At 71.9% G+C, this 57,671-nt stretch carries 46 protein-coding genes and 8 pseudogenes (2 of these 54 cut by a window edge); 35 read left to right on the top strand and 19 right to left on the bottom strand.

Going from position 1 to position 57,671, the window contains the following annotated elements:
- The 5 genes in view from KIF24_RS08530 to tkt are tightly spaced (at most 48 nt apart) and all read right to left on the bottom strand, a layout consistent with a single transcriptional unit that may run on beyond the window.
- On the bottom strand, window positions 1-118 hold the beginning of the coding sequence (locus tag KIF24_RS08530; protein ID WP_221083562.1) for a glucose-6-phosphate dehydrogenase assembly protein OpcA. 899 nt of this gene lie to the left of the window's left edge; 118 of the gene's 1,017 nt are visible here — the first part of the coding sequence; the start codon lies at window positions 116-118; its stop codon lies off the left edge, out of view.
- A 31-nt stretch (window positions 119-149) separates the two neighbouring features.
- Complete coding sequence (zwf, locus tag KIF24_RS08535) at window positions 150-1,664, bottom strand: glucose-6-phosphate dehydrogenase (RefSeq protein ID WP_221083563.1); 1,515 nt, start codon at window positions 1,662-1,664, stop codon at window positions 150-152.
- Window positions 1,665-1,701: 37 nt separating this feature from the next.
- Window positions 1,702-3,354 (bottom strand): glucose-6-phosphate isomerase, encoded by a 1,653-nt coding sequence (locus KIF24_RS08540; protein WP_221083564.1) that lies wholly within the window; start codon window positions 3,352-3,354, stop codon window positions 1,702-1,704.
- Between the two features lie 48 nt (window positions 3,355-3,402).
- Window positions 3,403-4,608, bottom strand: coding sequence for a transaldolase (gene tal / locus KIF24_RS08545; protein ID WP_221083565.1), 1,206 nt, complete (start codon window positions 4,606-4,608; stop codon window positions 3,403-3,405).
- Between the two features lie 18 nt (window positions 4,609-4,626).
- A complete protein-coding gene (gene tkt, locus KIF24_RS08550; protein ID WP_221083566.1) occupies window positions 4,627-6,765 on the bottom strand; it encodes a transketolase in 2,139 nt (712 codons plus the stop codon).
- 302 nt (window positions 6,766-7,067) lie between these two features.
- Between tkt and KIF24_RS08555 the strand changes: the two genes are divergently transcribed.
- From KIF24_RS08555 to KIF24_RS08565, 3 genes are all read left to right on the top strand, one after another.
- Window positions 7,068-8,024, top strand: coding sequence for a heme o synthase (locus KIF24_RS08555; protein ID WP_221083567.1), 957 nt, complete (start codon window positions 7,068-7,070; stop codon window positions 8,022-8,024).
- Window positions 8,025-8,270: 246 nt separating this feature from the next.
- Window positions 8,271-8,606, top strand: a complete 336-nt coding sequence (locus KIF24_RS08560; RefSeq protein ID WP_221083568.1) for a hypothetical protein — start codon at window positions 8,271-8,273, stop codon at window positions 8,604-8,606.
- 6 nt (window positions 8,607-8,612) lie between these two features.
- Window positions 8,613-9,557, top strand: coding sequence for an ATP-grasp domain-containing protein (locus tag KIF24_RS08565; protein WP_221083569.1), 945 nt, complete (start codon window positions 8,613-8,615; stop codon window positions 9,555-9,557).
- On the opposite strand, the gene KIF24_RS08570 is transcribed toward KIF24_RS08565, so the two are convergent.
- The gene (locus tag KIF24_RS08570; RefSeq protein WP_221083570.1) at window positions 9,558-10,529 is read right to left on the bottom strand and encodes a COX15/CtaA family protein; all 972 of its coding nucleotides are present in this window, start codon (window positions 10,527-10,529) and stop codon (window positions 9,558-9,560) included.
- Between the two features lie 98 nt (window positions 10,530-10,627).
- On the opposite strand from KIF24_RS08570, the gene KIF24_RS08575 reads away from it, so the two are divergent.
- From KIF24_RS08575 to KIF24_RS08620, 10 genes and pseudogenes are all read left to right on the top strand, one after another.
- Window positions 10,628-11,431: a helix-turn-helix transcriptional regulator gene (locus KIF24_RS08575; protein WP_221083571.1), complete on the top strand. Its 804-nt coding sequence runs from the start codon at window positions 10,628-10,630 to the stop codon at window positions 11,429-11,431.
- Entirely contained in the window at window positions 11,428-12,858 is a 1,431-nt protein-coding gene (gene sufB, locus KIF24_RS08580; protein ID WP_221083572.1) for a Fe-S cluster assembly protein SufB, read from the top strand. The genes KIF24_RS08575 and sufB overlap by 4 nt, the downstream gene beginning before the upstream one ends.
- A gap of 90 nt (window positions 12,859-12,948) precedes the next feature.
- A complete protein-coding gene (gene sufD, locus KIF24_RS08585; protein ID WP_221083573.1) occupies window positions 12,949-14,091 on the top strand; it encodes a Fe-S cluster assembly protein SufD in 1,143 nt (380 codons plus the stop codon).
- Complete coding sequence (locus tag KIF24_RS08590; RefSeq protein ID WP_221083574.1) at window positions 14,091-14,435, top strand: non-heme iron oxygenase ferredoxin subunit; 345 nt, start codon at window positions 14,091-14,093, stop codon at window positions 14,433-14,435. Before sufD ends, KIF24_RS08590 begins: the two co-directional genes overlap by 1 nt.
- The gene (sufC, locus tag KIF24_RS08595) at window positions 14,435-15,208 is read left to right on the top strand and encodes a Fe-S cluster assembly ATPase SufC (protein WP_221083575.1); all 774 of its coding nucleotides are present in this window, start codon (window positions 14,435-14,437) and stop codon (window positions 15,206-15,208) included. Before KIF24_RS08590 ends, sufC begins: the two co-directional genes overlap by 1 nt.
- Window positions 15,209-15,234: 26 nt before the next feature.
- On the top strand, window positions 15,235-16,539 hold the full coding sequence (locus KIF24_RS08600; RefSeq protein ID WP_221083576.1) for a cysteine desulfurase: 1,305 nt from the start codon (window positions 15,235-15,237) through the stop codon (window positions 16,537-16,539).
- A 45-nt stretch (window positions 16,540-16,584) separates the two neighbouring features.
- Complete coding sequence (gene sufU / locus KIF24_RS08605; RefSeq protein ID WP_221083577.1) at window positions 16,585-17,061, top strand: Fe-S cluster assembly sulfur transfer protein SufU; 477 nt, start codon at window positions 16,585-16,587, stop codon at window positions 17,059-17,061.
- Window positions 17,058-17,476 (top strand): annotated as a pseudogene (locus KIF24_RS08610) (metal-sulfur cluster assembly factor). The gene sufU and the pseudogene KIF24_RS08610 overlap by 4 nt, the downstream one beginning before the upstream one ends.
- Window positions 17,477-17,573: 97 nt before the next feature.
- Window positions 17,574-18,268: pseudogene (locus KIF24_RS08615) on the top strand (LysE family transporter).
- Window positions 18,269-18,299: 31 nt separating this feature from the next.
- Window positions 18,300-18,945: pseudogene (locus tag KIF24_RS08620) on the top strand (acVLRF1 family peptidyl-tRNA hydrolase).
- A 35-nt stretch (window positions 18,946-18,980) separates the two neighbouring features.
- Here KIF24_RS08620 and ypfJ read toward each other — a convergent pair.
- A pseudogene (ypfJ, locus tag KIF24_RS08625) lies at window positions 18,981-19,541 on the bottom strand (KPN_02809 family neutral zinc metallopeptidase); the annotation flags it as partial.
- Between the two features lie 318 nt (window positions 19,542-19,859).
- On the opposite strand from ypfJ, the gene KIF24_RS08630 reads away from it, so the two are divergent.
- From KIF24_RS08630 to KIF24_RS08645, 4 genes are all read left to right on the top strand, one after another.
- Complete coding sequence (locus KIF24_RS08630; protein ID WP_221083578.1) at window positions 19,860-21,464, top strand: ABC-F family ATP-binding cassette domain-containing protein; 1,605 nt, start codon at window positions 19,860-19,862, stop codon at window positions 21,462-21,464.
- A gap of 146 nt (window positions 21,465-21,610) precedes the next feature.
- Window positions 21,611-21,838 carry a helix-turn-helix domain-containing protein gene (locus tag KIF24_RS08635; RefSeq protein ID WP_007072022.1) on the top strand — a complete coding sequence of 76 codons (228 nt, stop codon included), beginning with the start codon at window positions 21,611-21,613 and terminating at the stop codon, window positions 21,836-21,838.
- 61 nt (window positions 21,839-21,899) lie between these two features.
- Window positions 21,900-22,667, top strand: coding sequence for an enoyl-CoA hydratase/isomerase family protein (locus tag KIF24_RS08640; RefSeq protein WP_221083579.1), 768 nt, complete (start codon window positions 21,900-21,902; stop codon window positions 22,665-22,667).
- A gap of 112 nt (window positions 22,668-22,779) precedes the next feature.
- A complete protein-coding gene (locus KIF24_RS08645; protein WP_221087250.1) occupies window positions 22,780-24,756 on the top strand; it encodes an ABC transporter ATP-binding protein in 1,977 nt (658 codons plus the stop codon).
- A 37-nt stretch (window positions 24,757-24,793) separates the two neighbouring features.
- Here KIF24_RS08645 and mug read toward each other — a convergent pair whose 3' ends face one another.
- The 6 genes and pseudogenes from mug to KIF24_RS08675 all read right to left on the bottom strand — a co-directional run bounded on the left by mug (window position 24,794) and on the right by KIF24_RS08675 (window position 29,166).
- Window positions 24,794-25,264 (bottom strand): G/U mismatch-specific DNA glycosylase, encoded by a 471-nt coding sequence (gene mug, locus KIF24_RS08650; protein WP_407939903.1) that lies wholly within the window; start codon window positions 25,262-25,264, stop codon window positions 24,794-24,796.
- A 139-nt stretch (window positions 25,265-25,403) separates the two neighbouring features.
- A pseudogene (locus tag KIF24_RS08655) lies at window positions 25,404-26,164 on the bottom strand (SDR family oxidoreductase).
- A 58-nt stretch (window positions 26,165-26,222) separates the two neighbouring features.
- A pseudogene (locus KIF24_RS32390) lies at window positions 26,223-26,719 on the bottom strand (hypothetical protein).
- The gene (locus KIF24_RS08665; RefSeq protein ID WP_221083580.1) at window positions 26,716-27,534 is read right to left on the bottom strand and encodes a DUF692 domain-containing protein; all 819 of its coding nucleotides are present in this window, start codon (window positions 27,532-27,534) and stop codon (window positions 26,716-26,718) included. The pseudogene KIF24_RS32390 and the gene KIF24_RS08665 overlap by 4 nt, the downstream one beginning before the upstream one ends.
- Window positions 27,531-28,466: a TIGR04222 domain-containing membrane protein gene (locus KIF24_RS08670; RefSeq protein ID WP_221083581.1), complete on the bottom strand. Its 936-nt coding sequence runs from the start codon at window positions 28,464-28,466 to the stop codon at window positions 27,531-27,533. Before KIF24_RS08670 ends, KIF24_RS08665 begins: the two co-directional genes overlap by 4 nt.
- Window positions 28,467-28,593: 127 nt before the next feature.
- Complete coding sequence (locus KIF24_RS08675) at window positions 28,594-29,166, bottom strand: TetR/AcrR family transcriptional regulator (RefSeq protein ID WP_221083582.1); 573 nt, start codon at window positions 29,164-29,166, stop codon at window positions 28,594-28,596.
- Window positions 29,167-29,354: 188 nt separating this feature from the next.
- Here KIF24_RS08675 and KIF24_RS08680 point away from each other — a divergent pair, with 188 nt between their 5' ends.
- Both KIF24_RS08680 and KIF24_RS08685 read left to right on the top strand, forming a co-directional pair.
- A complete protein-coding gene (locus tag KIF24_RS08680; protein WP_221083583.1) occupies window positions 29,355-29,999 on the top strand; it encodes an HAD family hydrolase in 645 nt (214 codons plus the stop codon).
- Between the two features lie 157 nt (window positions 30,000-30,156).
- On the top strand, window positions 30,157-31,092 hold the full coding sequence (locus tag KIF24_RS08685; protein ID WP_221083584.1) for a serine protein kinase RIO: 936 nt from the start codon (window positions 30,157-30,159) through the stop codon (window positions 31,090-31,092).
- A gap of 42 nt (window positions 31,093-31,134) precedes the next feature.
- On the opposite strand, the gene KIF24_RS08690 is transcribed toward KIF24_RS08685, so the two are convergent.
- Window positions 31,135-31,383 carry a DUF2630 family protein gene (locus KIF24_RS08690; protein ID WP_221083585.1) on the bottom strand — a complete coding sequence of 83 codons (249 nt, stop codon included), beginning with the start codon at window positions 31,381-31,383 and terminating at the stop codon, window positions 31,135-31,137.
- A gap of 441 nt (window positions 31,384-31,824) precedes the next feature.
- On the opposite strand from KIF24_RS08690, the gene KIF24_RS08695 reads away from it, so the two are divergent.
- The 9 genes from KIF24_RS08695 to KIF24_RS08725 all read left to right on the top strand — a co-directional run bounded on the left by KIF24_RS08695 (window position 31,825) and on the right by KIF24_RS08725 (window position 39,891).
- Window positions 31,825-33,192 carry a cytochrome P450 gene (locus tag KIF24_RS08695; RefSeq protein ID WP_221083586.1) on the top strand — a complete coding sequence of 456 codons (1,368 nt, stop codon included), beginning with the start codon at window positions 31,825-31,827 and terminating at the stop codon, window positions 33,190-33,192.
- Window positions 33,189-34,091, top strand: coding sequence for a terpene synthase family protein (locus KIF24_RS08700; RefSeq protein WP_331461042.1), 903 nt, complete (start codon window positions 33,189-33,191; stop codon window positions 34,089-34,091). Before KIF24_RS08695 ends, KIF24_RS08700 begins: the two co-directional genes overlap by 4 nt.
- Before the next feature lie 97 nt (window positions 34,092-34,188).
- Window positions 34,189-34,503: a hypothetical protein gene (locus KIF24_RS32395; RefSeq protein ID WP_230415393.1), complete on the top strand. Its 315-nt coding sequence runs from the start codon at window positions 34,189-34,191 to the stop codon at window positions 34,501-34,503.
- Window positions 34,504-34,737: 234 nt separating this feature from the next.
- The gene (locus KIF24_RS34360; RefSeq protein WP_331461043.1) at window positions 34,738-35,136 is read left to right on the top strand and encodes a hypothetical protein; all 399 of its coding nucleotides are present in this window, start codon (window positions 34,738-34,740) and stop codon (window positions 35,134-35,136) included.
- On the top strand, window positions 35,058-35,705 hold the full coding sequence (locus KIF24_RS34365; RefSeq protein ID WP_331461044.1) for a prenyltransferase/squalene oxidase repeat-containing protein: 648 nt from the start codon (window positions 35,058-35,060) through the stop codon (window positions 35,703-35,705). Before KIF24_RS34360 ends, KIF24_RS34365 begins: the two co-directional genes overlap by 79 nt.
- A 110-nt stretch (window positions 35,706-35,815) precedes the next feature.
- On the top strand, window positions 35,816-38,407 hold the full coding sequence (locus tag KIF24_RS08710; RefSeq protein ID WP_221083587.1) for a sensor histidine kinase: 2,592 nt from the start codon (window positions 35,816-35,818) through the stop codon (window positions 38,405-38,407).
- A gap of 86 nt (window positions 38,408-38,493) precedes the next feature.
- Window positions 38,494-38,925, top strand: a complete 432-nt coding sequence (locus KIF24_RS08715) for a roadblock/LC7 domain-containing protein (RefSeq protein WP_221083588.1) — start codon at window positions 38,494-38,496, stop codon at window positions 38,923-38,925.
- Window positions 38,922-39,311 (top strand): DUF742 domain-containing protein, encoded by a 390-nt coding sequence (locus KIF24_RS08720; RefSeq protein WP_221083589.1) that lies wholly within the window; start codon window positions 38,922-38,924, stop codon window positions 39,309-39,311. Before KIF24_RS08715 ends, KIF24_RS08720 begins: the two co-directional genes overlap by 4 nt.
- Complete coding sequence (locus KIF24_RS08725) at window positions 39,292-39,891, top strand: GTP-binding protein (RefSeq protein ID WP_221083590.1); 600 nt, start codon at window positions 39,292-39,294, stop codon at window positions 39,889-39,891. Before KIF24_RS08720 ends, KIF24_RS08725 begins: the two co-directional genes overlap by 20 nt.
- Before the next feature lie 112 nt (window positions 39,892-40,003).
- Here KIF24_RS08725 and KIF24_RS08730 read toward each other — a convergent pair whose 3' ends face one another.
- Window positions 40,004-42,889 carry an aconitate hydratase gene (locus KIF24_RS08730; protein ID WP_221083591.1) on the bottom strand — a complete coding sequence of 962 codons (2,886 nt, stop codon included), beginning with the start codon at window positions 42,887-42,889 and terminating at the stop codon, window positions 40,004-40,006.
- Between the two features lie 210 nt (window positions 42,890-43,099).
- On the opposite strand from KIF24_RS08730, the gene KIF24_RS08735 reads away from it, so the two are divergent.
- Complete coding sequence (locus tag KIF24_RS08735) at window positions 43,100-43,471, top strand: ArsR/SmtB family transcription factor (protein WP_221083592.1); 372 nt, start codon at window positions 43,100-43,102, stop codon at window positions 43,469-43,471.
- A gap of 305 nt (window positions 43,472-43,776) precedes the next feature.
- Here KIF24_RS08735 and KIF24_RS08740 read toward each other — a convergent pair whose 3' ends face one another.
- Window positions 43,777-44,427, bottom strand: a complete 651-nt coding sequence (locus KIF24_RS08740) for a C39 family peptidase (protein ID WP_221083593.1) — start codon at window positions 44,425-44,427, stop codon at window positions 43,777-43,779.
- A 524-nt stretch (window positions 44,428-44,951) separates the two neighbouring features.
- On the opposite strand from KIF24_RS08740, the gene KIF24_RS08745 reads away from it, so the two are divergent.
- A complete protein-coding gene (locus KIF24_RS08745) occupies window positions 44,952-46,625 on the top strand; it encodes a right-handed parallel beta-helix repeat-containing protein (RefSeq protein WP_221083594.1) in 1,674 nt (557 codons plus the stop codon).
- Window positions 46,626-46,640: 15 nt separating this feature from the next.
- Here KIF24_RS08745 and KIF24_RS08750 read toward each other — a convergent pair whose 3' ends face one another.
- On the bottom strand, window positions 46,641-46,829 hold the full coding sequence (locus KIF24_RS08750) for a hypothetical protein (protein WP_221087661.1): 189 nt from the start codon (window positions 46,827-46,829) through the stop codon (window positions 46,641-46,643).
- Between the two features lie 19 nt (window positions 46,830-46,848).
- Between KIF24_RS08750 and KIF24_RS08755 the strand changes: the two genes are divergently transcribed.
- From KIF24_RS08755 to pulA, 5 genes and pseudogenes are all read left to right on the top strand, one after another.
- Window positions 46,849-47,505, top strand: a complete 657-nt coding sequence (locus KIF24_RS08755; RefSeq protein ID WP_221083595.1) for a hypothetical protein — start codon at window positions 46,849-46,851, stop codon at window positions 47,503-47,505.
- A 37-nt stretch (window positions 47,506-47,542) separates the two neighbouring features.
- A complete protein-coding gene (locus KIF24_RS08760; RefSeq protein ID WP_221083596.1) occupies window positions 47,543-47,932 on the top strand; it encodes a hypothetical protein in 390 nt (129 codons plus the stop codon).
- Window positions 47,933-48,224: 292 nt separating this feature from the next.
- Window positions 48,225-48,896: a hypothetical protein gene (locus KIF24_RS08765; RefSeq protein WP_221083597.1), complete on the top strand. Its 672-nt coding sequence runs from the start codon at window positions 48,225-48,227 to the stop codon at window positions 48,894-48,896.
- A gap of 90 nt (window positions 48,897-48,986) precedes the next feature.
- A complete protein-coding gene (locus KIF24_RS08770; RefSeq protein ID WP_230415397.1) occupies window positions 48,987-49,694 on the top strand; it encodes a cellulose binding domain-containing protein in 708 nt (235 codons plus the stop codon).
- A 143-nt stretch (window positions 49,695-49,837) separates the two neighbouring features.
- Window positions 49,838-55,337: pseudogene (gene pulA / locus KIF24_RS08775) on the top strand (pullulanase-type alpha-1,6-glucosidase).
- A gap of 97 nt (window positions 55,338-55,434) precedes the next feature.
- Here the strand turns inward: pulA and KIF24_RS08780 are convergent.
- Both KIF24_RS08780 and KIF24_RS34370 read right to left on the bottom strand, forming a co-directional pair.
- On the bottom strand, window positions 55,435-57,099 hold the full coding sequence (locus KIF24_RS08780) for a hypothetical protein (protein ID WP_221083598.1): 1,665 nt from the start codon (window positions 57,097-57,099) through the stop codon (window positions 55,435-55,437).
- 359 nt (window positions 57,100-57,458) lie between these two features.
- Window positions 57,459-57,671 (bottom strand): annotated as a pseudogene (locus KIF24_RS34370) (right-handed parallel beta-helix repeat-containing protein) (it continues 1,456 nt past the right edge of the window).

A 57,671-nucleotide genomic window follows, 5' to 3' on the forward strand; every position in this document is an offset into this window, starting at 1 on the left:
CGTCGACCACCACGATCAGGGTCAGCGCCATACCGCTGGCCACGCCGCCGGCACTGCGCCGCTCGGCGGCGAGCGCCTTGACCACCTCGTTGCCGGTGGTGTCCCACAGTCCGATCAACGGAGCCTCCTGGTTCGCTCGCCGTGCTCAGTCACGCCCGCCGCCAGGCCCGGCCCTCGCGGGCCAGCATCTCGTCGGCCGCCCGGGGGCCCCACTCGCCGGCCCGGTACCGCTCGGGCTTCGTGCCCTCCCAGGCGTGCTCCAGCGGATCCACCACGGCCCAGCTCTGCTCGACCTCGGCGGCGTCCGGGAACAGCGTCCGGTCGCCGATCAGCACGTCCAGCACCAACCGCTCGTACGCCTCAGGGCTGGACTCGGTGAACGCCTCGCCGTACTGGAAGTCCATCGCGATGTCGCGGACCTCCATCGTGGTCCCCGGCACCTTGGAACCGAACTTGAGCACCACGCCCTCGTCCGGCTGGACCCGGATGACCAGTTGGTTGTTGCCGAGCATCTCCATGTCGGCCGCGGTGAACGGCAGGTGCGGTGCCCTCTTGAACATCACCGCGACCTCGGTCACCCGGCGCGGCAGCCGCTTGCCGGCCCGGATGTAGAACGGCACCTCCGCCCACCGGCGGTTCTGGATGCCGAGCCGCACCGCCACGTACGTCTCGGTGGTCGAGGTCGGCGGGACGCCGTCCTCCTCCAGGTAGCCCTTGGCCCGTTGGCCGCCGACCCAGCCGGGCAGGTACTGCCCGCGCACGGTGCCCTGTTCGACGTCCTTCGGCAGGGTGATGGCCTTGAGCACCTTGAGCTTCTCGGTCCGGATCTCGTCGGCGTCGAAGCTGGTCGGCTCCTCCATCGCCACCAGGGCGAGCAGTTGCAGCAGGTGGTTCTGCAACACGTCCCGGGCGGTGCCGACGGAGTCGTAGAAGCCGGCCCGGCTGCCGATCCCGACGTCCTCGGCCATGGTGATCTGCACCGAGTCGACGTACTGCGAGTTCCACAGCGGCTCGAAGAGGTTGTTGGCGAAGCGCAGGGCGAGGATGTTCTGGACCGTCTCCTTGCCAAGGTAGTGGTCGATGCGGAACACGTCCTGCCGGGTGAAGACGTCGTCGACCAGGTCGTTGAGCGCCTTGGCCGAGGGCAGGTCGTTGCCGAACGGCTTCTCCACCACCACCCGGCGCCAGCCGCCGCACTTGGCGTTGTCGGCCATGTCGGTGCGCGCCAACTGCTTGAGCACCACCGGGAACGCGGCCGGCGGGATGGAGAAGTAGAACGCGGCGTTGCCGTTGATGCCGTGGCTCTCGCGCAGGCTCTCCAGACAGTGCGCGAGGTTGTCGAAGGCGGCGTCGTCGTCGAACGACCCGCCGACGAACTTGATGTTGTGTTCGAGGCGCGACCACACCTCCTCCCGCCAGGGCGTCCGGGCGTGTGCCCTGGCCGCCTCGCGGGCCAGCGCGGCGAAGTCGCCGTCACCCCAGTCCCGCCGGGCGAACCCGGCAACCACGAAGCCGGGTGGCAGCAGTCCCCGGTTGGCCAGGTCGTACACCGCGGGCAACAGCTTCTTCTGGGCCAGGTCACCGGTGACACCGAAGATCACCAGAGCACATGGCTCCGGGATCCGGGGCAGTCGCCGGTCCTGCGGGTCGCGCAGCGGGTTCACGCCGCCTCCTCGCTCCGCTCGTCCACGTCTTCCATCGTCATGCCCGCAGTGACCCGACCGCATCGAGCAGCTGGGCCAGGCCCGCCGACCGGTCGGTCAGGTGCAGCCGCAGCAACGGGCGCCGGCGGCCGGTCAGGGCACGCCGGTCACCGGCGGCCTGCGCCGCCTGAAGCTCCCCGAAGGTGTACGGCCTTCCGGGCACCGGCAGATCAACGTCGACCGTACCGGTCACCTGAAGAAAGCTACCCAACTGCGGCCCGCCCTTGTGGTACTGCCCGGTGGAGTGCAGGTAGCGCGGTCCCCAACCGAAGGTGACCGGCCGGCCGCTGGCCCGGGCCAGCAGCGGACGCAGCCCGGCTGCGGCGACGTCGGCGTGCCGGTCGAGGTAGGCCGTCACGGCCAGGTAGCCACCGTCGTCCATCCCGTCGAGCAGGTGGCGCAGCGCGCCGGCCAGGTCGGCCGCAACGCCCGAGGCCGGGTACACCTCGATCGCGCCCTCGACGGACGACGGCGCCGACGCCGGTGGGCCCTCGGCCAGGATCGCCGTGGTGTGTTCCTTGGCCTCGGCCACGTTCGGCTGGTCGAACGGGTCGACCCCGAGCACCGTGGCGGCGATGGCGGTCGCGTACTCCCAGGCCAGGAACTGGGCGCCGAGCGGGCCGTTGACCGCGACGTCGGGTGTCGCCGTCCCCGGTGTGGGCACGTCACCGGCGGCGAGCGCGCCGCCGTAGCTGACGGTGAGCACCTCCGTGCCGGTCACCCCGGGGCTGTCCGGGGACTCGACCACCACCGGCAGGAGGCCGAGGCCGTCCTTGCCGGTGGACTCGGCGAGCAGCTGCTCCACCCAGTCGCCGAGCCCTTCGACGCCGGTGCCGTCGGCGACCAGCGCGACCTTGTCCCGCCCGGCGGTGGCGGCGGCGGCGAGCGCGGCGCCGAGCGCCAGACCGGGGTTGTCCTCCGTCCGGTCCAGCGACGCCGCGAACTCGTCGGCCTGGTCGAGCAGGTCGGCCACCGCGACACCGGCCAGCGCGCAGGGAACCAGCCCGAACGCGGTCAGCGCCGCGTACCGGCCGCCCACCTCGGGGTCGGCGAGCACGCTGATCGCGCCGAGCTCCGCGGCGACCGCCTCCAGCGGCGAGCCCGGGTCGGTGACCACGACGAAGTGCCGGCCGGCCTCGGCCTCGGTCATCCCGGCGTCCAGGAACGCCTGCCAGTAGGCGCGCCGGTGGCTGTCGGTCTCCACGGTGGAGCCGGACTTGCTGGCCACCACCACCACGGTGCGTTCCAGCCGGTCGGCAAGCGCGGCCCGGACCTGCCCGGGATCGGTGGTGTCGAGCACGGTCAGTGGGCGGCCGGTGGTGCGCGCGATGACCTCCGGCGCGAGCGACGAGCCGCCCATGCCGGCGAGCACCACGTGGTCCAGGTCGGCAAGTTCCGCCGTCAGCTCGGCGAGCTGGGGGAGCAGCTCACGGCCCCGACGGTGGGCGTACACCCAGCCGAGTCCGACCGCCGCGCCGGCCGCCGCCTCCGGACCCCACAACGTGGGATCCTGGGCGGCGAGCCGGCCTGGGACGCCCGCGTCGACCAGGGCCCGCCGGGTGGATGCCGGTGCGCTGGCGTCGACGGCCCGCGCGCCGTACACGGCGAGACCCGCGGCGGCCTCGGCCGGTGCGGCCAGCAGGTCACCCACGCCGCCACCCCGGGCGGGCGGCGGTGTGGGTGATGCCGGGACGCACCGTCACGCATTCCCTCCGGCCCGTGCGGCGGCGTCGGCGTTGCTCCGGGCCGCGTCGCCCGGGTTGCCGCTGCCCTGTCCGGCGGCGGCCAGCGACTTGCGTACGCCGTCGAGCAACTCGTGCCAGCTCGCCTCGAACTTCTGCACGCCCTCACGCTCCAGCGTGTCGATCACGTCGGCCAGGTCCACGCCCACCGAGGCGAGGCCCGCGAAGACCTCCCGGGCGTCGTCGTAGGCGCCGGTGACGGTGTCGGGGCGGGTCTCGCCGTGCTCCGCGTACGCGTGGATGACCGGTTCCGGCATGGTGTTCACCGTGCCGGGGGCGATCAGCTCCTCGACGTAGATCACGTCGCGGTAGTCCGGGTTCTTGGTCGAGGTGGAGGCCCACAGCGGTCGCTGCGGGTGCGCCCCGGCGTCGGCCAGCGACTGCCAGCGGTCGGTGGAGAAGACCTCGCTGTAGCGCTCGTAGGCCAACTGGGCGTTGGCGACGGCGGCGCGTCCCCTGAGTGCCAGCGCACGCTCTTTGCCCGCGCTGTCGGAAGCCTCGCCGGCTATCCGATCCAATCGCTTGTCCACCTCGCTGTCGACCCGGGAGACGAAGAACGAGGCCACCGAGCCGATCGTGCTCAGGTCGTGGCCGTTGGCCTTCGCCTGCTCCAGGCCGGCCAGGAACGCCTCCATCACCTGCGAGTAGCGGTCCAGGCCGAAGATGAGCGTGACGTTGACGCTGATCCCCTCGGCGAGGGTGGCGGTGATCGCCGGCAGGCCGGCCTCGGTCGCCGGGATCTTGATGAACAGGTTCGGCCGGTCGACCAGCCACCACAGCGCCTTGGCCTCGGCCACCGTGCGCTGCGACTCGTGGGCCAGTCGCGGGTCCACCTCGATGGAGACCCGGCCGTCGACGCCCGCGCTGGCGTCGTACGACGGGCGCATCACGTCGCAGGCCCACCGCACGTCGTACGTGGTGAGCATGCGGACGGCCTCTTCGACGTCGACGCCCCGGGCGGCCAGGTCCCGTAGTTGCCAGTCGTACTCGTCGGCGTCGCTCAACGCCTTGGCGAAGATCGTCGGGTTGGTGGTCACCCCGACCACGTGCTTCTCCCGGCGCAGCTGGTCCAGCCCGCCGGAGGACAGTCGTACCCGAGAAAGATCGTCGAGCCAGACCGCCACTCCCGCGGCGGAAAGCTCGCCCAGCCTGTCGGTCGTCATGTGCGCCAAACGCTCCCCTCAGTTGCCGGTCGTGAAACCGGTGATGTCGCCGACCCGGGTCAGCGCCGCGTGCGCGGCGGCGACGATCCGGTCGGGCGTGAAGCCGAACTGCTCGAAGAGCACGGAGTGCGGGGCACTCGCGCCGTAGTGCTCCAGGCTGACGCTCTCGCCGCAGTCGCCGACGATCCCGCGCCAGGACATCGCGATGCCCGCCTCCACGCTCACCCGGGCCTTTACCCCGCGCGGCAGCACCGACTCCCGGTACGCCTCGTCCTGCTCGAAGAACCACTCCTGGCAGGGCATCGAGACGACCCGGGTGGGCGTGCCGTCGGCCTCCAGCCGCTCCCGGGCGGTCAGGCAGAGCTGCACCTCGGAACCGGTGCCGACAATGATCACCTGCGGCTTGCCGTTGGACGCCTCGGCCAGCACGTAGCCGCCCTTGGCGACCCCGCCGGCCCCGGCGAGCTGCGCGCGGTCCAGCGTCGGCAGCGGCTGCCGGCTCAGCGCCAACGCGGTCGGCCGGTCGGTGTGCTCCAGCGCCTGCCGCCACGCCCACACGGTCTCGTTGGCGTCGGCCGGGCGGACCACGTCCAGGCCGGGGATGGCCCGCAGCGCGCTCAGCTGCTCCACCGGCTGGTGGGTCGGGCCGTCCTCGCCGAGGCCGATGGAGTCGTGGGTCCAGACGTAGACCACCGGCAGCTTCATCAGCGCGGCCAGTCGCACCGAGGGGCGCATGTAGTCGCTGAACACCAGGAAGGTGCCGCCGTACGGGCGGGTGCCGCCGTGCAGGGCGATGCCGTTGAGGATCGCGCCCATGGCGTGCTCGCGGATGCCGAAGTGCAGCGTGCGGCCGTACTCGTGGCCGGGGAACTCCTTGGTGGCGTACTGGCTGGGGACGAAGGACGGCTCGCCCTTCATCGTGGTGTTGTTGCTCTCGGCCAGGTCGGCCGAGCCGCCCCACAGCTCCGGCAGCACCGGCGCGAGCGCGGCCAGCACCTTGCCGGAGGCGGCGCGGGTGGCGATGCCCTTGGCGTCGGCGGGGAACTCCGGCAACGCGTCGGTCCAACCCTCGGGCAGGATCCGACCGGCCAGCCGGTCGTAGAACGCCCGGCGTTCCGGGTGGGCCTTGGACCAGGAGTCGAAGGCGGTCGTCCAGGCCCGCTGCGCGGCCTCGCCCCGGCTCAGCGTGGCTCGGGTGTGGGCCAGGACCTCCTCGCTGACCTCGAACGAACCGGCCGGGTCGAAGCCGAGGATCTCCTTGGTGGCGGCCACCTCGTCGGCGCCCAACGCCGAGCCGTGGATCTTGCCGGTGTTCTGCTTGTTCGGTGCCGGCCAGCCGATGATGGTGCGTAGCGCGATGAACGAGGGGCGGCCGGTCTCGGCCCTGGCGGCCAGCAACGCGTGGTACAGCTCGTCGACGTTCTCGTGGTAGTCGCCCCGCTCGGCGTCCCCGCGCCGCCAGTCGACCGTCTGCACGTGCCAGCCGTACGCGGCGTAGCGGGCCGCCACGTCCTCGCTCAACGCGATCCGGGTGTCGTCCTCGATCGAGATCTCGTTGTCGTCGTAGAGCACGCAGAGGTTGCCCAGCTGCTGGTGCGCGGCCAGGGCGCTGGCCTCGTGGCTGATGCCCTCCTCCATGTCACCGTCGGAGGCGATGCACCAGATGTGGTGGTCGAAGGCCGACTCGCCGGCCTCGGCCTCCGGGTCGAACAGGCCGCGTTCGCGTCGCGCCGCCATCGCCATGCCGACGGCGTTGCCCAGACCCTGACCGAGCGGGCCGGTGGTGGTCTCCACGCCGGGGGTGTGCCCGTGCTCGGGGTGACCAGGGGTGAGTGAGCCCCACTGCCGCAGCGCCTTCAGATCTCCCAGGTTGAGCGGGTATCCGGCGAGGAAGAGCTGGATGTAGAGGGTCAGGCTGGTGTGACCGGCGGAGAGCACGAAGCGGTCCCGTCCGGGCCAGTTCGGATCTGCCGGGTTGTGCCGCATGACCCGGTTGAACAGCAGGTACGCCGCGGGGGCGAGGCTCATCGCGGTGCCCGGGTGGCCATTGCCGGATTTCTCCACGGCATCCATGGCCAGCACGCGGACGGTGTCCACGGCACGGCGGTCGAGGTCGGACCAGTCAAGTGCGGGGTGCGCGGGTCGGTTGGCAGCCACGGTGGTTTGTGCTCCTCGGCGAGATGGGCGGAACCCTCACTGGTGACCCTATCGAGCGTTCCTAAACGTGCGCCCGAGGATCTCAGCATGCTGGCCCGTACGTTTCCGGCCGGCGCACCGGTTCAGCCACCGCCGGCCGGACCCGGCTCGGCCGTGGCCGAGCCGCCGGTGTGCCGGCTCGCACCGTTGCCGGGTCGCCCGGGCAGCCAAAACGACAGCGCGTAGTGTGTGGGGCGGTGTGTGGACCCGACTCGGATCCCGCCGACCTGATCTCCCCTGCCGACGCCGGAAGGTGGCAATCCGTGAGCATGATCACCGAGCGCCCCGTCAGTGGTCCTGCCGGGGATCCGCCGGTGCGCACGGCGCAGGGGAGCCCGGTCCGCCGCCGCGATCCGCGGGCGGTGGTGGCGGCGTACGTGGCGTTGACCAAGCCGCGGATCGTCGAGCTGCTGCTGGTGACCACGGTGCCGGCGATGATGCTCGCGCACGGCGGGATGCCCTCGCTGTGGCTGGTCGCGGTGGTGCTGGTCGGCGGCTCGCTCGCGGCGGGTGCGGCCAGCGTGCTCAACTGCTACATCGACCGCGACATCGACCAGTTGATGCGGCGGACGAAGCGGCGCCCGCTGCCGACGCACACCGTGACACCCCGTAACGCGCTGACCTTCGGCCTGGTGCTCGCGGCGATCTCGATCACCCTGATGGCGGCCTTCACCAACCTGCTCGCCACCGGGCTCACGCTGGCCGCGATCGTCTACTACGACGTCGTCTACACGCTGTGGCTCAAGCGCACGACGGCGGCGAACACCTTCTGGGGCGGCGCCTGTGGGGCCGCGCCGGTGCTGATCGGTTGGGCGGCGGTGACCGGCTCGCTGTCGCCGGTGGCGTGGGCGCTGTTCGGAGTGGTCTTCTTCTGGCAGATGCCGCACTTCTATCCGCTGGCGATGAAGTACAAGGACGACTACGCCCGGGCCGGCATCCCGATGCTGCCCGTGGTGGCCTCGATCCGGCGGGTCAACGCCGAGATCGTGCTCTTCGCCTGGCTGACGGTGCTCACCTCGCTGGCCGTCTGGGCGCTCGGGCTGAGCCCGGTCTACGGCGTACCGACGCTGGTGGTGGGTGCGATCTTCCTGGTCGAGGCGCACCGGCTCGCGGCACGGGCCGCTCGGGGCGAGCCGGTCAAGCCGATGCGGCTGTTCCACTGGTCGACGACGTACCTGACCATCGTCTTCGCCGCCGCCGCGCTCGACGCGCTGCTCTGATGGGGTAGACCGGGACCGATACGTTGTTGTCCGGTTTGTCGTCACATCTTCATGCACCGAGGGATGAGTCTCATCCGCTCGACGGTGGTCCGGTTGATGGCGTTCTGCCGTGTCGCTTCGCCAGCTTTCGTCCGGATAAATGCGCGCGAAACGCCTTTGGTCTTCCTTAAACCCGGGGGTAATCGGTATCACAAAAGGTTCACTGTTCTCGCACGTTCGAGTGCATGTCTGCTTAGGCTTCGCGTTATGGAAGATGGTTCCGATACGACGCTGACGGCCGAACAGACCGCCGCCGCGCAGGCCCCCAACGGCCTCGTCGCGGGCATCAAGTCGTTCGCCGCCGGGCACGGTGGGGCGAAGGCGGTCATCGAGTACGTCGGCAAGCGCGGCGCACGCATCGTCCTCGTGGGTTCCGACGGCGTGTGGGGCGACCAGTTCGCCGAGGACACGGTGACGGCCCGGGAGGCCTGCGCGCAGGCCGGAGTGGCCGTGGAGAACGCCTGGGAGCGCGAACTGATGGACCAGATGCGGCCCAGCAACGACCTCTGGCGCTCGATGGCCCGCCGGACGATGGCGCGCTGAGATAAATTGACCGACCACCACCAGCCGACCCGGGGGAAACCCCGGGTCGCTCTCGTCACCTGTGCCCAACTGGCCGATCTCGACCCGGACGACCGTCTCGTCGTCGCCCCGTTGGCCGCGCGCGGGATCGCCGCCGAACCCGTCGTCTGGGACGACCCGGCCGTCGACTGGACCGGATACGACCTGGCCGTGCTCCGTTCGCCCTGGGACTACATGTCCCGCCGCGACGAGTTCGTCGACTGGGCGGGCCGGGTGCCCCGATTGGTCAACCCGGCCGACGTGGTGCGCTGGAACACCGACAAGCGCTACCTCGACGAGCTCTCCGCCGCCGGGGTGCCGACGGTGCCCACCGGCTGGGTGCTGCCCGGCGCGCCGTGGCAGCCGCCCGCCGACCGGGGCGAGTACGTCGTCAAGCCGGCCGTCAGCGCCGGTAGCCAGGACACCGGCCGTTATGACCTGGCCGACCCGCGGCACCGGGAGCTGGCGCTGGCCCACGTACGCCGGCTCGGCGCGGCCGGCCGGGTGGCCATGGTCCAGCCCTACCTGACCGCCGTCGACACCGTCGGTGAGACCGCGCTGCTCTTCGTCGCCGGCCCGGACGGCCTGGCCTTCAGCCACGCCATCCGCAAGGGTCCGATGCTGACCGGGCCGGACGAGGGTGTCGAAGGGCTCTACCGGGCCGAGGAGATCACCGCCCGGACGGCGCAGCCGGCACAGCTGGCAGTCGCGGCGCGGACCCTCGCGGCGGTGCCCGGTGGCCGGGACCGCCTGCTCTACGCCCGGGTGGACCTGATCCCCGGACCCGACGGCGCACCCGTGCTGGTGGAACTGGAGTTGACCGAGCCCTCGCTGTTCCTCGGGCACGCCGACGGCGCACCCGACCGCCTTGCCGACGCCGTCGTCACCCACCTGTCCCGCGGCGGCACATCCTGGTCGGGCAGCGAGTCGTGATCAGGCAACGAGTGACGTGGCACGCTCTCCCGCCACGGCGGTGCCGGCCGGCGCGGCCGGTGCCGGGCGGCGTTCGCGGATCGACCAGAACACGGCCAGGGTGGCGAGCCAGACGAGGCAGGCACCGAGCATGTGCACGCCGACCAGCAGCGCCGGCAGGTTCGTGAAGTACTGCAGGAAGCCGATCACACCCTGGCCCAGTTCCACCAGCAGCAGCGTCAGCGCGGCTCGGACGGCGCGTGCGGGTGCGCCGACCGCGCGCAGGCCCAGCCAGAGGCCGACGGTCAGGCCGACGAGCAGGAAGACGAGGTCGGCGTGGATCTGGGAGATCGCCTGCGGGTCGAGGCCGTTGCGGACCGCGTCGGCGTCACCGGCATGCGGTCCACTGCCCGTCACCGCGACCCCGACGATGATCACCGCTGCGCTGGCCACCACGGTGGTCCAGGTCAGGGCCCGCAGCGCCGGCGGTACCAGGCCGACCTTCGGGCCGTCCGGCTCGCCCGTCCGGCGCCACAGGGCGTACGCGGCGAGCAGCAGCAGCATCGAGACCACGAAGTGGATGCCCACGATCGAGGGGTGTAGTTGGGTGCGGACGGTGATCCCGCCGATCACGGCCTGCGCCACGATGCCGAGGACGACGGCCAGTGCGAGCGGCACCACACCGCGCCGACGCGGGCGGTGGGCCAGCGCGGCCAGCAGCGTGGCGCCCGCGATCAGCACCAGCACGAACGTGAGCAGGCGGTTGCCGAACTCGATCGCCCCGTGCACGCCCATCTCGGCGGTGGCGGTGTACGACCCGTCGGTGCACCGGGGCCAGGTGGGGCAGCCGAGGCCGGAGGCGGTCAGCCGGACCGCCCCGCCGGTGACGACGATCACCGCGTTCGCGACGATGTTGGCGTACGCCAGCCGGCGCAGCAGGGCGGTGGAGACCGGGAACCGGGCGGGTCGCTTCACGAAGCGAATCCTACGCATCGTAGTTGTCACCGTTCGGGTGACTCCGCCGCCCCGGTGGCTCGGATCACCGCACCCCGCGTTTGCAGGCCCTGGTTGAATTACGTAACGTGGGCGTTGTGAAAAAGGCGGCGGGGTTCACCGAGCACCAGCCGGCGGCCGGTACGGCTGCCGGGCGGTCGCTGCCGGCCACCCACGTCGGCCCGGTCCCGCCGGCCCCACCGGCCACCCAGGTCACGCCCGAGCTGTCAACCCGGGACCGGGTCGCCCAGCTGCTGCTGGAGTGCCGCGCCGCCACCGCCGCCCAGTTGGGCGACGCGCTGGGGCTCAGCCCGGCGGCGATCCGCCGGCACCTCGACGCGATGCTCGCCGACGGCGACGTCGTCGCCCGTGAGCAGACCGTACGCGGCCACCGCGGGCGGGGTCGACCGGCCAAGGTGTTCCTGCTGACCGACGCCGCCCGCAGCCGGTGCGGCACCCATCACTACGACAACATGGCCACCGCCGCGCTGCGCTGGATCGCCCGCACCGGCGGCTCCCCGGCGGTGGAGAAGTTCGCCGCCGAGCAGGTGGCCGCCCTGGAGGCCCGCTGCCGGGCCGCGCTGGCCGACGCCGGCGACGATCCGATGGCCCGCGCCGAGGCACTCGCCGCGGCGCTGACCGCCGAGGGATACGCTGCCAGTGCGTCCACGATCGCTTCCGGCGGCCAGCTCTGCCAGCACCACTGCCCGGTGGCGCACGTGGCCGCCGAGTTCCCCCAGCTGTGCGAGGCCGAGACCACGGTGATCTCCCGCCTGGTCGGCACCCACGTGCAGCGCCTGGCCACCATCGCGCACGGCGACGGGGTGTGCACCACGCACATTCCCGGTCCGCCCCGCGCCCAGTCCGGTATGACCGTCACCACTGTGAGGACAGATAGATGACCGAGCAGATCGTCCAGCCCCTGACCCAGGAGGAGCAGCTCGCCGCCCTGGGCAACTACGAGTACGGCTGGGCCGACTCCGACGTCGCCGGGGCGGTCGCCCAGCGCGGCCTCAACGAGGCGGTGGTGCGGGACATCTCGGCCAAGAAGAACGAGCCGGCCTGGATGCTCGACCTGCGCCTGAAGGGCCTGCGGCTGTTCGAGCGCAAGCCGATGCCGGCCTGGGGCGCCGACCTCACCGGGATCGACTTCGACAACATCAAGTACTTCGTCCGCTCCACCGAGAAGCAGGCCGCCAGCTGGGAGGACCTGCCCGAGGACATCAAGAACACCTACGACAAGCTGGGCATCCCGGAGGCGGAGAAGCAGCGTCTCGTCGCCGGTGTCGCCGCCCAGTACGAGTCCGAGGTGGTCTACCACAAGATCCGTGAGGACCTTGAGGAGCAGGGCGTCCTCTTCCTGGACACGGACACCGCGCTCAGGGAGTACGAGGACGTCTTCAAGGAGTACTTCGGCACGGTCATTCCGGTCGGTGACAACAAGTTCGCCGCGCTGAACACGTCCGTCTGGTCCGGCGGCTCGTTCATCTACGTGCCGAAGGGCGTGCAGGTGGAGATCCCGCTGCAGGCGTACTTCCGGATCAACACGGAGAACATGGGCCAGTTCGAGCGGACGCTGATCGTCGTCGACGAGGGCGCGTACGTGCACTACGTCGAGGGCTGCACCGCACCCATCTACTCCTCGGACTCACTGCACAGCGCCGTGGTGGAGATCGTCGTCAAGAAGAACGCCCGGTGCCGCTACACGACCATCCAGAACTGGTCGAACAACGTCTACAACCTGGTCACCAAGCGCGCCGTGTGCCACGAGGGCGCGACCATGGAGTGGATCGACGGCAACATCGGCTCCAAGGTGACCATGAAGTACCCGGCCGTGTACATGACCGGCGAGCACGCCAAGGGCGAGGTGCTCTCGGTGGCCATGGCCGGCGAGGGGCAGCACCAGGACGCCGGCGCCAAGATGGTGCACGCGGCGCCGCACACCAGCAGCACCATCGTGTCGAAGTCGATCGCCCGTGGTGGTGGCCGCACCTCGTACCGCGGTCTGGTGCAGGTGCTGGAGGGCTCCACCAACAGCCGGAGCACGGTCAAGTGCGACGCGCTGCTGGTCGACACCATCTCCCGCTCCGACACCTACCCCTACGTCGACATCCGTGAGGACGACGTGTCGATGGGGCACGAGGCCACCGTCTCCAAGGTCAGCGATGACCAGCTCTTCTACCTGATGAGCCGGGGCCTGAGTGAGGACGAGGCGATGGCGATGATCGTGCGCGGCTTCATCGAGCCGATCGCCAAGGAACTGCCCATGGAGTACGCCCTGGAGCTCAACCGCCTGATCGAGCTGCAGATGGAGGGCGCGGTCGGCTGACGCCGTCCACGTCGCGGCGGGCCGTGCCCGGCCCTCCGGTCCGCCTCTGGTTCAACTGACACCGTCGTCGCAGACACAAGCAAGGAAGAGATGACTACCCAGGCTTCCGCGCCGCCCAGCACCAAGTCGCAGGCGCTGCGCTCGTACGACGTCACCGACTTTCCGGCCCTGACGGGGCTGGAGGAGGAGTGGCGCTTCACCCCGCTCAAGCGGCTGCGCGGGCTGGTCGGCGACGACCCGACCGCCACCGGCACGGTCCGGCACGAGTACGCCGACCTGCCCGAGGGCGTGTCCGTCGAGCGGATCGGCGCCGACGACCCGCGGGTGGGCAGCGTCCTCACCCCGTTCGACCGGGTCAGCGCGCTGGCGTACGGCGGGGCGGGGCAGGCGCTGCTGATCCGGGTGGCGCAGGATGCCGTGGTCAGCGGGCCGGCGCTGGTGCGGGTCGTCGGCGAGGGCGCCGACGGCCTGGCCTTCGGGCACACCCTGGTGCAGGTGGAGCGGTTCGCCGAGGTGATCCTGGTGCTGGAGCACGTCGGCTCGACGACCCTGGCCGACAACATCGAGGTGACGGTGGGTGACGGGGCGAAGCTGACCCTGGTCACGGTCTCCGACTGGGCCGACGACGCGGTGCAGGCGCAGCACCTGAAGGTGCGGCTGGGCCGCGACGCGCGGGTGCGGCACGTCCAGGTCACCCTCGGCGGCGACCTGGTCCGCCAGCACACCACCGTCGAGTACACCGACCGCGGCGGCGAGGCCGAGCTGTACGGCCTCTACTTCGCCGACTCCGGCCAGCACCTGGAGCACCGCCAGCTGGTCGACCACGCCGTGCCGGACTGCCGCAGCTACGTCGGCTACCGGGGCGCGTTGCAGGGGGACAGCGCCCACACCGTCTGGGTCGGCGACGTGCTGATCCGGGCCGAGGCGACCGGCACCGACACGTACGAGATCAACCGGAACCTGCTGCTCACCGATGGCGCGCGGGCCGACTCCGTGCCCAACCTGGAGATCGAGACCGGCGAGATCGCCGGCGCCGGCCACGCGAGCGCCACCGGTCGCTTCGACGACGAGCAGCTGTTCTACCTGATGTCCCGGGGCGTCTCGGAGCCTGAGGCCCGCCGGCTGGTGGTGCGCGGCTTCTTCGCCGAGTTGCTGAACAAGATCCCGGTGGAGCCCCTGCGCGAGCGCCTGGGGGACGCTATCGAGGCTCGGCTGGCGAAGGCGGGCGCCTGATGATCCGCGTCTGCGCCACCGAGGACGTCCCGAAGGGCACCGCGATCAGCGCGGACGTCGACGGCACCCAGATCGCGGTGGTGCACGCCGACGACGGCACGTTCCACGCCGTGTACGACGAGTGCTCGCACGCCGCCGTGGCCCTCTCCGAGGGCGAGGTGGACGGCTGCACGCTGGAGTGCTGGCTGCACGGCTCCCGCTTCGACCTGCGCACCGGCGACCCCACCGGGCTGCCCGCCACCGAACCCGTTCCCGTCTATCCCGTCGAGGTCCGCGACGGCGACATCTACCTTCCCGTGGGCGCCGACGGCCGCCCGATGCCGAGCAATGGAGTGACCCGATAATGAGCACCCTGGAGATCCGTGACCTGCAGGTGTCGGTCAAGCTGCCCGAGGGTGAGCTCAAGCCGATCCTGCACGGTGTCGACCTGACCGTGCGCGCGGGGGAGACCCACGCGATCATGGGCCCGAACGGCTCCGGCAAGTCGACCCTGGCGTACTCGATCGCCGGTCACCCGAAGTACGAGATCACCGGCGGCGAGGTGACCCTGGACGGCGAGGACGTGCTCTCCATGTCCGTCGACGAGCGGGCCCGTGCCGGCCTGTTCCTGGCCATGCAGTACCCGGTCGAGGTGCCCGGCGTCTCGGTGGCGAACTTCCTGCGTACCGCCAAGACCGCCATCGACGGCGAGGCGCCGAAGCTGCGCACCTGGGGCGGCGAGCTGCGCGGTGCCATGGAGCGCCTGCACATGGACCCGGCCTTCGCCCAGCGCAACGTCAACGAGGGCTTCTCCGGCGGTGAGAAGAAGCGGCACGAGATCGTGCAGCTGGAGCTGCTCAAGCCGAAGGTGGCCATCCTCGACGAGACCGACTCGGGTCTCGACGTGGACGCGCTGCGGGTGGTGAGTGAGGGCGTGAACCGGGTGCGCGACACCGGCGAGACGGGTCTGCTGCTGATCACCCACTACACCCGGATCCTGCGTTACATCAAGCCCGACTTCGTGCACGTCTTCGTCGCCGGCCGGATCGTCGAGCAGGGCGGCCCGGAGCTGGCCGACAAGCTCGAGGAATCCGGCTACGAGCGGTACGCGGCCGGGGCCGGTTCGGCGCGGGCCTGATCCCGAAGGAAGGGCCGGTCACCACGATGTCCACAATCGCGATCCCGTCGGGGATGCCGCAGTACGACGACGTGCCCCGCTACGACGTGGCGGCGGTACGCGCCGACTTCCCGATCCTGACTCGGGAGATCAACGGGCATCCGCTGGTCTACCTCGACAGCGCGAACACCTCGCACAAGCCGCGCCAGGTGCTCGACGCGCTGACCGAGCACTACGCCCGGCACAACGCCAACGTGTCCCGCTCGGTGCACACGCTGGGCACCGAGGCCACCGAGGCATACGAGGGGGCCCGCGCGAAGGTCGCCGCGTTCGTCAACGCGCCCGGTGTCGACGAGGTGGTCTTCACCAAGAACTCCACCGAGGCGATCAACATCGTGGCGTACGCGTTCTCCAACGCCTCGCTGCGCGCGGACGCCGACCCTCGGTTCCGGCTGGGGCCGGGTGACGAGATCGTCATCTCCGAGATGGAGCACCACTCGAACATCGTCCCGTGGCAGTTGCTGGCCGAGCGGACCGGCGCGACACTGCGCTGGTTCCCGGTCACCGACAACGGCCGGTTGGACGAGTCCGGGCTGACGGACCTGGTCAACGAGCGGACGAAGATCGTCTCGCTGGTGCACATGTCCAACATCCTCGGCACGGTCAACGCCACCGCGCGGATCACCGCGCGGGTCCGCGAGGTCGGGGCGCTGCTGCTGCTCGACTGCTCGCAGTCGGTGCCGCACATGCCGATCGACGTGGTGGACCTGGACGCCGACTTCATCGTCTTCACCGGGCACAAGATGTGCGGCCCGACCGGCATCGGGGTGCTGTGGGGGCGGGCCGGGTTGCTGGCCGCGATGCCGCCGGTGTTCGGCGGCGGCTCGATGATCGAGACGGTGGCGATGGGCGGCTCGACCTACGCCGCGCCGCCGGCCCGCTTCGAGGCGGGCACCCCGCCGATCGCCGAGGCGGTCGCGCTCGGCGCGGCCGTGGACTACCTCACCGGCATCGGTATGCGAGCGGTCCAGTGGCACGAGAAGCGGCTCACCGCGTACGCGCTGGACGCCCTGGGCAGCGTGCCCGGGCTGCGGATCTTCGGCCCGGAGGTGCCGGTCGGCCGGGGCGGCACGATCTCCTTCGCCCTCGGCGACGTGCACCCGCACGACGTGGGCCAGGTGCTCGACTCCCTCGGCGTGCAGGTGCGGGTGGGTCACCACTGTGCCCGGCCGGTCTGCACCCGCTTCGGGGTGCCGGCGACGACCCGGGCCTCGTTCTACCTCTACACCACCACCGAGGAGATCGACGCCCTGGTGGCGGGCCTGGAGCAGGTGCGAAAGGTGTTCCGATGAGTCGGGCGACGCAGGAGTCCGGCGAATCGACGGGAGTTCAGCCTGATGCAGCTTGAGTCTCTTTACCAGGAGATCATCCTGGACCACTACAAGCACCCGCACGGCCGTGGCCTGCGGGACGCCGCAGACCCCGCCGACCGGGTGGGCGAGGCGCACCACGTCAACCCGACCTGCGGGGACGAGGTGACCGTCCGGGTCGCCACCGACGGCGAGGTGCTGCACGACGTGTCGTACGACGGCATGGGCTGCTCGATCAGCCAGGCATCGGCGAGCGTGCTGCACGAACTGCTGGTCGGCCGGGACGCGGACCAGGCGTACCGGGTGCACGAGGCGTTCGTGACGTTGATGTCCGGCCGTGGTCAGGTCACGCCGGACGAGGAGGTGCTCGGTGACGGGGTGGCGTTCGAGGGCGTGGCCCGCTATCCCGCCCGGGTCAAGTGCGCGCTGTTGCCGTGGATGGCGTTCAAGGACGCCGCGGCACGCGCCGGTGTGGGCGCGAGCCCGACGGAGGTGAAGGCATGAGCGACGAGACCAGCACGCCGGAGACGGGCGCGGTGGCGACCGACGGCACGACCACGCCGGCGGCCGGGGTGCGGCGTCGGCCGGCGGCGGCCGGGCCGCCCTGGCCGACGTCGAGGAGGCGATGAAGGACGTCGTCGACCCGGAACTGGGCATCAACGTGGTCGACCTGGGCCTGGTGTACGGAGTGCACGTCGACGACGAGAACGTGGCCACCCTGGACATGACGCTGACCTCGGCGGCCTGCCCGCTCACCGACGTGATCGAGGACCAGACGCGCCAGGCGCTGACCACCGGTCCGGGTGGCGGCCTGGTCAACGACATCCGGATCAACTGGGTCTGGCTGCCCCCGTGGGGGCCCGACAAGATCACTGACGAGGGTCGCGACCAGCTCCGCTCCCTCGGCTTCAACGTCTGACCGCCCCGCCGGGACCGCGCTCGGTGCGGTGGCGCCCTGATATTCCGTGGCGCAGCCGCACCGGGCCGGGGCCCGCCTCGATCCACCTTCGACCCTCGTGACCGGTGCGTTCCTCGCCGGCCTGGTCGCCGGTTACGGGGTGGCCATCCCGGTCGGCGCGATCGCCGTGCTCATCCTCGGGCTCAGCGCGCGTACGTCGTTCCGGGTCGGCGCCGCCGCTGCGCTCGGCGTTGCCACCGCCGACGGGATCTACGCCGGTGCCGCGGCACTCGGCGGCGCGGTGGTCGCCGGCTGGCTCACCCGCTCGCCGGGCCGCTGCGGCTGGTCGCCGCCGCGGTGCTGCTCGCCCTCGCCGCACACGGGGCGTGGCGGGCGCTGCGCGTGCCCGGCCGGGCACGCCGGCGCACGGCCGGCGCCGGGACGCGACCCGGCAACGGACCCGCGTGGCGCGGCCTGGCGCGATCCGGTACCCGGCCCGCGCGGCGTGGGTTGGACACACCGGGCCGGGCGTTCGCCGGGATCCTCGCGCTGACCCTGCTCAACCCGGCCACCGTCGTCTACTTCACGGCGTTGGTGCTCGGCCGCGGCGACCTGGGCGGCTCGGGGACGGCAGCCGGGGCGATCTTCACGCTCGGCGCGTTCGTCGCCTCGGCCAGCTGGCAGCTGCTGGTCGCCGGAGGCGGCTCGGTGATCGGGCGGGTGCTCACCAGCGACCGCGGCCGGCTGGTCACCGCCCTGCTGTCCAGCGCCATCATCAGCGTGCTCGCCGTCGGGATGCTCCTCGGCGGATGACTGGGACACCGCGTGCCGTACGGTCGGTGGCATGAACAGCCGACCCGCCGCCGGGGGCGGCCGGTGGGTCGAGGTCGATCCGGCCCGGATCAGCCGCTGGGTCGACGGTTTCGCCGACCGGCACGGCCCGCCCACCAGCACCGTCCAGGAGTACGGCCTGCTGCTGGCCGCCCCGACGGCGCCACCGCCGAGCTGCACCTGCCGCCCGGCGCGCCGCCCACCACCGACCTGGCGGCCTTCGTGGCGGCGGCGACCGCCCCCGCCGGATCGGTCTGCTGCTCGCCCGCAAGGGTGCGGTGGCGGTGGGCGTCGCCGAGGGGGAGCGGCTGCCGGTGCACAAGGTGGACACCCGGTACGTGCAGGGCCGTACCGCCGCCGGCGGCTGGTCCCAGCAGCGCTTCGCCCGCCGCCGGGACAACCAGGCGAAGGCGGCGCTGGCCGACGCGGCGGACCTCGCCGTACGCCTGTTGCTGCCGGCCGCCGACCGGCTGGACGCGTTGGTCGCGGGCGGCGACCGGCGGGCCGTGGACACGGTGCTGGCCGACCGCCGGCTCGCGCCCCTGGCCGCGCTGCGCGCCGGGCGGCTGCTGGACGTGCCCGAGCCCAGGCATGCGGTGCTGATGGCCGCGGTCGCCGCGGCCCGGGCCGTGCACGTCCTGGTCCGCGACCCCGCCTGATCGACCCGCCGGACGAGAGCGACTTGCCCGCCGGGTCAGATCGCGCCGCTGAAGGTGTCGCAGGAGGCCGGGTCGCCGGTCTCGTAGCCGCGGTTGAACCACCGCTTCCGGTCGGCGGACGAGCCGTGGGTGAACTCGTCGGGACTCACCGGCCGGTTGGCACGCTCGGAGCTGGCGTCGTCGCCGATCGCCTCGGCGGTGTTGATGGCTTCGGCGATGTCCTGCTCGGTGATGCTGGTGAAGATCTTCTGACCGCTCTCGTCGGCGGTGCCGGTGGCGTTGCGGGCCCAGGCTCCCGCATAGCAGTCGGCCTGCAACTCCAGGCGTACCGACAGGTCGTTGGCGTTGCCCGGGTCGCGCTGCTGCTGGCGGCGGACCTGTTCGTTGGTGCCGAGCAGGTTCTGCACGTGGTGACCGTACTCGTGGGCCAGCACGTACGGCTGGGCGAACTCGCCTTCCGCGCCCAGTTGCTCGGCGAGCACCTGGTAGAAGGTGAGATCGAGGTAGACCAGCGAGTCGGCCGGGCAGTAGAACGGGCCGACACCGGAGTCGGCCTGGCCGCAGTCGGTGTTCACCGCCTGGCTGAAGAAGACGGTCCCGGGACGCCCAGCCCGCCGCCTCCGCCGCCGCCTCGCCGGTCCTCGACCTGGCTGGTGTCGATCCGCGCGTTCTCGTTCAGCTCCATGGTGACCCCGATCAGTCGGTGGCTCGCGGGCCGGAACCGGTCGTCGGCGATCCGGTACCCGACGATCTTGGTCGGTAATCCGTGGAGGGCTCCGCCCGGCGCCCGGTACACTTGATCCCGTGCTGCTCTGCGAAGGCTGAACGCCCCGCGCCGACGGGTCAGGAGGATCCGCCGGCGCTTTCGTGTGCCCTGAGTCAGCCCTCCGGATCCCGAGAGCGAGTGCCTTGAAATGATCACTGCCAGCGGCCTGGAACTGCGCGCCGGCGCCCGGATCCTGCTGTCCGACACGACGCTGCGGGTGCAGCCGGGTGACCGGATCGGCCTGGTCGGCCGCAACGGCGCCGGCAAGACCACCACCCTGAAGGTCCTCGCCGGCGAGGGGCAGCCGTACGCCGGGCAGATCGACCGGCGCAGCGCCGTCGGCTACCTCCCGCAGGATCCGCGTACCGGTGACCTGGACGTCACCGGCCGGGACCGGGTGCTCTCCGCCCGGGGCCTGGACGCGCTGATGGCCGGGATGAAGGAGCTGGAGGAGCAGCTGGCCGACGGCGGCGACGAGCGCCTGGTCCGGCGCTACGGCGCGCTTGAGGACCAGTTCGCCGCCCTCGGCGGGTACGCCGCCGAGGCCGAGGCGGCCCGGATCTGCGCCAACCTGGGTCTGCCCGACCGGGCCCTGGCACAGACCATCGGCACCCTCTCCGGCGGGCAGCGCCGGCGTATCGAGCTGGCCCGGATCCTGTTCCGGGACGCCGGCGAGAACGGCGGCGGCATCCTGCTGCTCGACGAGCCGACCAACCACCTCGACGCCGACTCGATCACCTGGTTGCGCGGTTTCCTCGCCAACCACAAGGGCGGGCTGGTGGTGATCTCGCACGACGGCTCGCTGCTGGAGTCGGTGGTCAACAAGGTCTGGTTCCTGGACGCCACCCGGTCGGTGGTCGACGCCTACAACCTGGGCTGGAAGGCGTACCTGGAGGCACGGGAGACCGACGAGCGGCGCCGGCGCCGGGAGCGGGCCAACGCCGAGAAGAAGGCCGGCGCGCTGATGGCCCAGGCCGACAAGATGCGGGCCAAGGCCACCAAGACGGTCGCCGCGCAGAACATGGCCCGCCGCGCCGAGCGGTTGGTCTCCGGCCTGGAGGAGGTACGGGTCGCCGACAAGGTGGCCAAGGTGCGCTTCCCCGCGCCGGCTCCCTGCGGCAAGACGCCGCTGACCGCGAGCGGCCTGTCCAAGTCGTACGGCTCGCTGGAGATCTTCACCGACGTGGACGTGGCGGTGGACCGGGGATCCCGGGTGGCCATCCTCGGGCTCAACGGTGCCGGCAAGACGACGCTGCTGCGGATGCTCGGCGGCCTGCTGGCGCCGGACACCGGCGAGGTGCGTCCCGGTCACGGACTGCGACTGGGTTACTACGCTCAGGAGCACGAGACGCTGGACGTCGAGCGGACCGTGCTGGAGAACATGCGGGCCGCCTCGATCGAGCAGACCGACACCGAGCTGCGCAAGATCCTGGGTGCCTTCCTCTTCTCCGGCGACGACGTGGACAAGCCCGCCGGGGTGCTCTCCGGCGGGGAGAAGACCCGGCTGGCGCTGGCCACCCTGGTCTGCTCGGGCGCCAACGTGCTGCTGCTGGACGAGCCGACCAACAACCTGGACCCGGTCAGCCGGGAGCAGGTGCTCGACGCCATCGCCCGCTACCCCGGCGCGATCGTCCTGGTCACCCACGACTCGGGCGCGGTCCTCGCGCTCAAGCCGGACCGGGCGATCCTGCTGCCCGACGGCGACGAGGACGCCTGGAGCGACGATCTGCTCGAACTGGTGGAGCTGGCCTGAGCCGCACCGGGCGTCACCTATCGGGAAGCCGACACTGCATAGCGTGTCGGTTGGCGAATAGTTGATATCTGGCGCATGATCGTTCGAGACGGTCTAATAGGTGGGACCGTATCCGAACCGCACAGTCTGGGACGTGAGGACACAGCATGGCAGCCACTGGCACAGCCACCAGCACTGAGAAGGGTCGCCGGATCGTCGGAGCCGAGCGTCAGACGCTCGCCAAGGACCTCGTCAAGCGGTACACCGGGGGCGAGAGCATCCGGGCGCTCGCGGCCTCGACCGGTCGATCCTACGGGTTCATCCACCGGGTGCTCACCGAGTCGGGGGTGCAGCTGCGGCAGCGCGGCGGCGCTCGGCGCCGCAAGAAGGCGTGACCCGCCCGTCAGCGTCGTCCAGCACCAACACCAGCGCCACCACCGCGACCCGGGCCGCCCGGTGACCGCCGAGGCGACCGGGGTCCGGCTGGAATGCGACGGGCCGGTTGCGACGGTCACCCTGTGCCGGCCCGACGTGCTCAACGCCCAGACCTCCGCGATGTGGCGCGCGATGAGCGACTTCTCCCGGGAGCTTCCCGGTGACGTGCGCGTCGTCGTGGTGCGCGGCGAGGGGCGGGCTTTCTCCGCCGGTCTCGACCTGTCGGTGGCCGGCGCCTCCGGGCCCGGCTCCTTCGCCGAGCTGACCACCCTGCCCGAGCCGGAGTGCGCCGACCGGATCGCCCACTACCAAGCGGGTTTCACCTGGCTGCACCGGCCGGACGTCATCTCCGTCGCGGCGGTGCAGGGGCATGCCATCGGTGCCGGTTTCCAACTCGCGCTCGCCTGTGACCTGCGGGTGCTGGCCGAGGACGCGACGTTCTCCATGGCCGAGGTCACGCTGGGTCTGGTGCCGGATCTGGCCGGCACCAAGCGCCTGGTGGAGCTGGTCGGCTACGCCCGCGCGTTGGAGATCTGCACCACCGGCCGGCGGATGGACGCCGCCGAGGCCGACCGGATCGGCCTGGCCACCCTCGTCGTGCCCGGCGCCGAGCTGGACCCGGCGGTGCGGGATCTCACCGCCGGGCTGCTCGCCCCCGACCGCGACGCGGTGGTGGAGATCAAGGCGCTGCTCGCCGGCGCCGCCGGGCGCACCCACGCCGAGCAGCAGCGGGCCGAGCGGGAGGCGCAGACCCGACGGCTGCGGGATCTCGCGGGCCGGGGAGATTAGTAAGGACCGTTCGGGAAGATCCGGGTTACTCGCGAGGTTGTCGTAGTCATCGGGAGAATTGACCCGACGGCGTTCGATGTCCTGCGACCCGGAGGTGAGTGTGTCCAACCCGATGGCCGCCGGCGGCATGGGCGGTTGGAGCATGCTCCGGTCCATGCGCAACCAGGACGAGGTCTCCACCCACCGGTTGAAACGGGGCGTCGCCCGACGGATCGTGGCCTTCGCCCACCCCTACCGGCGGGACATCGCCATCTTCCTGGTCACCGTGGTCGTCGCCGCGGTGATCGGGGTGGCCACCCCGCTGCTCGCCGGCGACGTGATCGACGCGATCACCCGGAGCGAGCCCGATGCCGGCGCCGTGGTGATCCGGCTGGCGGTGTTCATCGCCGGGCTGGCGGTCGCCGACGCGCTGCTCTCCCTCGCCCAACGGTGGTATTCGGCGCGCATCGGCGAGGGCATCATCCTCGACCTGCGCACCCGGGTCTACGACCACGTGCAGCGGATGCCGCTGCAGTTCTTCACCCGCACCCAGACCGGTGCGCTGGTCAGCCGGCTCAACAACGACGTGATGGGTGCCCAGCGGGCCTTCACCTCGACGTTGTCCGGCGTGGTGAGCAACGTGATCCAGCTGGTGCTGACCGCTGCGGTGATGCTCACCCTCTCCTGGCAGATCACCGCGCTCTCCCTGGTGCTGCTGCCGGTGTTCATCATCCCGGCGCGGCGGGTCGGGCGGCGGCTGGCCGAGATCACCCGCGAGTCGTACGACCTCGACGCCAAGATGAACGCGACCATGACCGAGCGGTTCGGGGTCGCCGGCGCGCTGCTGGTGAAGTTGTTCGGCCGGCCGGACGCGGAGGCGGACCGCTTCGCCGCCCGTGCCGAGCGGGTGCGTGACATCGGCATCACCTCGGCGATGTACTCGCGGACCTTCTTCGTGGCGATGCTGCTGGTGGCCTCGCTGGCCCAGGCCCTGACCTACGGCCTGGGCGGCTGGCTGGCGGTCACCGGTGACGTCAGCGCCGGCACCGTGGTGACCCTCGCGTTGCTGCTCACCCGCCTCTACGGCCCACTGACCGCGCTGAGCAACGTCCGGGTGGACGTGATGAGCGCGTTGGTCTCGTTCGACCGGGTCTTCGAGGTGCTCGACCTGGAGCCGGGAATCAGGCAACGCCCCGGCGCGGTGCCGGTGCCCCGGGGCGCGGGGCGGGTCGAGTTCCGCGACGTGCGTTTCCGCTACCCGAGCGCCGCGGAGATCTCCCTCGCGTCGCTGGAGGAGGTCGCCGCGCTGGACCGTACGGTCAACGAGCCGGTGCTCAAGGGAGTGTCCTTCCGGGTCGAGCCCGGGCAGATGGTGGCCCTGGTCGGCCCCTCCGGTGCGGGCAAGTCGACGCTGTCCATGCTGATCTCCCGCATCTACGACGTCACCGACGGGCAGGTGCTGGTCGGCGGGGTCGACGTCCGCGACGCCACCCTCGACTCGCTGCGTGACGAGATCGGCGTGGTCACCCAGGACTCGCACCTGTTCCACGAGACCATCGCGGAGAATCTGCGCTACGCCAGGCCGGACGCCACCGACGACGAACTGTGGACGGCTCTCGCGGGCGCACAGGTCGCCGACCTGGTGCGTACCCTGCCCGATGGGCTGGAGACCACCGTGGGTGAGCGCGGATACCGCTTCTCCGGCGGCGAGAAGCAGCGCATCGCGATCGCCCGGCTGCTGCTCAAGGCGCCGTCGATCGTCATCCTCGACGAGGCGACCGCACACCTGGATTCGGAGAGCGAGGCGGCGGTGCAGCGGGCGCTGTCGGTGGCGCTGGCCGGCCGGACCGCGTTGGTGATCGCGCACCGGCTCTCCACCGTCCGCGACGCCGACCAGATCCTCGTCCTCGACGCCGGCCGCATCGTCGAGCGGGGCCGACACGACGAGCTGGTCGCCGTCGGCGGCCTCTACGCCGAGCTGTACCGCACCCAGTTCGCGGTGGCCGACTCGCCCGTCCCGTACGCCGACGCCACCGGCCCGGAACCGGTGGTCATCCCGAGCCGGGAATACATCGCCGACGAGGCCATGCCCCCGGCCACCGCCAACTGACCGGCCCTCCGGCGTGGACTCGGCCGCGCCGGCCCGTTCACTCCTGCCGGGTGGCCGCGCGGAGTTCGGCGAAGGCGACGCCGAGCGTCTGCGGGGTGTAGTGGGCGTTCAGGCCGCTGGGGTTGGGCAGCACCCAGAGCCGGGCACCGGCCAGCGGCTCCGGTTGCGGCCCGAATCCCGCCTTCGGCCGGGCGAAGCCGATCCGGTACGCGGTCACCCCGACCACGGCCACCCAGCGCGGACGGTACCGGGCCACCGTGTCGGTCAGCTCCCGTGCGCCGTCGACCAACTCGGCGGCGGCCAACTCGTCGGCGCGGGCGCTGGCCCGGGCGACCAGGTTGGTGATGCCCAGTCCGAGAGCCGGCAGCTCGTCCTGCTCGCTGGGGTGCAGCAGCCGTGGGGTGAAGCCGCCCCGGTGCAGCGCCGGCCAGAACCGGTTGCCGGGGCGGGCGAAGTGCCAGCCGGTGGCAGCGGACCACAGCCCCGGGTTGATTCCGACGAAGAGCACGTCCAGCCCGGTGGCGATGACATCCGGGAGGAACCTGTCGGCGGCGGCGGCCAGCTCCGCCCGACTCGGGCGTGGATTCGGTCGGGGGCCGTCGGGTCGCGGTCGGCCCGCCGGGCCCGGCTGGCGGGCGGCTCGGCGGTCACAGGCCGCGCAGCGCGCCGCCGTCGACCGGGACGGTGACGCCGGTGAGGTAGCTGGCGGCGGGGGAGAGCACGAACGCGGCGACCCGGCCGAACTCGGCCGGGTCGCCGATGCGACGCAGCGGGATGCCGGCCTCCGCCTCGGCCCGGGCCCGCTCGGGGTCGCCGGTGGCGGCGAAGAGTTCGCGGTTCCGGTCGGTCAGGATCCGTCCCGGCAGCAACCCGACCACCCGCACGCCGCGTGGGCCGTACTCGTCGGCGACGTCCTTGGCGACGCCGGCCAGGCCGGGCCGCAGCCCGTTGGAGATGCCCAACCCCGGTACCGGCCCGCGCGCCGAGGTGGAGAGCACCAGCGCGATCGCGCCGCCGTCGGGCAGCGCGGCGGCGATCGTCCGTACGACGCGCACGCTGCCCAGGAAGACGGTCTCGAAGGACTGCCGCCACTGCTCGTCGTCGACCGAGGCGGCGCTGCCCGGCGGTGGACCGCCCACGGAGACCAGCGCGCCGTCGACGCGGCCGAAGTGGCGCTGCGCGGCGGCCAGCAGCCGCTCGGGGTCGCCGGGTCGGCCAGGTCGGCGGTGATGCCGACAGCCCGGTCGGGTCCGCCGAGGCCGGCCGTGGCGGCGGCCACCGCGTCTTCGTGCCGGGCCGAGAGCACCACCCGGGCGCCGTCGGCCACCAGGCACGCAGCGGTGGCGTGGCCGAGCCCACGGGAGGCACCGGTGAGCACGTACACCCGATCGGTCAGTCCGAGATCCATGCCGATGATCCTGCCCCAGCCCCGCCGTCCGGAACAGCCGGCCGTCGGGCCGGGTGCGTCAGGGGCGGGCCGGGCGCAGCAGGCGTACCCGACCGGCGAGCTGGACGGCGACGGCACCGCCGGCCCGGCCGACGGCGGGGACCGGCGCGGGCGCGGCGGCTGCCGCCCGTCGTAGCGCAGGCCCGCCTCCCGGACGGCCAGCTCCTCGGCGCCCAGCGCCGGCAGCGCGTCGCGGGTGCGCAGCGTGCGGGCCAGGTCCCAGCCGTCGCGCAGCCCACCGGCGGTGGGCCGGTCCGCCGCCCACTCGATGCACACCTCCGGCCATGCGGACCCGAGCCCGGCGGCGAGCAGGGGCCAGTGCCGGGCGACCTCGCCGGCCCGCTTGCGCAGCAGCGCGGCGCGGGCGGCGGCCAGCGGTGCGGTGGCGAAGCCGGGCGGTGGCGCGCCGCCGGCCACCAACGCCGCCACCAGCCGTGCCTGCCGCTGCGCCAGCGATTCGGCCGCCGGTGCGGACCGGCCCACGGGTGCGCCGCCGCCGGCGCCGGTGGTGCTCACGTCACCACCGGGTATCCGCCGGCGGCGGCCACGGCGTCCAACTCGGCGCGCAGCTCGGCGGCCGGCGGATAGCGCCCGTCGCGCTCCAGCAGGGCCGCCGGCGGGCGGTGCCGGGCGCACAGCTCGGCGAGCAGCTCCAGCACCTCCTTCGGGACCGGATCGGTGTGCGTGTCGTGGTAGAAGCCGCCGTGCTCGGCACCGCCGGCGACGTGCAGGTACGCCACCCGGTCCAGTGGCAACCGGTCCAGCAGCGCGAGCGGGTCGGTGCCCCGGTTGCGGGCGTTGGCGTGCACGTTGGCGATGTCGAGCAGCAGCAGCGCGCCGGTACGCTCCAGGATCTCGCCCAGGAACGCCGCCTCGTCGAGTTCGTCGTCCGGCCAGTCGAACAGCGCGGCGATCGGCTCCAGCGCGATCGGCACCGGCAGTTCCGCCTGTGCCCGGGTGACGTTGGCGCAGATCGCGTCCACCGCCTCCCGGGTGCGCGGCAGCGGCAGCAGGTGTCCGGCCTCCAGGCCGCCGGCCCGGACGAACGCGATGTGCTCGCTGACCAGCGGGGCCGCCAGCAGCTCGGCGACCGCCGCCAGGTGGGCCACCCGGACCGCCTCGACCGGCTCCGCGCCGCCGAGGGAGAGCCGCACCCCGTGCGGTACCACGGCGACGCCCCGCTCCCGCAGCTCGACCAGCCCCTCCGGTGCCGGGCCGGCGGTCGGCACGGTTTCGGCGACCACCTCGACGAAGCGCAGGCCGGGCAGTTCCGCGACGAAACCGGCGATCTCCGGCCGCCAGCCGATGCCCACCCCCGACGGGCCGGTCATCCGCCGCACCCGCCACCGCCGCCGCAGCCGCCACCACCACCGCCACCATCGCCGCCACCGCCGCAGCCGCCGCTCGATCCCGCGGTGCTGCCGCCGCCACAGCTGCCGGTGTAGCTCGCCCCGCCACCGGTCGCGGCCTGGCGCTGGATCTCGGCCTGCTGGGCGAACGTCGGGTCCAGCGCCCAGATCGTGGCGGTGCCGTAGAGGGCGACCGCCATCGCCGCGCCCGCCGCGCCGTAGGTGGGGTACGCCGGGTTCGAGGCGGGTGCGAGGTGCCGGTGGCGCTGGCGCAGGGTCCGCAACGCGGCCTCGGCCGCTCGGGTGCGCCGGGGCACCCGGACGAACAGCACCGTGGTCACCACCGCGAGTGCGCACACGGTGAGTACGAGGTACCAGACCGGGCGGCCGTTGGCCAGGCCGGCGAGGATCCGGGCGAGACCGAGGGCCAGTAGCGCGACCAGCAGCAGCGGACCGTGACGCAGCGCCGCCCGTCGGTCCGGACCGACCGCCAGGCCCCGCTGGTCCAGCCCGTCGCGCAGCTCGGTGAGGGCGCGGTCGACCCACTCGGTGCGGCGCAGCGTGCGGGCGTCCGCCTGCTGGCTCGCCGCGTAGTGGATCGCCCGGTCGAGTGGGGTCGCCCTGGGCGGGAGCGGACCCTCGACCGTCAACCGGCGGCGTGACCCTATGCCGATCAGACCTTGGCTGCGCAGGGTGCCGAGGGAGGTCCAGACCGCGAAGTCGTCGCCGCCGTTGAGGTAGGCGACCTGCTGCGGGCTGAGCTGGTCGGCCGGGGGCGCGGACCGGCCGTCCAGCAACGCCCGGCGGCGGATCAGCACGGCGGCGACGGCGACCACCGTCACCAGCAGGTAGAACGTGATGAATGTGGGCCCGGGAATCCCCCAGGTGTCGAAATCTACCGCGAAACCCGTCATGGCCTGCTCCTGTCACGCGAGGGGAACGCGGCTTCATTGTGGAGCGGTGCTGCCAGCGGGCGGCCGTCCCGGTCGGCCAGTTATCTCGTCGTTACCTTCAGGCAGGTGAAGCGCGAGAACCTGGCGGTCAGCGTCGGCGTACGGCCTCCTCGACCATGTCGAGGACCGGACCGAGGTCGCCGGCCGGGCGCCCCATGGCCAGGTGCAGCACCAGGCCGTCGTAGGCGAGTTCGAGGAAGCGGGCCAGCACGTCGATCGGGAGGTCCTCGCGCAGCACGCCGGCCTCCCGCTGCCGGGCCAGGCGTTCCCGGGTCGCCTCCGCGATGGCGGCCGACCGCTGCGCCCAGCGCCCGGCGAAGGTCGGGTCGGTGCGCAGCCGGCGCGACACCTCCAGCTGGCTGCCCAGCCAGCCGGTGGTGTCCGGGGAGACCGCCCGGGCGAGCAGGTCACGCATCACCTGGACCAGACCGTTGCGGGCGACCGTCTCCACCATCGCCGCCGCGTCGTCCTCGGCCACGGCGAGGAAGAGCGAGTCCTTGTCCCGGAAGTGGTGGAAGATCGCGCCCCGGGACAGGCCGGTCGCGTCCTCGAGGCGGCGCACGGTCGCGCCCTCGTAGCCGTGCCGCGCGAAGCAGGCCCGCGCGGCGGCGAGAATCTCCTGGCGGCGGGCGTCGAGCTGGTCCTGACTTACTCTGGGCACATCGCGATCGTGTCAGTTCACCCCGGGGAGTGCAAACCGTACGTACGGCTTGGTATTGCCGACCACCGCACCGGTTCCGGCCTGATCGGCCCGCACGGTGGGCCGCGGCGGTGGCCGGTATCTGCCGGACACGACCGCGTAACCTTCTGCCCTGTCGGCGGGGTACCGGATTCCCGTAGGGTGCCCGAGTGCCGCTGCTCCTGCTGGACCTGGACAACACCCTGCTCGACCGGGCCGGGCCGTTCCGCACCTGGGCAGAGCGCTTTCTCGATGGCATCGGGGCGCCGCCGCGCGACATCGAATGGTTGTTGTCCATCGACGCCGACGGCCTTACCGACCGGTGGGACGTCGCGGACGCCATCCGGGACCGCTACCGGCTGCGGATCCCCTCCATCGACCTGGTCGAGGAGTTGCACGACGGCGTCGTCGAGTTCACCCGGCTCGACCCGCTGGTGGCCTGCGCCCTGCGGATCGCCGACGACGCCGGCTGGATGCCGGTGGTGGTGACCAACGGGGCGGTCCGCCAGCAGGACGTCAAGATCCGCCGCACCGGGTTGGACCGGTACATCGCCGACTGGGTGATCTCGGAGGAGGCCGGGGTGAGCAAGCCCAATCCCCGGATCTTCGCCCTGGCCGCGCAGCGGGCCAGGATGCCGCTGCGTGGCGCCTGGGTGATCGGTGACGGTCCCGAGGCGGACATCGGCGGCGCCACCGCCGTCGGCCTGCCGAGCGTCTGGCTGCACCGGGGCCGCCCCTGGACCGACGCCCGGTTCGCGCCCACCGCGACGGTCGACACGGTGATCGCCGCCATCGCCGCGATCATGGGCGCCTGAGTCGAAATTCGGTTGACCCCGGTGGCGGGCGGCGCGAGCATTGTCGGCGCATCGTGCATCCGGGCGTGCGCCCGGTCGAGGAGAGGGGGTCGGTCATGGCCGTCTTCGCAGGTCACTTCCTGCCTCCAATCGACTCGACCAAGGGATTACCAGCGCAATGCGCGATCATGACTTCTCGGCGCCCGAGCGCCGCAGCCGCGGCAGGCGCCGCTTCGACGACGACGAACCACACTTCCTGAAGCGCGGTCGGCCCGCCGACCCCGCGCCGGCCGAACCCGACGCCGAACCGGAGGCGGTGACCGGGGCGTCCTGGTCCTCCTGGGACGACGCCCTGCACGGTCCGCAACCCCACCCGCAATGGCTGGTCACCGAGCTGGCGGCGAAGGACACCGAACTCGGCGTGCTCAAGACCGGCAAGGAGGCGGACGTCCACCTGGTGCGGCGCGCCGTCCCCGACACCGACCGGTCCTGCCTGTTGGCGGCGAAACGCTACCGCGATCCCCGGCACCGGCTCTTCCACCGGGACGCCGGTTATCTGGAGGGGCGCCGGGTCCGCCGGTCCCGGGAGATGCGCGCGATGGCCGGCCGGACGGCGTTCGGCCGGCAGATGATCGCCGGGCAGTGGGCGGCGGCGGAGTTCGCCGCGCTGGGCCGGCTCTGGGAGATCGGCGAGCGGTACGGGACGGTCGCCGTGCCGTACCCGGTCCAACTGCGGGGCACCGAGCTGATGCTGGAGTTCGTCGGCGATCCCGACGAGGGGCGGGCCGCGCCCCGGCTCGCCGAGCTGCGCCCGGCTCCGGACGAGTTGCGTGGGCTCTGGGGGCAACTGGTCGACGCCCTGGTCGTCCTCGCCCGGGCGGGGCACGCGCACGGCGACCTGTCGCCGTACAACCTGCTGGTGCACGCGGGGCGGCTGGTGCTGATCGACCTGCCGCAGGTGGTCGACGTGGTGGCGAACCCGCAGGGGCGGGACTTTCTCGCCCGCGACGTTCGGGTCGTCGCCACCTGGTTCGCCGCCCGGGGCCTGTCAGCGGACCTCACCGACCCCGCGGTGCTGACCGAGATGCTGTGCCGCGAGGCGGGCCTGCGCTGATCCGCCGGGGCCGGGCGCCCGCCACCCGGCCCCGGCCGGCGGCTACTGCAGGTACCGCTCGACCTCCGGCACGGGGCGGGCGCCCTGGGCCTCGGGGTCGCCGTGGGCCTGCCGGGCGGCGCGGCGGCGGCGGAGCAGATCCCAGCACTGGTCGAGGGATTCCTCCAGCTCACGCAACCGGGTGCGGGCCTCGTCGCCGGTGCCCGTCTCGTTGGTCTGCGCCTCGGCGCGCAGCCGATGCTCCTCGTCGACCAGATCGGAGATCCGGCTCAGGATGGTCGTGTCGTCCATGCCACTGAGCCTGGCACAGCGAGGCGGGTCGCGCCCGCATTCCCCTCGCCGGACCCGCGTGGTGCGCCCGCCGGGTCCGGCCGGCATGACGTAGATCACCCGGCCGGTGTCGGCGGCCGGGTCGCCCGCCCGCCATCGACGCGCGGGCCTGGACCCGCCCGCCGCCCGCTCCGCGTCCGTGGGGCCTGGCCAGGGACGACGGTCTTCGCCAGCCGTCCGCCGGCCGGACATCGCGAGGTCCGGTGCCCGCCGAGCGGACCCGCGACGGTGTGCGTACCGCCCCGCATCGGTTGTGGACAGCGGGAATGTCGACCATGAAGATTTCTCGCTACGTGACTAGTGAGGACCGCGGGTGCGATGTCATGCTCATTGCAACCGTGGCAGTTCGAAGAGTAACGCCCCGCACCCCAGGGGCCTGTTCAGGTTGGAGCCGACCACGTCATGTCAGTCCAAACGCGACAAGCGGGATCCGTACCCTTACGACATGTGTTGCCGAACCTGATGCGCGATCCGGCCCGCGCCCTGGTCGAGTTCGGTGAGCGCTCCGGCGGTGAGGTCGTCCGACTCAACCTTGGCTCCTTCCGCCCCTACCTGGTCACCCACCCCGAACATCTGCAGCGGGTGCTGCGGGAGAAGGCCGACAACTACGTCCGGGCCGGTGACGGTCTCCAGTGGCGACCGCTGAAGCGGTTGTTCGGCGAGGGCATCCTCGGCGACGGCGAACACTGGACGAACAGCCGGCAGATCCTGCAACCGCTGTTCACCGCCCGGCGAATCGACGGACTGATCGACCGCCTCGCCGTGGCGATCGAGGACGCCATCGACGAACTGGAGGAGCCGGCGCGCACCGGCCGGCCGGTGGACATGGGTGTCGCGCAGGCCCAGATCGTCTGTTCGGCGATCATGCGGGTCTTCTTCGCCGACAAGATCTCGGTGCCGGACGCGATGCGGATCATGGAGGCGCAGGACGCCATCGCCTGGTCGGTGATGCCCAGGATCATGGTGCCGTGGGCTCCGCTGGCCGCGCCGATGCCCGGCGACCGGACGTTCCGCCGCGCCGTGCGGCTCATCGACGAGCTGCTGCTGCCGACCGTCCGCGCGGCCCGGGACACCGTGGACGACGGCACCGACGACATCATCTCCACCCTGTGGCGAGGGCGCACCGAGGACGGCGGCCGACTCGACGAACGCCAGGTCCGCAACGACACCGTGGCGATGGTCGCCACCACCACCGAGACGACGATCAGCGTGCTCACCTGGCTGTGGCCGCACATCGAGCGGGACCCGGTGGTCGCCGACCGGCTCTACGAGGAGATCGACCGGGTGGTCGGCGACCAGCCGGTGCGCCGCGAACACCTGCGCGAGCTGCGTTACACCCGGCAGGTCCTCGACGAGCTGTTGCGGCTCTATCCGATCGGGTGGCTCTTCCCCCGCACGGCGGTCGAGGAGGACGTCATCGGCGGGGTCCGGATACCGGCCGGCTCCACCCTGGTGGTCAGCCCGCTGATCACCCACCGGATGTCGATGTTCTGGGAGCGGCCCGAGGCCTTCGACCCGGATCGGTTCAGCCAGGAACTGAGCCGCGGCCGGCCCAAGTACGCGCACTTCCCGTTCGGCGGCGGCCCGCACCAGTGCCTCGGGATGCACCTGTTCTACCTGGAGGCGACGCTGATCGTGGCCACCCTGCTGAGCCGGTTCCGGTTCCGGCTGCGTCGCTCGGTGGTGCCCGGCATCAAGGTCGCCGCCGCGTTGCGCCCGCTCGACCGGGTCGAGGTGACCCTGCGACCGGCGCCGGGTGTCGTCGCGTGACCCTCCGGACCGAGACGCCGCCGGACACCGGCGGCGACCAGATGACCATGGCCGCCGAGCAGGGCCGCATCTGCGCTCTTGCCGCCAAGGGCCAACGTGACCTCGCGAAGGTCGCCGCCGCGTACCCCGACCTCTTCCCGGCCCCGCCGTTCGACGCGACGCTGTTCGGCAACGTGGCCATGGCGATCGCCTTCGGCGCGCCCTGGTGCGAACCCGACCAGTTGCGGATCACCAACCGGGCGGTGCTGTGGGGATTCGCGGTCGACTGGCTGGTCGACCACGAGGCCCGCTCGCGCGACGAGATCGACCGGCTGACCGCCCGCTGCCTCGCGGTGACCGACGGCGGCGTGCCCGAGGCGGGTGACCCCCTCGGCGCGTTCCTCGCCGAACTGCGTGACGAACTCGCCGCGGTGCCGGCCTTCGCCGCGCACCGGGACCGCTGGCGGGAGGAGGTGCGCAAGGTGCTCGCCGCGATGGCCCGGGAGTGGGACTGGAAACAGGCCCCCGACCAGCTGCCCGGGTTCGAGGAGTACCTCGACAACGCCGCCAACCTGGCCTGCACCGTGGTCAACGTCGTGCACTGGATCCACGACGACGACCCGGTGACGCTGGACCACGTCGGCCCGCTGCTCGCGGCCAGCGACCAGGTCCAGCGGATCCTGCGGCTGGTCAACGACCTCGGCACGTACGAGCGGGACCTGCGCTGGGGCGATCTCAACGCCCTGATGCTGGTGCCCCGGTCCGATGTCGAGCGGCGGATCGGGGAACTGACAGCGCAGGCCCGGCGGATGCTCGTGCCGCTGCGCGCGAGCACCCCCGTGGCGGCGGACTACCTGGCCCGCCAGATCGGCTTCAGCAGCGGTTTCTACCGGTCGACCGACTTCTGGGGTACGCCGTGACCGCCGTGCCGGTCACCGCCGGCGCCGAGGAGCGTCGGCGGTCGCCGACGCGGCTCGCGACCTGATCGCCCGGCTGGAACGGGAGCCGGCCGGGCAGGTGAGCAGCTCGGTCTACGAGACCGGCCGGCTCGTCGCCGACGCGCCGTGGCTCGCCGGGCACGGGCGGCGGCTGGCGTACCTGCTCGGGCAGCAGGGCACCGACGGCACCTGGGGCCCGCGGGGCGGGTACGCGCTGGTGCCGACGGCGAGCGCGGTGGAGGCGTTGCTGGCCGTACTGGTCCGGGCCGACCCGGCCGGGCCGGGAGTCCGACCCGGGCCGAGCTGGCCGCCGCCTGCGCTCGCGGGCTGGACGCGCTGTCGCGACGGCTCGGTGACGGAGGGTCCATGCCGGACACGCCGGCGGTCGACCTGATCCTGCCGGCGCTGGCGACCCGGATCGACGCGCACCTGGCCCGGTTGCCCGACGGCGACGACCCGCTGCCGGCCGGAGCACCCGCACCCTGCCCCAGGTGGACCGGCGCCGGCTCGACAGGGTCGGCGCGCTGCTCGCCACGGATTGCCCGGTACCGGGCAAGCTGTGGCACGCCTACGAGGTGCTCGGGCCGGCCGCCGCGGTCCGCGCCGAGGTCGCCCCGGTGGCGGGGCGGTGGGCGCCTCGCCCGCGGCGACGGCGGCCTGGCTCGGCCACCGGCAGCACACCGACCGGGCCGCGCGGGCGTACCTCGACGACGTGGTGGCCCGGCACGGCGGCCCGGTGCCCTGCTGCACCCCGATCACCGTCTTCGAGCGTTCCTGGACACTGGCCACGCTGACCCGGGTGGGCCTGCCGGTCCGGCCGTCGCCCGGCCTGGTGACCGAGTTGGCCGCCGCGCTCGGGCCGCACGGTGCGGCGACGGGCCCGGGCTGCCGGCCGACGCCGACACCACCTCGGCGACGCTGTACGCCCTGGCCCGGCTGGGTCGTCCGGTGGACCCGGCGAGCCTGCTCCGCTACGACCTGGGCAGCCACTTCTGCACCTGGCGGGGCGAGGACGGTCACTCGGTGACCACCAACGCGCACGTTTTGGAGGCGCTGGGCTGGCACGCCCGGCACACCCGGGAGGGTGCCGACCGGTACGCCGTCCGGGTGGCGGCCCTCGCGGGCTGGCTGCGGGACACCCAGCAGCGCGACGGGCACTGGGCGGACCGGTGGCACGCCTCGCCCTACTACGCCACCTGCTGCGCGGTGCTGGCCCTGGCCGGCTACGCGCCGCCGGAGACGGCCGCCGTGGCCGTGCCCCGGGCGGTGGACTGGGTGCTGGCCACGCAACGCGACGACGGTGGCTGGGGACGCTGGTCGACCACGGCCGAGGAGACGGCCTACGCGGTGCACGTCCTGCTCGGCGTGCGCCGCCCGGACCGGCCGGCGGTGTCGGCCGCCGTGGAGAGGGCGTCCGTGCATCTACGCACCGATCGGGACGAGCACCAACCACTGTGGCACGACAAGGATCTCTACACACCGGTGCTGATCGTCCGGGCGGCGGTGTTGGCGGCACGACAACTGGCGTTGGCGGTCACCGGACCGCTGTCGGCCGGTGTACCGGCGGCGCGACGACCCGGGCCGACCAGGGCATGATCACGAGCGCTTGAGTTGATGCTGTGACGCTGTTAGCGTGCGCCGGGGGTCGGTGTGCGTGACGCACTCCTGACTGACCGATCAACTAGCTCAGGGCCAGGGACGGTGTAATGGGTTCCCGCAGTACGAATCTGCGTACCAAGGTCGTGGCCCTGTTGGCCTCGCTGGTGGCACTCTGGGGCTTCACCGCCTGGGTCACCGTCCGGGATGGAGTCAACCTCCTCGGCGTGCAGGCGCTCGACGTGCGGGTGTTCGACCCCACCGAACCCTTGTTGCTGCAACTCCAGCTCGAACGGCGCACCTCGCTGGTGTATCTGGGGCGACCGGACGAGGCTCAGCAGGATGAGCTGGCACAGCTGCGCCAGCGCACCGACCAGATGGCCGCCGAGTTCGCCGAGTCGACGGAAAACTGGCAGGTCGACCTGCTGGGCAGCGACGCGCTGCACGGCCGCGTCACGGAGCTGAACCAGGGCCTCGCGGCGCTCTCCGAGACGCGGACCGCCGTCGACGGGCGCAACATCGGCCGCAGCGAGGCCGGTGCGGCGTTCACCGAGCTGATCGAATCGATCTACGGGGTCTACGACGAACTCGGCAATCTCGACGACGACCAGGTCGCCGAGGACACCACCCAGCTGATCCGGCTCAACCGGGCCCGGGAACTGCTGTCCCAGGAGGACGCCCTGCTCGCCGGCGTGCTGGCCGCCGGCCGGATCACCACGGTCGAGCGGGCGGAGTTCACCCGGGTCGTCGGTGCCCGCCAGTTCGTCGCGGAGCAGGCGATCGTCCGGCTGCCCGACGCCGACCAGCGTCGCTACGCGCAGATGTCCGCCGGTACGAACTTCCGGCGACTGGCGGACCTGGAAAGCCAGATCATGAACGGCAACGGCACCGCACGCCTTCCGTTCACGGCCGCGCAGTGGTCCGACGCCACCGGCCCCGCGCTGATCGAGATCGGCGACGTGGTCCTCGCCGGCGGTGACGACGTCGTCAAGAGCGCCACGCCGGTCGCGATCGGTGTCATCGTCCGGCTGATCCTCGCCGCCGGTCTCGGCCTCCTCGCGGTCATCGCCTCGGTGGTCGTGTCGATCACCACCGCCCGTGCCCTGGTGCAGCAGTTGCAGCGGCTGCGTGACGCCGCGTTCCAGCTCGCGAACGAACGGCTGCCGAGCGTGGTGGAACGGCTCGGTCGCGGTGACCAGGTGGACGTCGCCAAGGAGGCCCCGCCCCTGCGGTTCGGCGACGACGAGATCGGCCAGGTGGGTCGGGCCTTCAACGTCGTGCAGGAGACCGCCGTCCGCACGGCGGTGGAACAGGCCGAGCTGCGCCGGGCCGTACGCGACGTCTTCCTGAGCCTGGCCCGGCGTACCCAGGCGCTGGTGCACCGCCAGCTCACCCTGCTCGACTCCATGGAGCGGCGTGAGCAGGACGCGGAGGAACTGGAGGACCTGTTCCGGGTCGACCACCTGGCCACCCGGATGCGACGCAACGCGGAGAACCTGATCGTCCTGTCCGGCTCCACGCCCGGCCGTGCCTGGCGCCGTAGCGTGCCGATGGTCGACGTGGTCCGCGGCGCGGTCGGTGAGGTCGAGGACTACACCCGGGTCACCGTGCTGCCGATCGGTGGGGTGTCGCTGGCCGGCCGGTCGGTCGGCGACGTCATCCACCTGCTTGCCGAGCTGATCGAGAACGGGCTGTCGTTCTCACCGCCACACACCAACGTCGAGGTGCGCGGGCAACTCGTCGCCAACGGCTTCGCCATCGAGATCGAGGACCGCGGTCTCGGCATGACCGAAGAGGACCTCGCCGCGGCCAACCACCGCATCGTCGACCGATCCGAGCTGAACCTCGCCGACGCCTCCCGCCTCGGCCTCTACGTGGTGAGCCGGCTGACCGACCGGCACGGCGTGCGGGTACGGCTCAAGGAGTCCGCGTACGGCGGCACGACCGCCGTGGTGCTGATCCCGAGCAGTCTGATCACCATGGACGGGGCCGAACCGAGCGTTGCGGGCGGTGGCCGGGCCGACACCCCGGCGCTGACCGCCGGGCCGGCCCCGGCCGGACCGATCGAACGGGCGGCCACTCCGGTGGCCCTCGCCGCGCCGGCGACCCCCGCCCCGAGGACGCCGGCCGACCCCGAGGTCGACCGGGACAGCACCGACCTGCGCGGCGAGGAGACCCCAACGGAGATCGACCTCGGGCCCGGCGACGGCGTCGACGGATCCGGGCTGCCGACGAGGTCGCGGCGTCGACCGGGGCACTCCGCCGCGCTGGACGGGCCGACCATCCCGATCGGGCTGCCGGTCACCTCGACGTCCGGCGACGGTATACCGTGGCCGCCGCGCCGGCCGGCCGGCACCGGCCCGGGTGACGACCAGCCGGCCGATTCGGCCGGCCCTCCGCCGACGGGACCGGCGACCCCGGCCGAGTCGGGTGGCCCCGCCGAGGCGGAGCTGAGCCGGACCGAGTCGGGCCTGCCGGTCCGGGTCCGCCAGGCCAGCCTCGCACCGGCGTTGCGGGACGAGCCCGAGCGGGCGGACGAGGGCGACGACGTGATCCGCGAACCCGAACAGGTTCGGCGCATGATGAGTTCGTACCAGACCGGCACCCGGCGGGGACGTTCCGACGCCGCCCGGCTGCTCGGTGGTGGCGATCGGCCGGTACCCGGCGACGATTCCGACGACGCCGGTCAACAGGCGACCTGACCGGGTAGGTGTTCCGGCGAACCGGGCGAGGCCCGGTCCGGCCGAGATGAGCACGGCGAAGAGCCGGGGGAGAAGAGGACGACGAAGTGGCGCAGAAGACGGCTTCGAGTGCCGACCTGACGTGGTTGCTGGATGATCTGGTCGGCCGGGTCAAGCAGGCCGAGCACGCGGTCGCGCTGTCCGCCGACGGTCTGCTGATGGCCTCCTCGCAGGGGCTCAGCCGCGACGACGGCGAGCACCTGGCGGCGATGGCGGCCGGCATCCAGAGCCTGGCCCGCGGTGCGGGCAAGCGGTTCGGTGGCGGCCAGGTGCAGCAGACAATCATCGAGATGCAGTCGTCCTTCCTGTTCGTCACAGCCGCCGGCCGCAACGCCTGCCTCGCGGTGCTGGCCAGTGAGGACGCCGACGTCGGGCTGATCGCGTACGAGATGGCGATGCTGGTCACCCGGGTCGGCAAGTTCGTCGCGTCACCGTCGAGGTCAGCTGATCAGACCAGCGGGGAGAAGTCAGCCTTATGACGGTCCACCAGGGAGACTCCGCCGACCACCAGTGGGTGGACGACCACGCTGGTCCGGTCGTTCGTCCGTACGCGGTGACCGGCGGCCGGGCCCGCCCGGTCACCGGCACGTTCGATCTGATCTCCCTGGTGACGGCGACCCGTAAGGACGTCTCTCCCGAGGTCGGTCTGGGCCCGGAGCACCTGGCGATCGTCGGCCTCTGCCAGCGGATGCAGTCCGTCGCCGAGATCGCGGCACACCTGGACCTGCCGGTAGGCACCGTACGCGTCCTGCTCGGCGATCTGGTGGCGCGCAACCTGGTACAGATCCGCGAGCCGCACACCACCGTCGGACTACCCGATCACAGCATCTTCGAGGCGGTTATCAATGGACTACGGGCACTCTGAGCGGCCGGCGGGCGCGGCCGCACTGCCCACAGCGATCAAGATCCTGGTCGCGGGTGGCTTCGGGGTGGGCAAGACCACGCTGGTCGGGGCGGTCAGTGAGACGCGACCGCTGCGGACCGAGGAGGTGCTGACCGAATCGGGCGTGGGGATCGACGATCTCGCCGGCGTCGAGACCAAACGGACCACCACCGTCGCGATGGACTTCGGCCGGATCACCATCAGCGACGACCTGGTGTTGTACCTCTTCGGCACCCCGGGCCAGGACCGGTTCTGGTTCGTCTGGGACGAGCTGGCGCTCGGCGCGATCGGTGCCGTGGTGTTGGCCGACACCCGCCGGCTGGCCGACTGCTTCCCCTCCGTCGACTACTTCGAGGAGCGTGGCACGCCGTTCCTGGTCGCGGTGAACTGCTTCGAGGGGGCGCGGCAGTACCGGCTCGACGAGGTGCAGGCCGCGCTGAACCTCGACCCTGAGGTGCCGGTGCTGCTCTGCGACGCCCGGCAGCGGGATTCGGCCAAGGAGGTGCTCATCACGCTGGTGGAGCACGCCATGAAGATCCGGGACGCCCGCCGTAGCGAGTGACGCCGGCCGCCCGCGTCCTGCCTGGGCCGAGGTGGCCGACGACGCTCGCCGACGACGCACGACGGAGGGCTCCCACCCCACTCGCTGGGGGAGGAGCCCTCCGGCTGCTACGTCAGCTGGCGATCATGCGGCGCAGCACGTACTGCAGGATGCCGCCGTGCCGGTAGTAGTCGGCCTCACCGGGGGTGTCGATCCGGACCACCGCGTCGAACTCGACCCCACTGTCGGTGGTGACCTTCACCGTGCGCGGGATCGAGCCGTCGTTGAGCGCGGTCACCCCGGTGATGGTGAACGTCTCGGTACCGGTCAGCCCGAGCGAGTCGGCGCTCTCGCCGGCCGGGAACTGCAGCGGTAGCACGCCCATGCCGATCAGGTTGGAGCGGTGGATCCGCTCGTACGACTCGGCGACGACCGCCTTGACGCCGAGCAGCATGGTGCCCTTCGCCGCCCAGTCCCGCGACGAACCGGAGCCGTACTCCTTGCCGGCCAGGATGACCAGCGGGATGCCCGCCTCCTGATACGCCATGGCGGCGTCGTAGATCGAGGTCGTCTCGCCGGTCAGGTGGTTGACCGTGAAGCCGCCCTCGGGCAGTGGGGCCCCCGGCGTGGCTCCGGCGCCCGGCGTGCGCAGCTGATTGCGCAGCCGGATGTTGGCGAAGGTGCCCCGGATCATCACCTCGTGGTTGCCCCGGCGCGAGCCGTAGGAGTTGAACTCGTGCCGCGGCACGCCGTGCTCGGCGAGGTAGCTGCCGGCGGGGGAGTCGGCCTTGATGGAGCCGGCCGGGGAGATGTGGTCGGTGGTCACCGAGTCGCCCAGCTTGGCCAGCACCCGAGCCGGACCGATGTCGGAAACCGGCGCCGGCAACTGCCCCATGCCCTCGAAGTACGGAGGCTTGCGAACGTAGGTCGACTCGCCGTCCCAGGCGAAGGTGTTCCCGGTCGGCGTCGGCAGGGACTGCCAGCGCTCGTCGCCGGCGAAGACGTCGGCGTACGCGGAGCTGAAACCGGTCGCGCCGATCGCCGAGGCGATGACGTCCTGGATCTCGATGCTGCTCGGCCAGATGTCCTGCAGGAAGACCGGCTTGCCCTCGCTGTCCTCGCCGATCGGCTCGTTGGCCAGGTCGATGTCCATCGTGCCGGCCAGGGCGTACGCGACCACCAGCGGCGGGGACGCCAGGTAGTTCATCTTCACGTCCGGGTTGATCCGGCCCTCGAAGTTGCGGTTGCCGGAGAGCACCGACACCACGGCGAGGTCGGCGTCGTTCACCGCGGCGGAGACCTCCTCCGGCAGCGGGCCGGAGTTGCCGATGCAGGTGGTGCAGCCGTAGCCGACCAGGTGGAAGCCGAGTTTCTCCAGGTATGGCGTGAGGCCGGCCCGCTCGTAGTAGTCCATGACGACCTTGGAGCCGGGCGCGAGGGTGGTCTTGACCCACGGCTTGCGGTTCAACCCCCGGTCCACCGCGTTACGCGCGAGCAGCGCGGCGCCGATCATGACCTGCGGGTTGGAGGTGTTGGTGCAGGAGGTGATCGCCGCGATCACCACGGCGCCGTGGTCCAGCTCGTACTCGACGCCGTCGGCGCCGGTGACCCGGATCGGGTTGCTGGCCCGCCCGCCCGAACCGACCGCGGCGGTCTCCAGGTCGCGCGGGGCGTCGGCCGGGTCGTCCACCCCGTTGGCCGGGGAGTCGCTGGCCGGGAAGGACTCGGCGCTGGCCTCGTCGGCGTGACCGGTCACCCCGAACGGCTTCTCCTGCTGCGGCACGCCCGGCGTGCGGCCGGGGTCGCCACCGGTCTCGTCGGCCGCCACGTAGTCGGTGAGCACGGAACGGAACAGCGTCTTGGCACTGCCCAGCGGCACCCGGTCCTGCGGGCGCTTCGGGCCGGCGAGGGAGGGTTCGATGGTGCCGAGGTCGAGTTCCAACCGCTCCGAGTACTGCGGCTCGTCGGCCGGGTCATGCCAGAGGCCCTGCTCCTTGGCGTACGCCTCGACCAGGGCGACCTGCTGCGGGTCGCGGCCGGTCAGCTCCAGGTAGCGGACGGTCTCGGCGTCGATCGGGAAGATGGCCACGGTGGAGCCGTACTCCGGCGACATGTTGCCGATGGTGGCCCGGTTGGCCAGCGGCACCGCGCTCACTCCGGGGCCGTAGAACTCGACGAACTTGCCGACCACGCCGTGCTTGCGCAGCATCTCGGTGATGGTGAGCACCAGGTCGGTGGCGGTGGTGCCGGCCGGCATCTCGCCGTGCAGCTTGAAGCCGACCACCCGCGGGATCAGCATGCTGACCGGCTGGCCCAGCATGGCGGCCTCGGCCTCGATGCCGCCGACGCCCCAGCCGAGCACGCCCAGACCGTTGACCATCGTGGTGTGCGAGTCGGTGCCGACCACCGTGTCCGGGTACGCCTGACCGTTACGCTCCATGATCGTGCGGGCCAGGTACTCGATGTTGACCTGGTGCACGATGCCGGTGCCCGGCGGGACCACCTTGAACTCGTTGAACGCGCTCTGCCCCCAGCGCAGGAACTGGTAGCGCTCCTTGTTGCGGGCGTACTCCAGCTCGACGTTGCGGGCGAAGGCGTCCTCCCGGCCGAACAGGTCGGCGATGACGGAGTGGTCGATGACCAGTTCGGCGGGGGCGAGCGGGTTCACCTTGGTCGGGTCGCCGCCGAGGTCGCGGACGGCCTCCCGCATGGTGGCCAGGTCGACCACGCACGGTACGCCGGTGAAGTCCTGCATCAGCACGCGGGCGGGGGTGAACTGGATCTCGACGTTCGGGTCCGCGGCTGGGTCCCAGGCGCCGAGCTGACGGATGTGTTCGGCGGTGATGTTCGCGCCGTCCTCGGTCCGCAGCAGGTTCTCCAGCAGAATCTTCAGGCTGTAGGGGAGCCGTTCCTGCCCCTCCACCTTGTTGATCTTGAAAATCTCGTAGCTCGCGTCTCCGACGCGTAGCTGGGTCTTCGCACCGAAGGTGTCGAGGCTCGCCACGTCGTACTCCTTCACACCAGCGACCGTGAGTAGTCCTGAGCAGTCTGTCGCACCGGCCGGAGGGCCGCCCTGCTTAGGTGACACTTACCGGCCGATTCTCGCTGTCAACAAAACCGTACGTCCGTCTTGCTATAAGTGCAACCCGGTGCCGGCGTACGGCAGGTGCACCGCCATCGGGTACGGGTCTCCGGGTTCCACCAGCCGATCGACGGTGTTGGTGGAACGATGCAAGACGTGGGAACTGCGAAAGCTGCAACGCCTGTCGTCTCGCCACTCGCTGGTGAGCCGATCAAACGTGCCGACGCCGAACGGCTCGCGGGAGTGCTGAAGGCATTCGCCGACCCGGCCCGGCTGCGCCTGCTCAGTCTGATCCAGTCCGCTCCGGAGGGCGAGGCGTCCGTGAGTGACCTCACCGCGCCGCTCGGTCTCTCCCAGCCGACCGTCAGCCATCACCTCCGGATCCTCACCGAGGCCGGTCTGCTCTCGCGCGAGAAACGTGGCGTCTGGGCGTACTACCGCCTGGTCCCGTCCGCGATCGCCGCGATCGCCGACCTGTTGACGCCGCCCCGCAAGCGGGCGACGAAGCGGGCTCGCTGAGCGGCACCGTCGAGTGGCCGCGCGGTCGCGGCGGGCTGACCGGATGATCCGGCGCGCTTCACCCACGTCCCGGCCGACGGTGCCCGAGGGCGCCGAGCTGGCGGACTCCGGGGCTGACCCGCCACTGCCGTCCGGCCCGCCGTCCCGCCGCGCAGCGATGCCGCCCGCAATGTCGGGATGTTGCCGCCTCGCGGTGGCGTGTCACGGCAACATCCCCGATGTCGTCGTCGTGTCCCCGGGGTGGTTCGGGGGGGACGACGAAGGGCCGGCCCCGGTGGGGTCGGCCCTTCGTGGTGTTCGGTTGGTCAGGAGGTGGCGCTGTAGCCGCGGGTGGCGATCCAGTCGGCGAGGGCGTCGATGCTCACCCGGTAGGAGGCCTGGGCGGGGTCGGCGGAGTCGGCGATGGTGACCGTTTCGCCGTTGTCGTGGTAGCCCACGACGCTGATGTAGTGGCCGCCCTCGAAGCTGTGGGTGGTGCCGTCGGTGTCGGTGGCGGTGCCGGCGATGTTGGCGACCACGGCTCGGCCGTCGTCGACGGTGCGGACGATGTCGTCGCGCAGCTTGTCGGTCTGCTTGTCGTCGGCCTTGGCGTCGGAGATCTCGACGGACTTGTAGACGTTCTTGCCGGTTTCCTTGTTCAGTACCGGGGTGATGTCGTTGATCGAGTTGGTGCCGGCTTCGGTGGTGCGCATCTCCTTGGCCATGGTGTCCATGTCGATGTTTTTGCCCTGCACGCTGAGTGCGTTGCGGGCGGCGGCGGGGCCGCAGTAGTAGAAGTTCGGCTGTGCCTCGTAGCGGACGCCGAGTTCGCGCTCGCCGCCGGGCTTGCGGTCGGCCTGCACCTGCGTGGTCGCGGGAGCGGCCTGGGCGGCGATGGCGGGGCCGGCGATGCCGGCGGTGGTGGCGGCGGCAGCGGCGATGGTCAGTGCGGTCTTGCGCAGGATGGTGGTAGCCATGATGGTTCACACCTTTCGGTCGGGGTGCGCGCGGCTGCGCCCGCGTAGGGGGATGCGGGTGGGCCGTGCGTGAAGGGAAGGTGCTCCGACATTCGTCCGGCGCTCGGTGTCCGGGAGGTGTCGTCCGGGAGGGTGTAACGCGGGGTGGGCCGGGGCCATTCCGGGGGCCTCGCGGGGAGGCCGATGCCCTGGCGGTGTCCGGAGGGTGCAACGCCCGGGGGTGGGGGTCGTTCCGGCCGGCCCGGGGGCGGCGCTCGGCGGCGCTCGTGGTTACGCCATGTACAACCACGGGATCGGCCCCGCGATTCCGCCGGCCGGATGGCCCCGGCCACGCCGCACGGGCCCGCATACCGGACGATCCAGCATACTACGGACCCGGTGATTCGGACATCGGGCTCGTAACACCGTCCGAAGGGTGGGCACCCGCACCTGGCGCCTCGGGGGCCGATGGGCGGGGCGGTGTTTCCGGGTGGGGCGAGCGGGAAAGCCGGGCGGGCAGGAGGCCATGACCGAGGGGAGGGGCCGTGTGGCAGCAGGTTAGCCCCACCACCACCCGCGAGCGACTGTCCCCGGTCGCCGGGGCGCCGCTGTGGTGTGACGCGCAGGACTTCGGGCTCCGGGGCGACGGAGTGACAAACGACCAGCCGGCGCTGGCGGCGTTGGTCGACCGCCTCGGCGAGGGGTATGCCGCCGACGGGCGGCCCCGCACCATCTACTGCCCTCCGGGGATCTACTCGATCCGGGACGCGGGCACGGTCTGGCGTAGCGGAGTGTCACTGCTCGGCGCGGGGCCGGGCGCGACCCGCTTCAGGCTGAGCAACGAGGGCAACCGCGCCGACCCGACGCCGCTGGCCTTCTGGACCACGGTGCAGCACGGCGCGGACCGCGACCGGCACATCGCCGACTGCACCTTCGCCGACTTCGAGATCGACGGTTCGGGTGTGGCCATGGCGCAGTACAACTACCTGGCCAAGGGCCTCGGCCTCCAGTACGTCGTCCGGGGTGTCTTCCGCAACCTCTACATCCACCACACCGGCGCCAGCGGGCTGGGCTGCGACTTCCTTCAGGACAGCCTGATCGACGGCGTGGTGGTGGTCGGCTGCGGGCGGCTGGACAACGGCGAGGAGATGGGTGGTGCGGGCATCGGCATCGGCATCGGCGGCTGGGGCGAGGTGGAGCGCTGCACCATCAGCAACTGCACCACGCTCGGCAACGGCACCAACGGGATCTTTCTGGAGTTGCAGAAGTCGTACTGGACGCCGCCGCGCGGGTACCGCATCATCGGCTGCCACAGCCAGGCCAACCGGTTCGGGATCTCCGACTGGGGTGCCGACGGCCTGATCGTCTCCGCCTGCACCCTGACCGGGAACCTGGAGGCCGGCTTCGACGTCTCCGCCAACGGCACGGCGGGGATCGCCGGCCGCGGCGGCATCCTGAGTGACTGCGTCATCGACCGCAACGTCCGCGACGGGGTCAGCATGGGCAACACCCCCGGGCCGTACGTCATCCGGGGCAACCGGATCAGCGGCAACGGTGGCTACGGCCACCACCAGCACGACCTGGGCAACGGCTTCCAGGGTGCGGCGACGGACGTGGTGATCGACAGCAACGAGTTCTGGGACAACGGGCTGGACGCGATCCGGGTCGACCGGCCGATGGTCGACGCGGCGGTGGTCGGCAACCGGATCCGCAACAACGGGCGGCAGTGCGCCCCGGCGGCCACCGGCTCCGGCGAGTCGGTGCGGTACGCCCGACGCGCCATGACGGACCGGGCCGCGGACTGGCCACCCGACGCGCACCGGGGCAAGGTGCTGAGGGTCGGTTCCCGCCTGGCGGTGGTGGTCGGCAACACCGACACCGATCTGGATCTGGCCGACCTGCGACCGGACGCGGCGACCGCGTGGAACGAGGACGTGCCGCCACCGGGGGCCGGCTACGAGCTGCCGGGCGCGACGCCGGTGCGGGCGGGCGTCACGGTGAACGCGCACTTCGAGTCTGCGACCGTACGAGGGAACCGGATCTGGGACAACCGCGACCACCCCACCCAGAGCTACGGGTTGTGGATCACCGATCAGGGTTCCTGCGTCTCGTGCCGCGTCGAGGACAACGACCTCGCCGGCAACGCCGAGGGTGCGCTGCGGTTGGACAGTCCGCCGGTGGGCGGCCGTTGGGACCGCAACCACACCGAAGTGGACTGACCGTCCTCGCTGCCCTCAGCCGGCCTCGTCCGGGCGGGAGACCACGCTGGCCTCCGCGTGTCGGTCGCGGAGCCGGGCCCGGATCTCCTCCGGGGTGTACGCCCGCCGCCGCCGCTCGGCTCGGGCGATCACCACGCCGGAGGCCGCGACACCGGCCAGCCCGGCCAATCCGAGGACCTTCCACCACCGCATTCGTTGCCGCATCCGCTTAGGGTAGTCCTTTATGAGCATCAGCCTGGACGACGCGGTGGAGCTGACCCGCACCGGCGATCTGTGGGTCTTCCGCGGTCGCAGCGTGCCCGACCGCGCCATCCAGTTGACCACCAACAGCCCGGTCAACCACGTGGGCATGGCGGTGGTGCTGGACGACATGCCGCCACTGATGTGGCACGCCGAGTTGGGCCGGTCGCTGCCGGACATGTGGACCGGCAACCACCAGCGTGGCGTGCAGCTGCACGACCTGCGGGACGCGGTCTGCATCTGGGCCAACCGGTACGGTCAGCGGGCGTGGCTGCGCCAGCTCGAACCGCCGGCCGACGTGGAGATGGAGCGCTCCGTGCTGCGGACCATCGCCCGGCTGGACGGTACGCCGTTCCCGTCCACGGCGCAGCTGACCTGGCGGTGGGTGCGGGGCCGGGTGCCGTCGCCGCGGTGGCCGGTTCCGTCGGCCCGGCGGCGCGTTCCGGCGGCTCGGGAGCTTGCGCTGGAGACCGCGTACTGCGCCGAGGTCGTCGCGGTCACCTACGAGGCGATGGGTCTGCTGCCGGCGGGGCGGCGGCCGAACTGGTACGACCCGGGTCGGTTCTGGAGCGGTGACGACCTCGGCCTGCACGGCGCCCGGCTGGGCAGCGAGATCGAGGTGGGGATCCCGCCGCGTTGAGGTTTCACCGGCGGGTGTGTCGGCAATTTCCTCCGGTGTGACTGCTTCCACCGATCTCGACACGCTGACTGACTTCTTCGACCGGTACGGCGTGGCCCTGACCGCCGGCGACCTGCCCGCGATCGCCGGCTGTTACGCGCTGCCCGGCCTGGTGGTCGCCGACACCTACAGCTTCTCGTTCAACTCGCCGGCAGCCGTGGCACTGTCCTTCGTGGGGGCCGCGCCGGACTACACCGAGCGTGAGCTCGTCGCCGCGCACGCCGACCTGGAGCAGGTGCAGCAGGTGTCCGCTCTGCTCACCGAGGTTGCCGTGCGCTGGGAGTTCCTGGACAGCCAGGGCCGGCAGGTTCCCGGCGAGCGCTACCGATACCTGCTGCGGAGCACCGGGGAGGGGCCGGTCATCTGCACGGTCGTGCGGACCGGCTGAACCACCGTCGGTGCCGCCCGCTCGCCCGCCGGCCGGGCGTACGGCCACGTTACGGTTGGCGACTCCAACCGGTCGGACGGCACGGCGCCCGCCCGTTTCGCGTCCGGCGCCGGCGTGACTAGGCTGCGCGTCGGCGACGACGAGTGGGGACCTCATGTCAGTGCGGCCGTCCGGTGACGAAACCGGTGAGCGGACCGGAGAGGCGGCCGGTGAACAGGATGGCGAGGCGGCCGGCCCGAAGGCCGGTGAACCGACCGGTGCTGGGCCGGTCGGGGCACGCACGTGGCCCAGGATGATCGCGTCCGCGCCGTGGGTGGTGGTCCTGGTCGGTGGCGCGGTGTTGACGGTGCTGCTGGTGGTCGCGGTGCTGTCGTTCCGTGGCTCGGAGCGCCCGACGGCCTGGGCGCCCGGCCCGCCGATGGTCCTTCCGAGCCCCGCGACGACGACGGACGGGGCGGTGCCGGCGCGGGATCCGGCGACCGCACCGGCCACTTCGTCCACCTCGGCCGTCCCGATCTCGCCGACCGCGCCGACAGGGCAGGCGGTGGGTCCGTCGTCCGCCTCGCCGGCACCGGCCCGAGCGTCGGATGCTCCTGTGTCGTCGAGCGAGCCTGAGCAGTCGCCGCCGGCCGCGGAGACCGGGGTGGTCGGCGCCAGCTACCAGGTGCAGGGTGGCGCGGACGCGGAGTCCTTCCAGGCCCAGTTGGTGGTCCGCAACGGCACCGGCCAGTCGAGTAAGTGGCTTGTGGAGTTGCGGTTCGGCGGCGGCGTCACCGGTGTCCGGGCCTCCAGCGGCCCGGGCGTGTCGGTGACCATCAGGGGCAGCGGTTGGTATCTGCTCAGCGGCACCGGCCCGCTCGACGCCGGCGGGCAGCAGTCGGTGCAGCTGCGGTTCAGCCGGACCGGGGGCGGGGAGTATCCGGCACAGTGCACGGTCAACGGAGCCGCTTGCGACGTGAGCTGACCGCACTGTGGGGATGTCTGGGTGGGAGTCGGGGCTTTCCGGCGTAGCTGAAGATCGTTACGCTTGCCGGGCTGCCCGTTGAGGAGAGACATGTCCGGTATGCGTCGTGCTCCGCGCCAGTTCCCACCCTCCGGCTCTGCCGCCGTCGCATCCTCTTCGCCCTGGATCCTGGTGTCGGTCGGCGTCGTCATCATGGCGGTGCTGCTCATCGTCGCGATCGGCGCGTACCGCGGCCCCGGGCCTGACTACCAGCCGGGGCCGCCGGCCGCCGCCGTGCCGCTGCCGGAGCGGGCGTCGTCGGCGGCGCGGGAGGCACCGGCGCCGCTGTCGCCGGCGGTGCCGAGGCTGTCCCCGCGCCGGACCGACCCGCCGAGCCCCACCCCGACGGCGTCGCCGACGCCGGAACCGCCGGCCGCGTCATCGCCGTCCGCCGCACCGTCCGGTACGCCGGATGTCCCGTCCCCGCCGCCCATCGCGCCGCCGGCACCCCTGGAGGCGCGGTACCGGGTGCGGGACACCTTTCCGGGCGGCTTCATCGCCGAGGTGCTGATCCACAACACCTCGCACCGTGACGTGGGCTGGGTGGCGCGGGTGGAGTACCCGGGCGGCCGGGTGGTCACGGCCTGGCTGGAGGGCGTTCCACAGGGGACCTTCAACGGGACCGGCGGGACGCTGACCTACCGTAGTGGCCCGGATCTGCCGGCCGGCTCCGCGGTGGCGCTGCGCTTCCACATCGAGTTCGCCCATCCGCGCCCGGCGAGTTGCAGTGTCTCCGGGCGCTCCTGCCGCGGTCGGTAGCGGACGGTCCGCGGTCGGGGGGCCTCCCCTTTCCGTCCTTGCGCAAGGGGACCGCCTTGTTGCGGGCGTGTTTGCAAGGCATTGCAGAATGTTTCGGCAAGGGCTAGCGTGCGGGCCAATCAGCGACCAGAGGAAGGCCGTCGATGAAACCCCCGCCGATAGCGCGCAAGGCCATGCTCGCCCTCGTCTTCCTGCTCACCCTCACCCTGGTCGGCACGCCGGTCGTGGCGCAGCCCGCCGACGCGGCCGGCCGCCCGGCCGGTGCCGGTTCGCTCAGCGCCACCGGCGCCGCCACCTGGACCAGCGAGCCCTCCGCCGCGGCCCTGCTCGACGCGGGACGCAACCGGGCGCGGGCCGAACAGTTCTACTTCGTCCTGCCCGACCGGTTCGCCAACGGCGACCCGCGCAACGACCGGGGCGGCCTGACCGGCGATCGCTCGCGCACCGGGTACGACCCCACGGACAAGGGGTTCTACCAGGGCGGTGACCTCAAGGGGCTGACCGACCGGCTCGACTACATCGAAGGGTTGGGCACCACCGCCATCTGGCTCGCCCCGGTGTTCAAGAACCGGCCGGTGCAGGGCGAGGGCGACGACGTCTCGGCCGGCTACCACGGCTACTGGATCACCGACTTCACCCAGGTCGACCCGCACTTCGGCAGTGCCGCCGACCTGAAGAAGCTGGTCCAGCTCGCCCACCGGCGTGGCATCAGGGTCTACCTCGACGTGATCGTCAACCACACCGCCGACGTCATCGACTATGCGGAGGACCGGTACAGCTACGTCGACAAGGCCACCGCGCCCTACCGCGACGCGCAGGGCAGGCCGTTCGAGGACCGCAACCATGCCGACGGCAGCCGGGCCTTCCCCGAGGTGGGCCCGGGCTCCTTCCCGTACACACCGACCTTCGACACCCCGGCCGACGCGAAGATCAAGGTCCCGTCCTGGCTGAACGACCCCACCATGTACCACAACCGTGGTGACTCCACCTTCGTCGGGGAGAACAGCGAGTACGGCGACTTCTTCGGCCTCGACGACCTGTGGACCGAGCGGCCCGAGGTGGTCCGCGGCATGACCAAGATCTATGCCGACTGGGTGCGGGACACCGGTGTCGACGGTTTCCGGCTGGACACGGTCAAGCACGTCAACATGGACTTCTGGCCGCAGTTCAGCCGGGGCATCGACGAGGCCGCCGACCGCGCCGGCAAGAAGGACTTCTTCATGTTCGGCGAGGTCTACAGCGCCGATGCGGAGATCGCCTCCGACTACGTACGCCAGGGCGGACTGCCCGCCACCCTGGACTTCGGCTTCCAGGAGGCGGCACGCGGCTTCACCGCCGGCGGGGGATCCGCGAAGGCGCTGGCCGACGTGTACGCCCGCGACGACCTGTACGCCGCCCGGGACACCCACGCCGGCCGGCTGACCACCTTCCTCGGCAACCACGACATGGGCCGGATCGGGTCGTTCATCGCGAGCGGCGCCAGCGACCCGGCCACACACCTGCGCCGCGACCAGCTCGCCCACGAGTTGATGTTCCTCACCCGTGGCCAGCCGGTGATCTACTCCGGCGACGAGCAGGGCTTCACCGGCCCGGGCGGGGACAAGGACGCCCGGCAGCCGATGTTCGCCTCGCGCACGCCGGACTACCTCGACGACGACCTGCTCGGCACCGACCGCACCCACGCGGCCGACCAGTTCGACCGGACGCATCCGCTCTACCGGACGATCGCCGACCTGGGCCGGCTGCGCCAGGCACACCCGGCGCTGCGCGACGGCGTGCAGGTGACCCGGTACGCGGCCGACGGCCCCGGCGTCTTCGCCTTCTCCCGGTTCGATCCGGACGACCGCACCGAGTACCTGGTGGCGGTCAACAACGCGACGAGCGCGCAGACTGTCACCGTGGACACCTGGTCGGCCGGTGCCACCTTCACCGGCATCCACGGCGCGACCGGTCGCCCGGTGGCCGCCGGTGACGGCGGGCTGACCCTGACGGTGCCGCCGCTGTCGGCGGTGGTGCACCGGGCCGGCCGGCCGGTCGCGCTGCCCACCGCCAAGCCGGGCATCACCGTCACCGCTCCGGCCTCCGGCGAGTCGCCGGCCACCCGGGCCGAGGTGACCGCCCAGGTCACCGGCGATCCGCTGGCGACCGTCACGATGGCCGCCCGGGTCGCCGGCGGACGATGGACGCTGCTCGGTTCCGCCCATCGGGCGCCGTACACCGTGCACCACGACCTGACGGGCCTGTCCGCCGGGACGAGGGTCGAGTACAAGTCGGTGGTCCGCGACGGTCGGGGCCGGACCGCCGCCACCCGCTCCACCGCCACCGTGGGCACCCCCGAGGAGCCCGGCTCGTCCCGGGACTGGCTGGTGGTGCACCACCAGCGGCCCGACGGCGACTACACCGACTGGGGCCTCTACACCTGGGGCGACATCGATCCGGAGTACGCCACCGAGTGGCCCCAGGGGCAGCCGTTCGCCGGCACCGACGCCTACGGGCGGTTCGCCTGGGTGAAACTCAAGCCGGGGGCGAAGACGGTCGGTTTCCTGGTGGTCGACGCCGACGGCAACAAGGATGTCGAGAACGACCGGACCGTCGACGTGACGCGGGCCGGTGAGGTCTGGGTCAGGCAGGGTGACCCGGCGACGTACCAGACCCCGGAGGAGGCCGCGGGCGAACCCGCGCCGCCGGTCGAGGAGGGCGTGGCAGTCATCCACTACCGCCGGCCCGACGGCAACTACGACGGCTGGGGCCTGCACCTGTGGGACGGTGCGGCCAACCCCACCGACTGGGCGAACCCGATGCCGCCGACCCGGGTCGACTCGTTCGGCGCCGAGTTCCGGGTGCCGCTGGCCGAGGGCGCGACCGGGCTCAACTACATCATCCACTCCGGCGACGAGAAGGACCTGCCGCAGGACCAGCGGCTCGACTTCGCCGACGCCGGCCGGGAGGTCTGGCTGCTCGCCGCGACACCGGGCCGCCTGCTGCCCTCGACGGCCACCGGCACCGATCGGGACACCGACATCGGCAAGCAGCAGGCGCACTGGATCGACCGGTCCACCGTCGCCTGGCGCACCGGTCCCACCGACGGGCGGGCGTACGCGCTGGTGACCGCGCCCGCCGGCGGGGTGAGCGTGGTCGACGGCGAGTTGGTCGGGACGTACACCTCGATGCCGTTGACCGCGCAGCGCAACGGGCTCACCGAGGCCCAGCGCGCGGCCTTCCCGCACCTGTGGGACCACCGGGCCTTCACGCTGGACCGGCGGGATCTGGCCGGCGTGCCGGCGGCGCTGCGCGGGCAGCTGCTGGTGACCGAGCGGGCCGCCGACGGCACCCTGCTCGGCGCCACCGGCGTGCAGATCCCGGGCGTGCTCGACGACGTGTACGCCCGGGCCACCTCGGCCAGTCTCGGCGCCACCTTCACCGGCGGCCGGCCGACCCTGGCGGTCTGGGCGCCCACCGCCCGGACGGTGTCACTGCAACTGTTCGACTCGCCCACGGCCACGCCGCGCACCGTGGCGATGCGCCGCGACGACCGGACCGGCGTCTGGTCGGCGCGTGGTGCGCGGTCCTGGACCGGGACGTACTACCGCTACCAGGTGCAGGCGTGGCAGCCGGCGGCGCAACAGGTGGTCACCGCGTCGGTGACCGACCCGTACTCGGTGGCGCTGGCGGCGGACTCCACGCACAGCCAGATCGTCGACCTGGCCGACGAGAAGCTGGCCCCGGCCGGCTGGGCGAGGCTGCGCAAGCCGGCGGCGGTGCCCCCGGCCAGGGTGCAGATCTCCGAGCTGTCGGTGCGGGACTTCTCCATCGCCGACAGCACGGTCCCGGAACAGCGGCGGGGCACCTTCCTCGCCTTCACCGACCCGGCCACCGCCGGCATGAGGCACCTCAGGGCGATCGGTGACGCCGGGGTGACCCACCTGCACCTGCTGCCCGCGTTCGACTTCGCCACCATCCCCGAGCGGCGGGCCGACCAGCGGCAGCCGGACTGCGACCTGGCGGCGCTGCCGCCGGACTCGCAGCGGCAGCAGGAGTGCGTGGCGGCGGTGCGGGAGACCGACGGCTACAACTGGGGGTACGACCCGCTGCACTACACCGTCCCCGAGGGCGGGTACGCGGTCGACCCGGAGGGCGCCCGGCGCACCATCGAGTTCCGGCGGATGGTGGCCGGGGTCAACGGCGCGGGCCTGCGGGTGGTCATGGACGTGGTCTACAACCACACCTCGGCCGCCGGCACCGACCCGCGCTCGGTGCTCGACCAGATCGTCCCCGGCTACTACCACCGGCTGCTCGACGACGGCACGGTGGCCACCTCCACCTGCTGCGCCAACACCGCGCCGGAGCACGCCATGATGGGCAAGCTGGTGGTCGACTCGCTGGTCACCTGGGCGAAGGCGTACAAGGTCGACGGGTTCCGCTTCGACCTGATGGGCCACCACCCGAAGGCGAACATCCTGGCCGTCCGCAAAGGCGCTGGACAAGCTGACGGTGACCCGGGACGGCGTGGACGGCAAGCGGATCCTGCTCTACGGCGAGGGCTGGAACTTCGGCGAGGTCGCCGACGACGCCCGGTTCGTGCAGGCGACGCAGGCCAACATGGCCGGCACCGGGATCGGCACGTTCAACGACCGGCTGCGCGACGCGGTCCGCGGCGGCGGCCCGTTCGACGACAACCCGCGGCAGCAGGGCTTCGCCTCCGGGCTGTTCAGCGACCCCAACGGTGACCCGGTCAACGGCTCCGCCGCCGAGCAGCGGGCCCGTCTGCTGCACCAGCACGACCTGGTCAAGGTCGGGTTGGCCGGCAACCTGCGCGGTTACCGGTTCACCGACTCGTCGGGCCGGGCGGTGACCGGCGCGCAGGTCGACTACAACGGCTCGCCGGCCGGCTACACCGACGCGCCGGGGGAGTCGGTCACCTACGTCGACGCGCACGACAACGAGATCCTGTACGACGCGTTGGCGTACAAGCTGCCGCAGGACACCTCGGCGACGGACCGGGCCCGGATGCAGGTGCTGGCGCTGAGCACGGTGGTGATGAGCCAGGGCGCCGGCTTCGTCACCACCGGCACCGAGCGGCTGCGGTCGAAGTCGCTGGACCGCAACTCCTACAACTCGGGGGACTGGTTCAACCAGATCCGCTGGGACTGCGCGCAGGGCAACGGTTTCGGCATCGGACTGCCCCCGGCCGAGGACAACCAGGACAAGTGGCCGTACGCGAAGCCACTGCTGGCCGATCCGTCCCTGGTGCCGGACTGCGCGGCGGTCGAGCTGACCGACGCCCGCTACGCCGAGCTGCTGAGGATCCGGGCATCCTCGCCGGTGTTCGGGCTGCCCACCGCGCGCGAGGTGCAGCGGCGGGTCGCCTTCCCGCTCTCGGGTCGGGACGAGACGCCGGGGGTGCTGACCATGACCCTCGACGCCCGTGGGCTCGGTGGGGCGTGGACGTCGCTGACGGTGGTCTTCAACGGGACCCCGCAGCCCGCCCAGCAGCGGGTGACCGGGCTGCGCGGGGCGGACGTGGTGCTGCATCCGGTGTTGCGTTCCTCGGCCGATCCGGTGCTGCGTACCGCCTCGTTCGAGCGGTCCAGCGGCACGTTCACCGTGCCGGGCCGTAGCGTGGCGGTCTTCGTCCAGCGCTAGACCTGCTCCGGCCCCGCCGGTCCGATCCGGGTGGATCGGTCCGGGCGGGGCCGGAGTCCCTACCTCAGTCGCCGGTGTGGCCGGCGGCTGACGTGCTTCAGCCGAAGCAGTTCGGGATGGCGGTGAAGGTCCCGGTGCAGTTGGTCGGCTTGTTGGCCGTGATGGCGGACTTGTCGTCCACGTTCACGTCGCCGAAGAAGCTGAACACGCCGCCCGGGGCGAGGGTGGCGAAGTTGTGCGCCACCTTCGTCTTCTCCAGGTCGATCTCGCCGGCCACGGTGAAGATGCCGCCGCCGATGCCCAGCGGGCCGACCGCCCGGTTGCCGCTGATCTCGCTGTGCCGGAAGGTCGCCTCGCCGGTGCCGTTGAACACGCCGGCGCCGAAGAAGCCCGCCTTGTTGTCGACGATCTTGGTCTCCGTGACGTTGGCGATCGCGCCGAAGGCGAGCGCGAAGCCGCCGCCGACGCCTGCCGTGGTGTTCTTGGCGACCTCGACGTGCGCCAACTCGATGGTGCTGTCGTCGCCCGCCGCGGTCACCCCGGCGCCGGCCAGCAGCGCCGTGTTGCCGGTGATCTTCGAGTACTTCACGGTCGTGTTGCCCTCGATGTCGAGCAGACCGCCACCGAAGCCGAGCACCTCGTTGCTGGTGATCTCGGTCTTCTCGATCCATGCGGTGCCGCCGTCGATGTCCTCACGGAAGATGAACGCGGCGCCGTTGGCGATGCCGCCGCCGCCGATGATGGCGTCGTTGTTGAACACCTTCGACTCGGCCACCCGCAGCACGCCGGCGTTGAAGATGCCGCCGCCGTAGAGGAAGGCGGTGTTTTCGGCGACCGTGGTGTGGTAGAGGCTGGCCTTGCCGAAGTTGGCCAGGCCGCCCCCGACGCCACCGGCCTGGTTGGCGAGGATGTGCGTCTCCTCGAACGAGGCGGTGCCGCCCGGCTGCACGAGCACGCCGGCACCGTCGTTCGACTCCGGCTCGGCCAGCAGCGAGACGCCGCCGTTGGCCTGGTCGGCCTTGGCCTTGGCCGCGACGCCCTTCGGCGTGGCCTGCAGCAGCGGCAGGTACGCCTGCTTGGCCTCGGCCGCCTCGGTCGCCTCCACCGAGTTGGAGAACCGCGACCAGACGGCTTCGGGAGTGTCGCCGTTGACGACACGGCGCAGGGTCTGTCCGTTCTTGATGGTCAGGCCCTTGACGGTCAGGTCACCGCCGCGACCGACGTTGAGGATCCGGAACTCCTCGGCCGTGGCGTCCCGAACGATCTTGGTGTCGTGCCCCTTGAGCACGACGTGCTCGGTGATGACCGGCAGGCCGTTGGGGCCGGTGCCGTCGCCCGCGTCGGAGCGGGTCAGGTTGTAGGTGCACCCCTTGGCCAGGTTCAGCACGGCACCGTGGTTCTCGTTGGCGTGGACGAGCGCCTGGATCAGCTTGTCGGTGTCGCAGGGCACCTCCTTCCCGCGGTCCTTGTGGTCGCGCTTGTCGCGATCGCCGCCACGCTCGTCCTGGCCGCGGTCCTCCTTCTTGCCCTTGTGGCCTTCGGCCTCCTCCGGGCTCACGTCCCCGTCCCTGCTGACCTGCTGGGCGGTGGACCAGCGGAGACCGTCGGCGCCGACCGCACCGGCGCCGGTGGCGACACCGACGGCGGCGATGCTGACCACGCCGGTGAGCCCGGCGACGCCACTGGCGAGCCAGAGCTTGCGGCGCCGCTTCGACGCTGCCCCCGGCTCGCTGGCGTTGTTCTTAGCTGGGTAGTTGGACATCGGAGCTCTCTGCCCTCTCGTCGTACCAGACAGGGTCGTCACGCACAGGCGAGCGTCCCCTGCTACAAATCGGTTGTAGCTCCCAGAAACACCGTATGAGAATGTTCCTCGCCTCAGGGCGTTATCCGAAATAACCCCACATCCGGTACACGTACGGGTCAGTTGCCACCAGGGTTGCTGTGGTCGGGACGCGGCGGATGCTTCCGCCCGGACCCGCTCTGAACGGCTCTGACCTGGCCGGATGTCGCCTGGGTGGCCTCAAGCGGGCAGCGGTGGGGCTCCTCCGCACCGCTCGGCGGCACGGAGGAGCCCCTCTATGTGGTGGTGCTGTCCTGTCGCTCGCTCGCCTCGGCCGACGCTCAGCCGAAGCAGCGGTCCGGGATGACCGGGCTGCCGACGCAGTTGGTCGGGCGGTTACCGGTGACCGCGGACTTGCGGTCGATCTCCACCCGGTCGTTGTCGGTGTAGATGCCGCCCGGTGGCTCGGTGGCCAGGTTGTCGGCAACCCTGGTCCGGGTCAGCGTGGTCACGCCGTCGAGGTTGACGATGCCGCCACCCCGACCCGCCGGGCC

It is taken from the genome of Micromonospora tarapacensis, assembly GCF_019697375.1.
In the GTDB taxonomy this organism is placed as follows: Bacteria; Actinomycetota; Actinomycetes; order Mycobacteriales; family Micromonosporaceae; genus Micromonospora; species Micromonospora tarapacensis.

Excerpts from the sequence above, each read along its gene's own strand:
- KIF24_RS08670 (WP_221083581.1), bottom strand. The coding sequence starts at position 28,466 with ATGACGGGTTTCGCGGTAGATTTCGACACCTGGGGGATTCCCGGGCCC.
- sufC (WP_221083575.1), top strand. The coding sequence starts at position 14,435 with ATGAGCACCCTGGAGATCCGTGACCTGCAGGTGTCGGTCAAGCTGCCC.
- KIF24_RS08725 (WP_221083590.1), top strand. The coding sequence starts at position 39,292 with ATGGACTACGGGCACTCTGAGCGGCCGGCGGGCGCGGCCGCACTGCCC.
- KIF24_RS08630 (WP_221083578.1), top strand. The coding sequence starts at position 19,860 with ATGATCACTGCCAGCGGCCTGGAACTGCGCGCCGGCGCCCGGATCCTG.
- KIF24_RS08710 (WP_221083587.1), top strand. The coding sequence starts at position 35,816 with ATGGGTTCCCGCAGTACGAATCTGCGTACCAAGGTCGTGGCCCTGTTG.
- KIF24_RS08560 (WP_221083568.1), top strand. The coding sequence starts at position 8,271 with ATGGAAGATGGTTCCGATACGACGCTGACGGCCGAACAGACCGCCGCC.
- KIF24_RS08570 (WP_221083570.1), bottom strand. The coding sequence starts at position 10,529 with ATGCGTAGGATTCGCTTCGTGAAGCGACCCGCCCGGTTCCCGGTCTCC.
- KIF24_RS08635 (WP_007072022.1), top strand. The coding sequence starts at position 21,611 with ATGGCAGCCACTGGCACAGCCACCAGCACTGAGAAGGGTCGCCGGATC.
- KIF24_RS08755 (WP_221083595.1), top strand. The coding sequence starts at position 46,849 with ATGAGCATCAGCCTGGACGACGCGGTGGAGCTGACCCGCACCGGCGAT.
- KIF24_RS08590 (WP_221083574.1), top strand. The coding sequence starts at position 14,091 with ATGATCCGCGTCTGCGCCACCGAGGACGTCCCGAAGGGCACCGCGATC.
- KIF24_RS08765 (WP_221083597.1), top strand. The coding sequence starts at position 48,225 with ATGATCGCGTCCGCGCCGTGGGTGGTGGTCCTGGTCGGTGGCGCGGTG.
- KIF24_RS08665 (WP_221083580.1), bottom strand. The coding sequence starts at position 27,534 with ATGACCGGCCCGTCGGGGGTGGGCATCGGCTGGCGGCCGGAGATCGCC.
- KIF24_RS08770 (WP_230415397.1), top strand. The coding sequence starts at position 48,987 with ATGTCCGGTATGCGTCGTGCTCCGCGCCAGTTCCCACCCTCCGGCTCT.
- KIF24_RS08780 (WP_221083598.1), bottom strand. The coding sequence starts at position 57,099 with ATGTCCAACTACCCAGCTAAGAACAACGCCAGCGAGCCGGGGGCAGCG.
- KIF24_RS08685 (WP_221083584.1), top strand. The coding sequence starts at position 30,157 with ATGCGCGATCATGACTTCTCGGCGCCCGAGCGCCGCAGCCGCGGCAGG.
- KIF24_RS08740 (WP_221083593.1), bottom strand. The coding sequence starts at position 44,427 with ATGGCTACCACCATCCTGCGCAAGACCGCACTGACCATCGCCGCTGCC.
- KIF24_RS08600 (WP_221083576.1), top strand. The coding sequence starts at position 15,235 with ATGTCCACAATCGCGATCCCGTCGGGGATGCCGCAGTACGACGACGTG.
- KIF24_RS08690 (WP_221083585.1), bottom strand. The coding sequence starts at position 31,383 with ATGGACGACACGACCATCCTGAGCCGGATCTCCGATCTGGTCGACGAG.
- KIF24_RS08645 (WP_221087250.1), top strand. The coding sequence starts at position 22,780 with ATGGCCGCCGGCGGCATGGGCGGTTGGAGCATGCTCCGGTCCATGCGC.
- tal (WP_221083565.1), bottom strand. The coding sequence starts at position 4,608 with ATGACGACCGACAGGCTGGGCGAGCTTTCCGCCGCGGGAGTGGCGGTC.
- sufB (WP_221083572.1), top strand. The coding sequence starts at position 11,428 with ATGACCGAGCAGATCGTCCAGCCCCTGACCCAGGAGGAGCAGCTCGCC.
- KIF24_RS08735 (WP_221083592.1), top strand. The coding sequence starts at position 43,100 with ATGCAAGACGTGGGAACTGCGAAAGCTGCAACGCCTGTCGTCTCGCCA.
- sufD (WP_221083573.1), top strand. The coding sequence starts at position 12,949 with ATGACTACCCAGGCTTCCGCGCCGCCCAGCACCAAGTCGCAGGCGCTG.
- KIF24_RS08750 (WP_221087661.1), bottom strand. The coding sequence starts at position 46,829 with ATGCGGCAACGAATGCGGTGGTGGAAGGTCCTCGGATTGGCCGGGCTG.
- KIF24_RS08720 (WP_221083589.1), top strand. The coding sequence starts at position 38,922 with ATGACGGTCCACCAGGGAGACTCCGCCGACCACCAGTGGGTGGACGAC.
- KIF24_RS08695 (WP_221083586.1), top strand. The coding sequence starts at position 31,825 with ATGTCAGTCCAAACGCGACAAGCGGGATCCGTACCCTTACGACATGTG.
- sufU (WP_221083577.1), top strand. The coding sequence starts at position 16,585 with ATGCAGCTTGAGTCTCTTTACCAGGAGATCATCCTGGACCACTACAAG.